Origin of the sequence: Acinetobacter sp. HA (assembly GCF_000264725.1) — a bacterium.
Classification (GTDB): Bacteria; Pseudomonadota; Gammaproteobacteria; order Pseudomonadales; family Moraxellaceae; genus Acinetobacter; species Acinetobacter schindleri.
In genome coordinates this window covers 1-46,353 of the sequence record NZ_AJXD01000005.1, presented here as the reverse complement: position 1 = coordinate 46,353, position 46,353 = coordinate 1, and the positions used below count along the sequence as shown (strand labels likewise).

Here is a 46,353-nt window from a genome sequence, read left to right as displayed (position 1 = left end):
GGAGTGCAAATATTAACCAAAAAGAAGATCGTTTTTTGATTTATGAAAGAGATCTATTCATTTAAATATGAATATAACGATCATTTTTTGATTTATGAAATAGATCTTATATAGAAGATGTTTTTTTAATAAACAGAATAGTCATTAATGGTAAGTTATTACTCAGAATAAAGTAAAAATTCAAAATATAAAAAAGGAAGTCCTCTATAAGACACTTCCTCGTAAAATTTTTTTATCGCTATCTTTGATTAAAAATAGCAGGATTCAGATGCATCTTTTTTTCAATGCAAGTAAAGAATTACATGATTCTCTCTTTAAACTTAAAGAGCTCATTACTTTGAGCATAAAAAGACCGACCATCCATATTTAAGTCGACTTCAAGACCTGACTGTAAAAGAACTTTCTTACCAACTTCGACCCATTTAAAGCCTTGGCGAGTATTTTGCTGTTTATTTAATGGAATAAGAGAAACCAGGATTTCAGTGCCATTGGCTGCTTTAGCAATTAAATTATTAAATTGATTCATTGTGTTACCTATTATTTTAATGTTTCTTCTATTTTTGAAAATAGAATAAAACTAGGGATTTCAAAAATTAGAGGGAGCCTGATTTGCAGGCTCCCTCTAATGAATGTTGTCGATTAAAGAGCGACAATATTCACAGCATTAGGACCTTTTTGACCTTCAACAATGCTGAAAGAAACCTGTTGGCCTTCAAATAAAGTTTTGAAACCTGAACTGCTAATTTCTCGGAAATGAGCAAAAACGTCTGGACCTGATTCTTGTTGAATAAAGCCAAAACCTTTAGTTTCGTTGAACCATTTTACTGTGCCAGTAACTGTATTAGACATAAAATAACCTTTTGATTTTTAGTATTTTTCGAATTAAATAAACGAAAATATGCTGAGAATAGGAAAGAATTGAAATGATGATCTGAAAAAACGAATGCTTATAAAATAATTAAAAACGACGATACTTAAAGAAAATAGAATAACAATACTTTGTATTTGATATTCATCATACACTTTATATCAAAATATTCAATAAAAATTCAAAATATTATATAAATAATTAATAAGATATTGTTCATGCATAGCTTATTAATCGTCTTAAGTCCTGCTTGAAGCTATCTAAAGTCGCTACATAGCATTTGCTGAATACAGACTTCTCCTTAAACATTAACTGATCTATACACGGTGTCACAAAGCGCTACAGCTTCTATGTATGCCCCATAGTATTTTAGAAAGGCGCCTAATAAGCGATATAACTCCTTTGAATGTGAGTGAACAATCGCCGTTATTTAAATAATAGAAGATAAAAAACAAAAGCTTAAAGCCAAATTTGTTTTTTATCAAAAGGGTAATAATAAGGAAGTCACATGAAAGAGACCAAGAGTGAGCTAGCAGGTACTGATCGTCCGGATTTGAAAAATCATAATGAGAAGAATGCCCAGCTTGATGCATACCGTCGTGATGCAACTGGGCAGGCTCTGACCACCAACCAGGGGGTGAAAATTTCTGATAACCAGAATAGCCTGAAAGCTGGTACTCGTGGTGGAACTTTGCTGGAAGACTTTATCTTTCAGGAAAAAATGACGCATTTTGACCATGAGCGTATTCCTGAACGTATTGTGCATGCCCGTGGTGTGGCAGCACATGGTGTATTTAAGGCTTATCCTGGCAATGAGCGCTTTACCAAGGCTGGATTCCTGACCGATACTGAGCGCGAAACTCCCATGTTTGTCCGCTTTTCTACCGTACAGGGTCCACGAGGTTCAGCGGATACAGTACGTGATATTCGCGGTTTTGCGATGAAGTTCTATACTCAGGAAGGGGTATATGACCTGGTGGGAAATAATGCGCCAGTATTCTTTATCCAGGATGGAATCAAGTTCCCGGATTTCGTGCATGCGATGAAGCCTGAACCACATACCGAGATTCCTACTGCACAGACTGCGCATGATACATTCTGGGATTTCGTTTCTCTCGTACCTGAAACTGCCCATGCGGTGATGTGGGCAATGTCTGACCGTGCTATTCCACGTAACTTCCGTTCAATTCAAGGCTTCGGTGTCAATACTTTCCGTATGATCAATGCGGATGGTGAAGCAGTCTTTGTTAAATTCCACTGGACACCAAAACAAGGTCTGACCCAGCTGACTTGGGATGAGGCACAAAAACTGGCAGGTCGTGACCCAGATTTTCACCGTCGTGATTTGTATGATGCAATTGAGTCAGGCAATTATCCGGAATGGGAACTAGGTGTACAGATCGTACCTGAAGCCGATGAGCACAAGTTTGATTTTGACCTGCTGGATGCGACTAAACTCATTCCTGAAGAGCTTGTACCGGTTACACCAATCGGTAGCTTTGTACTTAACCGTAATGTGGAAAACTTCTTTGCAGAAACCGAGCAGGTGGCCTTCTGTCCGGCACATATTGTACCGGGGATTGATTTCTCGAATGACCCATTACTACAGGCACGTGTGTTCTCCTATACCGATACACAGTTGATTCGTCTGGGTGGACCAAACTTCCACCAGATTCCAATCAATCAGCCAGTTTGCCCATTCCATAATAATCAGCGTGATGGTTATCATCAGCGTGCGATCCATCGTGGACAGGCCTCTTATGAACCAAATTCTATCGATAATAACTGGCCAACGGAAACCACACCGGCAGCGTCGAATGGTGGTTTCGAAAGTTATGCCGAGCGTATTGACGGACGTAAGATTCGTGAGCGTAGCCCATCATTTAGTGACCACTTTACCCAGGCACGATTGTATTACCGCAGTCTGACGCCATATGAACAACGTCATGTGGTGAATGCTTATGTTTTTGAGCTGAGCAAGGTGCAACGTTTGTATATCCGTGAACGTGAAGTGCTAGAAATTCTGTGCAATATCGATCTGGATCTGGCTCAGCAGGTGGCAATCAAACTGGGAATTGTAATTCCACCAGAAAAACTGAATGTGGAATTGCCGGAAGTAACACCATCTAAACGCATTTCTCTGGAAGCTTTCCCGGCGCCCGATATCAAGGGCAAGAAAATTGCTGTTCTAGTGCATGACAAGGTTAATCAGGCGAATGTGGATGCGGTATTGGCTTGGGCCAAGGAGGAAAGTGCCATTGCTGAGGTGCTCGCTCCGACACCTGCACCTGTATTGAGCAGCAGTGGTGCAGAAGTAATGGCAGATGGTATGCAACGAGGTGAGCCATCAGTACTTTATGATGCTGTTGTCATGGTCGATGGCGATAATTATGACCAGGTGTTGAAAGACGGCACGGCAAAACACTACATCATTGAAGCTTACGTACACTTAAAGCCAATTGTACTCTTGGGTGAAAAAGCTGACCTGATCAATTCTTTAGGTTTGGTCGCTGATGAAGGCACGCTTTCACATCAAGATTTCAAATCCGTCGCTATGGAATTAAAGCAACTGATTATGAAACATCGTGTTTGGGCGCGTGAACCAGTATCAGAAATGATTCCAGGTTAAAACAGCCAAGTCAAAAAAAACTCCCTCAAATTGAGGGAGTTTTTTAAGCTGTATAATTTAAATCAATCAGCTCGTATCTACATCTGTTTATCCACAAATGCATTCTGTTCAAATGCAATCCAAATGAGCGTCACAAAACCTATCCAGATGATTAAAATTCTTATAAATTTTTAGGTTTGATAACTGGATTCATTATTTATTTCAGATGAACTTCTTTATTTTTCACCAGGCGGCCAGCGGCGGTTTACGGAGTTACCTGCATTATTATAATGAATCACTTTGGCATAATTTCCCACGGCTGTGGCATTTTCAGGAATGTCTTTAGTGACCACACTACCAGCACCGATCGTGGCATTGTTGCCAATTTTGACATTATCAATAATGCAGACATTCGGCCCAATATAAACATTATCGCCGATATAGGCTGCCTGTTTCCCGCCATTGGCACCAATGGTCGTAAATTGTGACAGATTCACATTGTTACCAATGATTGTAGTGGGGTTCACTACTACAGGTCCACCATGGCCGATATATAATCCATAACCAATTTGCGTACTGCAATGAATGTCGATGCCGTATTTCTTTTTCTTATAATAAAAAATAGGGTAGGCCAATTTCGCAATAAATGAGTTGGAAGAGGCCAGACGCAACCAGAAGCTAAAATTAAAACCGCGGTTAAACAGATAGTTTTTAATCAGAGATTTTGCTGAAATATTACCGCAATAGCGATACAGATCACTAAGAATAAGTTGCCAGATCATGACTGAGCATCGGATAGAAAAGACAGCGTATTTTGCGCTGAAATGAATAGATTCGGAAGTCAGCAAGACTAGCGGATTTTATATAAATCACAATTGAAAAATTGTATGAATCTACTTTTAAAAATGTAATCAGGACTTGCACCACTATCAGGTGCAGCCTATATTAAGCTTACGGTAGGTCAAAAAACCATGCGACGACGCTACCAATAAGTTGGACGGATCAATGACAGTTAGTTGAGCTCGAATTTCGATTCAGGCAATAAATCTAGCACTAGCCATCCAACACAGAGCCCGCAGCGATGCGGGCTTTTTAATGTCTGGTTTTTAGTTTTGTCTGTGCGATTAAGGGAGTAGCAACAAACTATTCATTTGGTTTTGCAATGCATCTTATGCCGGAATAATATCCTGCTAAAAAATCTTACATATTCGTTTGAAAGCCTTTTAAATAAATATGTTATAAGAATTTAGAAGATCAGAATTAATAAATCCAAATTAAAAGGAGGGTACCGCAATGACAAAAGAGATGATTAATGTGCAAGTCAAAAACCAGTATGGAAAAATCCTTGATGTAAAAGCATTATTGCGCGCCGGTGCCCAGCATAGAGATCCTTCCCAACGTTTAGAACAGCAAGTTGAATACATTGTGGTGGACGATGAAATTATCCGACCAACGATTGAATTACTATTTGCCAGTGAGCAAACAGACTGTATTTATCGTGTTATGGAGCCAAAATAGGAAACTATTTTTCAGTTAAGTCTGGAAATATAGAAGCTATAGCTCATCTAAGGATGGGCTATTTTTTTAAATCCTATTGTTTCAGATTAACTGATTAAAAATAAATGCCAGCAGATGATAACGAACTAAGGGATAAGGATCAGATACTTCGCTACGGTTTATACGGATTTGTTGGCATACCTGTCCTAAGTCATGTTTTTGTATAAGGATATATTCTTGAGACAGAGGATCGGGTTGAAGCTTGAGCTGGCGACTTTGAGACTTCAAATTAAAAGCATTCAGGCATTCTTCTATATTTTGGTGAAGCTGAAATAGGACGAGGGCTTGAGTGTTATGTTGATGAGCATATCGCATAATTTAGATTCTATTCTTATCTATTATTATGCACTTAGCTTAACGCGATTTTTAACTCAATGCCTGAATAGTAGATAGTTCAAGCATTGAGTTAATAACTTGTCAACGAGCTTAAACTTAAAAACTTTTTAGAGTGACATTCACATCATAACGACCAAATTCTTCCAGAATCTGCTGAAGCGTTTGTTGTCCCAATGCATCTGCAGCTGCAATTTGTACTTCCTGATTGGTCTTGCTGTCAAAGCATTCAATCGTCTGAATCAGCCATTGATGTTCATAGGCAGTTTTCTCAATCAGTATGCGACGTGGTTGCAGCGCATCACTGATCTGGCGAGGCAAGACATACGTGATCGCCAACTGAATATGTTCTAGTTCATCGGCAGCACTGACAAAAGTAATGACCCAGTTTCCCACCTTGCTCAGTTGCATGGGATTATCAAAAGCATCGAATTCAAGATAGTATTGCATAAGCGTGGGAAGAATAAAAAATAATACATTCTATATGGCTTTAAATCCTTAATATAGCTATGCATCTATAGTCGAAAGTAAATGAATATAACTACTTTTGTATGAATTAAAATTATATTTTTCAATTAATTAATAAAAATTCTTGGCTGGATTTATTCATCTTTAAACTTAAACTAGACTTAAAAAGACTGAATCTATGAAAGGTTTTAAGCCTGAGCACGCAGCATGGATAAAGCATGGCTAATTTGCTTGAACAGTTGGTTTAACTCTTGTGAAGGCATGCGGCTTTCCTGGAGAAGTGTCAACCATTGTACCTGACAGACTTTTAAGGCATTGATATCTGGTGCCTGAGCAATATTTTGAATGTGTTGTTTGGCCAATAAGCCACAGTATTTTTTTAAACTGTCTAGCATCAAGCTGCGTATTTGTTCTTGGTTGAGTGTTATATAGGGGATGTCAGCAGGTACGTCAGGCACGTGGATCGTGGCAACTAATGTCGTAGTAATCGGCGCTTCAAGATCGGCAGATGAGGCAGGACGGGTGATTGAAGTCTGAATATTTGATTCAGGAAAGTGTGGAAATGAAGCTTTTACTGAGTTATTAGTAGGCGCTGAAGTCTGTGCTGACTCTGTACCGAATACTGCATTTGAAGTCTCTAACTCTTGTATTTCAATCAGTCCTATATCACATAATTGTTGCAGCAAATCATGTGGTGCAATACGCGCTTTAAACTGAGGTGTGAGTAAATCAAAATCTTCAGTGCCAATTAAAACCAAAAGACGTCTTTGACGTGCATTAAGCTCGACATTACGATGTTGAAGAACATGTAGACCCTTTGCAGTTTTTGAATAGCGCATCATACCTAAATGCCTTATATACAGAATTCAGGTAGATGCTAATATGAAAAAATTACACTAATATGAAGATGTTGTTAAATTTGCTTAAAATTAAAGTGTTGTAATTGCAGTATTTTCTAAAGCCTTACGCAGATAAGGATCGAGATCCTCCTGACGAAGCAGCCATTGCACATAGTCAGCAGGCAGTTCAGCAATCGCAGTGCCACGATGCTTACCAAAATTGATGGTACGTGGAATACGTGCATCTTCAGAAGCTTCATATAGTTCTTCAATACTGCTGATTTTCAGGTGATGCACAATATGCATCAGGATATTTGCGGTCAGAATAATATCCATATCGGCACGATGCGCTTTACGGATCATTTCACGGGCACGGTCACTGCCACGGGTAATCATATAAATCAGGGCAGAGATATTGTGGGCCACAGCATCTGGCCATACGCGACGAGCCAAAGCGAGCGTACAAATCGCTTTAATATTAGATGAATTTACACCGCATTTTTCTAAGGCTCGAATATCGTAATCAATATTATGACCAATAATATAAGTGGTTTCCTGTGGAAGTTCGAAACTGCTGTAATGTGGTTGTCCTTCCAGATCTGATTCCAGAATATGGTGCACGGCCATGGCTGCAAAAGAAATCGGTTCATCACAGCTATAGAGCTGATCAAACAGTCGGCTTTTATCCAAGCTGATTTTATGGTCCAGAATGTCCACAGGCGCATACGCAATTTCAATCGGCTGACCGTTTAGTGTATGGGTTTCAGTGTCGAGAATGATGGCCTGCATGACGAAAATTTGCCTGAAAAAGGTGAGGATTAAAATCTAACATTATTATTTCACTACTGACAATTGGAATGCCTGATTTTTACTTTTAATTGAAGGCTTTTTGACTGATACAGAATATTTTTAAACTGAACTAATAAATAAAGGTTTTTGTAGTTTTTGTAATTATTTCAATAGCTTAAGATTATTATGCCGAAATCAATCGAAACTTGGGCTGTATTTGTTAGATAAATAACAAAATAATCTCTTGCCATTAATACAATAAATTGGGAAATTAATCTCTAGTTTTATCATTTGATAAAACTATAAAAATCATAAGAGACAATAATTAAGACAAGGATAAGATCGATGAAACGTCATGTATTGACTGGTTCTCTACTCGCCCTAAGCGTAGCTTTAACTGCGTGTAATGATAGTGATGATGATGGTAATTATGAGTCCAAACCCGCTATTCCAGTAAATAATATTGCCAATCCAGTTGTAGCAACGCCTGTGGCTTATACCGAAACGGACCTGACTGCTGTTGCCGATGAAAGCGTGGTTATGACTTATAAGATGTTAGGTATCAATAATAACGAAACCCAGGCAACGGCACTGGTTTTCACTCCAAAAGGAACACCTCCTGCGAAAGGTTGGCCGATAGTTGCATGGGCACATGGTACGACCGGTGTGGCTGATCAGTGTGCGCCAAGTAAAAATCAGCTTAATAATGACATCACGAATATGATTACTGGTCTCCTTAAGGCTGGATACATTGTCGTTGCACCTGATTATGAAGGCTTAGGAGAGCCGAGTGGCACAGAACTTCATCCTTTCCTTAATCTTAAGAGTGAAGCCTATTCAATTACCGATGCAGTGGTAGCTGCAAAAGACTATTTAGGATCGGAAGCTTCTAATCAATGGATGGCTGTCGGACATTCTCAAGGTGGTCAAGCGGCTTTAGGTGCTGCTCAATATGCAGCACGTGCATCTCAAATGACTTATAAAGGTACGGTAGCTTTAGCACCTGCTTCTAATTTCAGTTTGATTTTGGCAGGTGGTGAGGCTCAAGCTGGACAGGAAACAAATCTGAATAAAAAAATTGAAACTTTAGCCTCTTTAGATACTTTTACTGCACTGATTGTAGCTGGATTGCGTAATCCGAACCCGAATCTGCAATATAGTCAAGTATTTCAAAATCCAACGGACGACATTGCCAAGAATGCTGAATCAGATTGTTATGAAGTATTGGGCGGAAAATTCGGTAACGAAATGGGAATTTATCTTAACGATAAAAAAACCTTAGAAGGATACCCGCGTACTCAAGCTAATTTTATGAGTATCCCAGTGGTCAAAACCTTCCTCGAAAAAGATTCTCAGCCTTTACAGGTAAAAGTGACTACACCAGTAATTATTTATCAGGGAGGGGCAGATAAGACTGTTCCAAAAGCTGCAACAGATGTTTTAGTTAGATCAGCAAATCAGAAACAAACCTCATTAGGATATATTACGAACAATTCATGGGATCACAGCAGTGTCTATACATCGAATATTCCTAATATTATTGAAGATGTAAAATCTCTAATGCCAATTCAATAACTTATTTTTATCTATATAGCTCATGTTTTTTTAAGCATGAGCTATTTTTATTGCAAACTGGATAAAGTTCCTAGTCGAAAATAGCAAAGTTCATGCTACAATACGCGCCAATCTTAGCACGGCTTAAAAGCCCTAATTTAATAGGACCTCGCTAATGTTTGCCAATATCTCTATTGCTGAATTTGATCCAGAAATCGCTCAAGCAATCTCTAACGAAGATGCTCGCCAAGAAGCGCACATCGAGTTGATCGCTTCTGAAAACTATTGCTCACCAGCAGTAATGGAAGCTCAAGGATCAAAACTCACTAACAAATATGCAGAAGGCTACCCAGGCAAACGCTACTATGGCGGTTGTGAATATGTAGATGTCATTGAACAATTGGCAATTGACCGTGCTAAAGAATTATTTGGTGCTGATTATGCTAACGTTCAGCCACATGCTGGTTCTCAGGCAAACTCTGCAGTTTATCTGGCGCTTCTTAACCCAGGCGATACAGTATTGGGTATGAGCCTGGCTCACGGTGGTCACTTGACTCACGGTGCGAAAGTAAGCTTCTCTGGTAAAACTTATAACGCGATTCAATACGGTCTAAACCCGGAAACTGGTGAGATCGATTACGAAGAAGTTGAACGTCTGGCAGTTGAACATAAACCACGTATGATCGTGGCTGGTTTCTCTGCGTACAGCCAAATTGTAGATTGGCAACGTTTCCGTGAAATCGCAGACAAAGTAGGCGCGTACCTGTTTGTTGATATGGCTCACGTGGCTGGCCTGGTTGCTGCTGGCGTTTACCCAAGCCCAGTTCAAATTGCTGACGTAACCACGACAACGACTCACAAAACACTTCGTGGTCCACGTTCAGGTTTGATCCTTGCAAAAGCAAACGAAGAAATCGAGAAAAAACTTCAATCAGCTGTATTCCCAGGTAACCAAGGTGGTCCTCTGGTTCACGCGGTTGCTGCTAAAGCGATCTGCTTCAAAGAAGCAATGGCACCTGAATATAAAGCTTACCAACAACAAGTTGTGAAGAATGCGCAAGCAATGGCTGAAGTTCTGATTGAACGCGGTTATGACGTTGTTTCTGGCGGTACAAAGAACCATCTGTTCTTGTTGTCTCTGATCAAACAAGACATTACTGGTAAAGACGCTGATGCTTGGTTAGGTGCTGCTCACATCACTGTGAACAAAAACTCTGTACCAAACGACCCACGTTCTCCATTCGTCACTTCTGGTATCCGTATTGGTACACCTGCAGTAACCACTCGTGGTTTTGGCGAAGCTGAAGTACGTGAACTTGCTGGCTGGATCGCTGACATCCTGGACAGCAAAGGCGAAGAAGCTGTGATCGCTGCGGTTAAAGAAAAAGTTGCAGCTGTATGTGCAAAATTCCCTGTATATGCTAAATAATTGTAGCTGAAGCAGAAAAAAGCTCCCGATCTGGGGGCTTTTTTTATTTTTTATTTTTTAATTCAATCAACTAAATAGCTTGTTTACTTAATAATCAATCGCGATCAACAAGCTCAAAAAATCTGCTTTCACAGCTTATGCTTTAAATTCGGAATACAGTAGAGTAATCATATTGATCTATGGCTTGTGGATGTCGATAATTAAAAATAAAGCTCTGAATATCTGCACTGATACTGGTGTTCATTTCCATACTTGAAAAATGCTTCAAAACATAATCAATCGGAAATACGATCTGCCCATGAAGCTCCAAGCCATAGTAATATTGTGAATTGGCAAACTCGGTACCTGGTATTAAAGCCACCATCTGGAGTTCTTCAAGGCTTAGCCAATGTTCAGTACAGTTCAATTCAGAACTGATAAAATAACGGATCTGGCTGGTGATCAAGAGCACAGTATTCAGCTTTTGAATGGTCTTGTTAAAGTCAGCTGTCAAAATTCCTAAATGCTTCTTAAATGCCTGAAAAAATTGATCAAGACGAAGCAGACTTTCCGGACTATTATCAAAGTTAATGGTCTTTAATGCCTGACTGACATAAAAGGTACGTTCCGAATCCGGATGATGCAGCTGAGCACGCAGACCTTGCATGAAATCCGTGCTACTGTATGTTGAAGTAGATTGTGCAAATGCCATCTTATTCTTCTTTTTATTTCGTTATTTTAGTTTTAAATATATTGCAAATATTTTTTAAATCAAGAATTTAATTTTAATCTGTTTACGAAGATTCATTGAAATGCTCGATCAGGAGAGAGTGCATGCAAAAAACCAAGCTTATTTTGTCGGAACAGGATCTGAACCGTCTGGAGACTATGCTTGAAAATCAACCCAAGCTGACTCCAACCATGCAGCAGCTAGAGGATGAACTGGCACGGGCAGAGGTAGTTAAACCTCAAGATATTCCTGCCAATATCGTTACCATGCATGCACGCGCCTTGGTCACAATTGCTAACCAGACCAAAGAAATTACGCTGGTCTATCCGCATGAGTTCAAAGGTGAGCCGGGACAGCTGAATATTGTAGCGCCTGTCGGTGCCGCGATCCTTGGGCTGGCGGAAGGGGAAACAATTGAATGGCCGCAGCCAGACGGTGAAATGATGAAAGTCAAAATAGAAAAGGTACTGTATCAGCCAGAACGTGAAGGAGACTATTTATAAAGTCGTTCTGATCTCTTACATAATTGAACAGCCCCATATCAATGGGGCTTTTTTATTTAGTTTTGGTGTTTTGTAATTTTATTAAGATAACTAAAGCTTAAATTCAACAATATCTTTAACTTATATAAAAAATTCTATGCCTTAAAGGCTTTCCTTTGCAAAATGCTACATGTTATGTTGAAGGAAACCACGTACTATAAAAATCGGTTCAACTGAGTTTAAAGGGCTATGTCACAGATAGATGTTTTGATCCCGATCCAGGATGTTGCAGCAGATCCGAGTGAGATTTTAAGCATCAAGCGTAATGAGCTTGTCCCTTTGCTCAGCGATCAGTACAGGTTGAATCATTATGCCGATCAGCTGATTCAAGCCCAGGCAGTCCTGTTAAATGGGGTTGATCCGCAACTGACCCAACAGCTCAGCCAGACCATTGAAAAAATTATTCAGGCGCTGGCAGATTCCAAAAAATATCTGAAACAGCGCAAGTTTAATGCCTTGCAAAAATGGCTAGGAATTGATCTGGATTATGGCTCCAGTCAGGTTGAGTATTATAAAAATCTGGATCGCTTGCTCGATCAGGCCAGTCATCTCAGCCGTAAACTACAGATTGAAATCCAGAAATCCCAGTCACGCTTCCAACAGCTCACAGGTTTACGTGAACAGATGGCTAAACATATTCTGGCTGCAGAAGAATTTCTGCGGGAATATCCACAGTTTGTGAAAAACCAGCATCCGCTGGATAATTTCTCAGAACGTTTATCCAAGAAAATCCATACCTTAAAAACCCTGCAAGCCAGTAATGATATTGCCATTACCCAGATGCAACTGTCCCAACAGCTTTCCTTTAGTCTGCTGGACCGGTTTAAGGAGGCGCAACAGGTGCTGATTCCTGCCTGGCAATATCATGTCAAACAAAGCAACAGTAAACACTCGACAAGTGATCTGGAAAAACTTGATAATAGTCGGGAAAATCTAATTAAAACGTTAAGAAAATCGCTCGAGAAACCCTCGAAAATATAACAAGATAAGGTGAACTATGACCAATCCTGATACTGTGAATCTGCCTGTCAAAAAAGACAATGAAATTGCTGAACAGAAATTTCAGCAAATGGACCTGAAAGAACTGGGTTTACAGCCTGAGGATTTTCAGGAAGTGCTGGCAGTGCGCAAGGAATTGCAGGAAATGAGTCATAATGCTGTTGCAGAATACGGCAAGAATATTGCCAGCAAGACTGCGACCTATACTGATGAACTGCTCAATCTGGTTCAAAACCGGGATCTGGATACAACAGGTCAGAAACTGAATCAGGTGGTTCAGGTGGCACAGCAGCTGAATGCTTCCAGTATTCTGAGCAAAAATAAAACCTCAGGTTTCTTCGGTAATCTGCTTAATAAATTCAAAGGTGCCAAACAGAATTTTGATACTCATTTTAATACCACCAAAGAACAGATTGATGTACTGGTTAAAGAAATTGAGACTTCACAATCTGGCTTGAAAGCACGTGTATCGACTTTAGATAAAATGTTCGATGGTGTGCAGGATGAATATAAGCAGCTGGGCATTCATATTGCTGCAGGGCGCATCCGTGAACATGAATTACAGCAGGATATTGCTGCATTGACAGCATTACCACAAGATCAGACCACTACCCAGAAAATTTATGACCTGAATCATCTGGCCAATAATCTGGAAAAACGTATCAGTGATTTGCAGGTATTACAGCAATCCGCGATGCAGACCTTGCCCATGATTCGCATTATTCAATCTAATAATCTGATGCTGGTCGACAAATTCTATGCGATTAAAAACATTACCTTGCCGGCCTGGAAGAACCAGATCAGCCTGGCGATTTCCCTGCATGAACAAAAGAACAGTGTCCAGCTTGCCAATAGTATTGATGATGCGACCAATGAGCTGTTACGTCGCAATGCTGACCTGCTGCATCAGAACTCTGTCGACACGGCTCGTGCCAACCAGCGTTCAGTCATTGACATAGAAACACTTGAACATGTCCAAAATACCCTTATTAATACAGTAAATGATGTGATTCAGATTCAGAAAGAAGGCATGCAGAAACGTACTGAAGCGACAGCACGTTTAAAAGCCTTGCAGGATAATCTGAATTATCTGGTCATTGAATCAAGTACGGACAGGTCAGAATAATATTGAGCACCTGTCCCCAGATTTATTAGAGGAGTCAGGTTTGCCACCATTAGATGAGTATGCTGTAAATCCTCGTGAGATTGAGCAGGGTGTCGTTGCACTGAAAAAGCGTCAGAACCGCCTGACTTTACTTAGTGTCACGACGGCCACCGTCGGTATTGCATCCTTAATTGGCCTGTTTTTGCATCAGGAACTGGTCTATGGGTTTTTCGGACTCAGTACCGAAGTGCAGCAATTGCATCTACCGGTTAGTGTCGACGCCAATTTAGCCAGTATTGGTGACAGCCCAGACTATTTCTTTAGTCTATTAAGCTGGTTTGGCTGGCTGATTCTGAAATTATTTACTTCTTTTATTGGTGCATTCTTTGTCGTGCACTTCCTGAAAAAAACCGTTATTTTTATGTTCGTTTTCAGTCCTTTGTAATGAAATTTGTGGGCTGGTTGATTGCTTTTATCCTGATCTGGGGCGGACTGAGCTACTGGCAGCACGACCTGAATGGTGATCATGATGATGCATATCAAAAGGCGGTATATTACGACAGCAATATCAATGACAGTGATATTGCCCGTTATTTAGTGGATGCGGAAGATATTAAAGCACCGGTGAAGTCCTATTTGCTTGCGCAGACCGCTTTATTGCATGAACCAGCCGATTTATCAGCCGCCCGACCGCATGTACTGCGACTAATTGAGGCGGAGAAAAGCGACAATCAGTTTGATCAATATGGTTTTAAGGCAGAGCAGCTGTGGACCATGCAACAGCAGGTATACGGCAAGGCCCTGACACCGGCAGCTGAATCGGTCAGTACCCAGGTACAACAAGCCAATCAGTTGACTGATATTGTTCAGGTAGTCATCAGTATTATATTGGCCGTATCTGTAGTGATGAGTTTGATTTTCTTTGCATTGGCCAATGCCATTAAAAAACGTTCATTGCGGATTGAACAACGCTTGAACTAAATGAATAAAGCTCCAGTCATAGAGCTTTTCTTTTTATTGTTTTCCCTCGTGGGGAGTAAAGGAAATATGGTTGTTTAATGAAATAGCTATATGCCAATGTATTGAAATCATATTAAAAATTATTTAATAATCTGAAAAAACGATCATTTGTATAAAAACAAACTGTTTTACCTGTGTTTTGATTTATCCTATTATTCTTTCATCGAATAAATTATTACTCCTTTGGAGACGTTAGCAATGTTAGATCAAAATACAGCAGCCCAATTAAAAACCCTTTTAGAACGCCTTGAAGGGCCAATCGAACTGGTAGCCACTTTAGATGCTTCAGATAAATCTGCAAAAATCAAAGAACTTGTAGAAGAAATCGCTGCACTGTCTGATTTAGTGACTGCCCGTTTTGATGGTACCAACAAACGTGCACCAAGTTTTGGTGTGGCTAAAGCCGGTGAACAGCCTCGTGTGTTCTTCGCAGGCCTGCCAATGGGTCATGAGTTCACATCGCTGATTCTGGCATTGCTGCAAACTTCGGGTTATGCACCGAAAGTATCGGATGAAGTTCTTGAGTCGATCAAAGGTTTAGGGATCAAGTCTGACTTTGATGTGTTTGTCTCTTTAAGCTGTCATAACTGTCCGGATGTGGTTCAGGCACTCAACCTGATTGCAATCTATAACCCGGGTACAACAGCTACCATGATCGATGGTGCTTTCTTCCAGGAAGAAGTGGAAGAACGTAAAATCATGGCTGTACCTATGGTATTTCAGGACAATGAACATATCGGTCAGGGTCGTATGACACTGGAAGAAATCATTGCCAAACTGGATACCAATGCCGCAGCCAAAGACGCGGAAAAACTGAATGCCAAAGATGCATTTGATGTGTTGGTGATTGGTGGTGGCCCTGCGGGGAACACCTCTGCAATCTACGCAGCACGTAAAGGCATCAAAACTGGGATCGTGGCGGAACGCATGGGCGGTCAGGTGATGGATACCATGGACATCGAAAACTACACATCAGTGCAAAAAACCCAAGGTCCAAAATTTGCTGCCGAGATGGAAGCACACGTACGTGAATACGGTGTCGACATCATGAACCTGCAACGTGTATCTGACATCAAGGGTGCAGATGAAACTGCCAACGGTCTGGTTGAAGTGACTTTAGAAAATGGTGCCAAGCTTGAATCTAAAACCGTGATTCTGTCGACTGGTGCACGCTGGAGAGAAATGAATGTTCCGGGTGAGCAGGAATACAAAACCCGTGGTGTTGCCTACTGCCCACACTGTGATGGTCCACTGTTCAAAGGCAAACGTGTTGCGGTGATTGGTGGTGGTAACTCGGGTGTAGAAGCTGCGATCGACCTTGCTGGTATTGTTGAGCATGTCACCCTGGTGGAATTTGATACCAAACTACGTGCGGATCAGGTACTTCAGGACAAACTCAACAGCTTGCCAAACACCACGGTGATTAAGAATGCGCTTTCAACAGAAGTAGTGGGTGATGGTTCACAGGTAACTGCACTGAAATATAAAGACCGTGCGACCGATGAAGAACATACGGTTGAACTTGCAGGGATCTTCGTTCAGATCGGTTTGTTACCGAATACGGATTTCCTGAAAGAAACCAAAGTTGAGTTAAGCAACCGCGGTGAGATTGTGATTAACGAGCGCAATGAAACCAATGTGAAAGGTGTATTTGCTGCGGGTGACTGCACCACAGTACCTTACAAGCAGATCATCATTGCCACAGGTGAAGGCGCGAAAGCATCACTGTCTGCATTTGACTACATCATCCGTTCGGGTCAGTAATAAAGGAAAGCACCTGGGTTCCCCAAAACCCAGGTGCTAGAACATCAATCGACTCTATTTCTTATTCCCTTTTTACAGGAACTCCGGACGCTAACACCAGAGTTTCTTTTTTTATATTTGCTTTCCTTCGTTTTAGATCAGTCAGAACCATCCCCAATTGCTTCTGACTGTTCCTTTCCTCTGCGCTGTTTTTGTTTTAATTTATTATTATGCCTTCCCCAAGGTTGTTCTTTAGATGAGCATAAAATATGCCATCTTTAAGATTTCATTAAGAGTTGAATAGATTCAGTCCCTTAAATTTCTCCATCAATTGTTCTTTGGTCTCCACATGCTCCGGATGGGGCACAATGCACTCAATTGGACACACGGATACACAGGTTTGATGATCATAGAAACCGACGCATTCCGTACAGCGATTGACATCGATTTCATAGATTTTGTCACCTTCATAAATGGCATCATTCGGACACTCCGGCAGACACATGTCGCAGTTGATGCATTTATCGGTAATCAAGAGTGCCATGCTTAGCCTGCCTGATAAGCGAGTGAAGATGCGGAAATATCTGCAGTCGATGTCGGCAGGTTGCGAATCAGCAGGGCATATTGCATATCAATATCTGCTGGAATCGGAATTTCGACGATATGCCCCGAACCTTTGGCATCTTCAATCAGATTGCCTTTACGGTCTTTGATTTCCGTCAAGGTGAAGGTAATGTTGCCTTTAGGCGTCATCAGCTCCAGTGAGTCACCGACTACAAAACGGTTTTTCACATCGATCTTGATGTAATCTCCATTTCGCTCTAATACTTCACCACAGAAAATTTGATGATCAAAACTGGAAGAACCATTTTCATAGTTTTGATATTCACTATGAACATGGCGACGCAGGAAGCCTTCGGTATAACCTCGATTTGCCAAACCTTCCAGTTGGGTCATCAGTGATGGGTCAAATGGCTTGCCAGCTAAAGCATCATCAATGGCTTTGCGGTAAATCTGTGCAGTACGTGCACAGTAGAAATAGGATTTAGTCCGACCTTCGATTTTTAGCGAATGCACACCGACTTTGGTTAATCGTTCTACATGCTGGACTGCACGCAAATCTTTTGAGTTCATGAAGTAAGTGCCATGTTCATCTTCTTCGGCAGCAAACATATCTTCATCGTTACGCTGAAGTAGGACCGGCTCGTCAAACTGATGTTGAGCTACTTTATGAGCTTCATCCATATCTTGGGAGCAGCAGCCTGAATCCAGATTTTTCACCGGTATTACATCACCGGTCACATCTTCTTTGGCATCCAGAACTTTGTATTCCCAGCGGCAAGCATTGGTGCAGGCACCTTGGTTGGCATCACGTTTATTCATGTAGCCAGACAACATGCAACGTCCGGAGTAGGCCATGCACAGCGCGCCATGCACGAAGACTTCAATCTCCATATCTGGTACTTGCTGTTTGATTTCTGCAATTTCTTCAATGGATAGTTCACGTGACAGAATCACACGAGTAAGCCCCATGTTTTTCCAGAACTTTACCGTTGCCCAGTTCACGGCATTGGCTTGGACAGACAGGTGAATGTCCATATGCGGGAAATGTTCACGCACCAGCATGATCAGGCCCGGATCGGACATGATCAGTGCATCTGGCTGCATCGCCACCACAGGTTCTAGGTCACGGATAAAGTTTTTCAACTTGGAGTTATGTGGCTGGATATTCACCACCACATAGAATTTTTTGCCAAGATCATGTGCTTCTTTGATGCCTATAGCCAGATTGTCATGGTCAAATTCATTGTTACGAACACGCAGGCTATAACGCGGCTGGCCGGCATAGACTGCATCTGCACCATAGGCAAAAGCATAACGCATATTTTTCAGTGAGCCAGCAGGTGAGAGAAGTTCAGTAACAGGGATGATACTCATGACGAAATCGAAAGACATATAAAAAGTACGGCTTTTATTTTATTCATTTAAAAACAAGATTCAACCAAGTAAATCACTCGGAAATCATGGTTTTTGTTGATATTTTCAACATTATCAAATAAGTAAAACTGAAATAAATATACAGACTATTGATCTTCGATTTCAGACCGTTCCAGGGTTTTCAGGATTTGACAATGGTCAACCGTAGTCGGCGTATTACAGCTATTTCTTAGCTCGGTAAGCTGAGTTTTAAAAGCTGCTAATTCTTTCATTTTATTGGTGATATCCTGTAGATGCTGGTCAATAATATTGTTGACTGCTGTACAGTTCTGCTCGGGATTTTGCTCCAGTTCGATTAAGGTCTCGATTTCCTTTAAGGACATATCCAGATCACGACAACGCTTGATAAAAATCAGTCTTTTAAGCGCTTCATCATCAAAATAACGATATTGATTATTTGCTCGAAAATTCGGCGTGATGAATCCTTTTTTCTCATAAAAACGCACCGTGTCAGTAGTTAAATGTGACTTTTTGGCGATTTCTGAAATTAGATACAAAGACATATACACCTCGGGCTTGACCTTGGAGTTACTCCATAGTTTCTAATCAATGTATCGTATTTCGTATAAAAATACATCGGAGAAGAATATGGCCTGTAGCTGTAGTCATGAACCGGCACCCATCAAGCCAAACAGCAAGTTTAGAATGGCTTTATGGATTGCCTTATGGATTAACCTCAGTATGTTTCTGGTAGAGCTGGTCGGGGGAGCCTATGCTCATTCTTCAGCTTTATGGGCCGACTCGCTAGATTTCTTTGGGGATGCAGTGAATTATGGGATTTCACTGGCTGTATTAGGCGCAAGCCTGTACTGGCGAGCCACTGTAGCCTTAATTAAAGGCCTGACTATGGCAGCCTTTGGTCTGGTGGTGATGGCTAAAGTCATCTATGCCTATCTGCTCGGTATTTCTCCTGAAGCCATCACGATGAGTATCATCGGCGCAATTGCTTTACTGGCCAATGTGATCACGGCTGTGATTCTTTATGCTTTCCGTGATGGAGACTCAAACATGAAGTCTGTGTGGCTGTGTAGCCGAAATGATGCAATTGGCAACGTAGCAGTTATTTTTGCGGCCATTGGTGTATTTGGAACCGGTAGTCTATGGCCCGATATGATTGTGGCGGTGATTATGGCCAGTCTGGGACTAACTGCAGGATATCAGGTGGTGAAGCAGGCATTACAAGAACGTCGTACAACTGCATGATAAAAATTAATGCTAAATAAAAAAACCGGGCAATTTGCCCGGTTTTTTAGATTCAAGGAATCTTATTTTTCAACGAACGCACGTTCAATTACATAATCGCCTAGAACACCCATACGTGGAGATTCTTTCAGACCATGTTGGTCAAGAAGCGCAGCAACGTCATCAAGGAAGGCTGGGCTACCGCATAACATCGCGCGGTCAGTTTCAGGGTTAAAACGTGGCAGGCCGATTTTTTCAAACAGTTCACCAGTTTCAATTGCAGTCGTTACACGGCCTTGATTTGGATATTCTTCACGAGTTACCGTCGGGTAATATACCAATTTTTCTTTAGCGCCCAATTCTGAGAAGAACTCATGATTTGGAATTTCGTTCAGAATCAGATCTTGATAAGCCAGTTCTGAAATGAAACGTGTACCATGAACCACGATAATTTTCTCAAAACGTTCATAAGTTTCAGGATCACGAATAGTTGACAGGAAAGGTGCAAGACCAGTACCTGAAGATAACAAGTACAGATTCTTACCAGGATTCAGGTCATCCAGAACCAGTGTACCTGTCGGTTTTTTAGAAACCAGGATTTCATCGCCAACTTTTACTTTTTGCAAAATAGAAGTCAGTGGACCATCTGGAACTTTAATCGAGAAGAATTCCAGTTCTTCTTCATAGTTTGCACTTGCAATTGAATATGCACGCATTAAAGGCTTACCATTGACCTCAAGGCCGATCATCACAAACTGACCGTTTTTAAAACGTAATGCAGTATCACGAGTCGTTTTAAAAGAGAATAATGTGTCATTCCAATGGTGGACGTGAGTAATCTTTTCGACGTTAAAAGCAGCCATTAAAGGTCTCAATAAGTTATCAAATTAGAACAGGTTGCTATTCTAAACCAAATTCATTCTCGATAAACTGAATATATTTAATTGAGCTTATCAAAAAAAGTGATTATGACTGAACTGACTATACCTGTAATCGGTATAATGAAATCTCCCTATAAAGAGAAATTTGGTATTCCACGTCAGCCTAATCTGGTGGAAGTGGAATCCTATATTGAAATGCAGGGGCCTTATAATGATCTGCTGGCTTTTGAGGGGATTGAGGAGTTTAGTCATTTATGGCTGCTCTGGCAGTTCCATGACAATAAAAATCAGGAAAACAGCAAGTTCCGTCCACAGGTACGCCCACCACGTTTAGGTGGGAACCAGAAAATAGGGGTGTTCGCGACACGTAGTATGTATCGTCCTTCGCCGATTGGTCTATCCGTGGTCAAGCTGAAAGAAGTGAAAAAAGTTGGCAAAACAGTCCGTGTTTATGTGACGGGCAGTGATCTTTTAGATGGTACTCCGATTGTCGATATTAAACCTTATATTCATTATTCCGACGCTGTGACAGAAGCGCAAAGCGGTTATGCTCAGGAGGAGCCGGTACGCAAATATGTGGTCTGGTCAAAACAGGCAGAGCTGGAAAGAGAGCAGTTAGTCCAAACGAAAGGCCTTTCGGAACAGATCATTCGAGAACTAGCTGAGGTTTTATCTCTTGATCCACGTCCAGCCTATCAGGAGGATCCGGAGCGAATTTATGGTATGCGCTTTGCAGATTTCAATATCAAATTTATTGTAAATGAAACTTCTGTTCTGATTATAGGGATTGAGTGATGGCTAAAGGACTAGGGTACTTATACTTTCTGCTCAAATCATTCTAAAGTTTTAGCGTCCACCACAAAATTCCGATCAAAACTGCCATATGTAGAAGCTGTACAGGTACAAAATACATCGCATATTTGAATCCGCCTGACAGGCCGGAATTTACAGATTTTGCTAAAGCATGGGCTGCAAGGCCTATGAGCAGGGCCTGAATCAGCCGGGTATTGCTCGGGTCACCCTGAATGACCACGCTGGCCATGGCTGCATGAATCTCGAATAGGGAAGCGAGCAGGGTACCTGCCAGCAAACCGGCATCGCCGAGTAAGAGTTCCAGCCCATAAATCGCAGCCTGAATCAGCGTCAAGGTGACTGCAATGATGACCGCCTCTTTCAGGCTAAACATCCGGCTATCTTCTTCTTTTCCACAATTTTCTGGCGATTTGGCTTTACGCAGCAATAGAAATGCACAGGCAGCCAGAATGGCCATTGCCACTAGGGAAGGAAGCAAAATAATTTTAAGCCAGCTAAAAGATACGCCTCCGACCACAATGAACAGCAGTACTAAAGTCGAGATACAGGACATCAGGGCGGCACCCGCATTAGATCGGGCATCCATCTCACCTTTACGAACCTGTAGGCCCAATTGGGCTACTGTGGCTGTGCTGGAAACAAAACCAGATGCAATGGAAGAAAGCATCAGGGCATTTTTTGTAGAAAGTAAGCGTTTGGCAATATGCGCTAGCGCCTGTACCACCAAAATTAAAGTTAAGAGTTTCAGAATCAGGTAGGGATTAAGCACCTTGCCCCATAGCGGTGTATCGGGTGTCAAAGGTAAACCAATCAAGACCAATGCCAGTAACAGTAAACCATCCCGGAATTCAGCTTCAGTAATCCATTTTCCAGCAATGTTATGCATGGAATGTTTGGCCATCAGAATGACTGTAATGAGTACTGCAAGTCCGGCAGCCAGCGGAATATTCCACAGACAGATTGCCCCAATAAAATAGGCCATTACAAAAGCAAGTTCGGTGGTAATTCCAGGATCATCCGGCTGATTTCGGATAGAGGAAATGACCATGCCACCAATAATCAGTGCGCCCACCAAGCCAGTGATTATTCCGAATAAAAAACAGATAGCTCCCAATAGGGCGCAGATAGCAAAAGAACGTAAGCCTGCAAAGCTTGGCTGTTGCTCCCGCTGTTTATGCCGTTCTCGTTCCAGGCCTATCAATAAGCCACAGCCCAATGCTGAAGTCAGGATAGTGAGCAGTTCCTGAAAGGAGCTGTCATTCATGGGCACTGCGCTAAAATCCATATCCGGCCTCAGCTATGAATAAGTAATTATTTTCAAAGGTATCTCTAAAATATAGGCCATAAGCTAGAGGATGAACAAGAGAGAAATGTGAGAGATAAGATAGGGTGAAAAGATTGGTAACGCTAAAGATTGGCACCAGCTAGCAGAAACAGCCAGAAGACACAGCAGGAGAATGCGAAAAATAGCAAAAACTTGTTATAGTGAAGGCATGTTTAGGGGCCTATAACAATGAAATTTGACTTTGAAATTGATACCGCGTGGTGTCTGGAGCAACTTTTTAAAGACGGTAAGATCAGTGATAGAGACCGTATGCTGGTACAGACGACGCATCGTCAGCGTGAACAGCTGAAATGGCATCCTTTACAGTGGATTGCCAATTTTAATCTGGTCGACCACTCTCATCCCCAAAGTACACTTACCCTAAACCGTTTATGTCAGTGGCTGTCAGAAAAAACAAATCTGCCATTTTATATTATTGATCCTTTAAAAGCCGATGTTCAGGCACTTACCGCAGTAATGTCGCAGGAATACGCACTCCGTAACCGTATTCTCGCCGTTGAAATCCAGCCAGACAAAATCCTGATTGCTACCGATCAGCCTTATAAAATGGAATGGGTGTCGAATCTACAGCAGAATGTTAGCCCGCGCCGTATTGAACGGGTGCTACTGAATCCGGAACAGTTGCAACGATATATTGTCGAATATTATCAGGTTAGTCGTGCTGTCAGTGGATCACAAAAATCCTCGGCTTATGACCGTGAAAATAAGGGTGTAGAAGCACTTTTACAGCTCGGTGATTCGCAAAATCCAGATGCCAATGACCAGCATATTGTTAAACTGGTGGACTGGGTATTGCAGTTTGCCTTTGAACAGGGTGCCAGTGATATTCATATGGAACCACGCAAAGATACAGGGAAAATCCGTTTCCGTATTGATGGCGTGCTGCATACCATTTATAAAATGCCAGCCAATACGCTTACTGCAGTGATTTCACGTATTAAAATTCTGGGCCGGATGAATGTGGCAGAAAAGCGCAAGCCGCAGGATGGCCGTCTAAAAACCCGTACGCCTAAAGGGCAGGAAACGGAACTGCGTTTATCGACCTTACCCACCGCTTTTGGTGAAAAACTGGTAATGCGTATTTTCGATCCGGAGGTATTGGTACGCAGCTTCCAGCAACTGGGTTTTGAAGGGCATTTGCTGAATGAATGGAACACGCTGACCAGTCATAGTCATGGCATCATTCTGGTGACTGGACCTACAGGCTCGGGTAAAACGACTACGCTGTATTCAACTTTAAAGCAGCTGGCGACCGAAGAGGTCAATGTCTGTACCATTGAAGATCCGATCGAGATGCTGGAGCCAAGCTTTAACCAGATGCAGGTGAATACCGGAATTGATCTGGGTTTTGCCGATGGTGTACGGGCATTAATGCGTCAGGATCCAGATATCATCATGGTCGGTGAGATTCGTGATCAGGATACTGCCAATATGGCAATTCAGGCTGCCTTGACAGGTCACCTGGTTTTATCCACGTTACATACCAATGACGCACCGTCGAGTTTAACCCGTCTGCATGATCTGGGTGTACAACCGTTCCTGACTGCTGCAACGATTCTCGGTGTATTGGCTCAGCGTCTGGTGCGTAAGTTGTGTCCACACTGCAAAGCAGAAGGCTTTATGGATGAGCAGGAATGGCAGCATTTAGCAGCAGATTATCCATTGGCCCGTCCAGAATTTGTGTTCCGTCCAGTAGGTTGTGAGGAGTGTCGTCATACGGGTTATAAAGGGCGTATAGGGATCTATGAGTTTATGCCACTGAGTTTGGCAACCAAACAGCTGATTGGCGCAGATGCCAACTTGAACCATTTACGTGCTCAGGCGAAAAAAGAAGGTGTAGAGCCACTTAGAATTGCGGGCGCACGAAAAGTCATTGAAGGTGTCACCACGCTAGAGGAAGTACTACGTGTAGTGCCACTGAATTAATTTTTAAAACCTATTTTTGAAAATAAAGTTTTCTTAAGATTCAATTCATCTTCAGCTGTTTTAATAGCTTCATCGAAACAAGACAGCCTAAAAGGTACTGAATATGAAAAATATGACCAAAGCATTTGTAGCAGTGGCACTTATTGGCTCTGCAACAACTGTGACTATGGCAGAAAGTACAGTAAACCAAAGCGCTTTTGCCAAAACCGTAACTGTAAAACAAGCACTCACCATGAAAGATGACAGCAAGGTACAAATCAAAGGTCATGTGGTGAAATCAGTAGGCGACGAAAAATATCAGTTCCGTGACAACACAGGCAGCATCAATGTCGAAATTGATGATGAGTTATGGCAAGGCAAACCGATTTCTGCCAAAACATCAGTAACCATTATTGGTGAAGTAGATATCGATTACAAACCCACGAAACGTGTTGAAATCGATGTTGATGAAGTGCGTTTCAATTAAGGCATTGGCGATAGCCGAATGACCTGACTAGAGAAAACCACATGCAATATTACAAAAAGCATGTGGTTTTTTTGTTTAAAATTCATGATTATATGTTGAAAATAAGAGAGAATTCAGCATGCGTATTCTTTTGGCAGAAGATGATACCTCACAGGCAGAAAGTATTCAGACCTGGCTGGAAATGGATGGCTATGTAATTGACTGGGTTGAGCGTGGGGACCATGCCATTCTGGCGCTTGAACAGCATCAGTATGACTGTGTTTTACTGGATCGTGGTTTACCGCGAGCCAGTGGGGATCAGATTCTGACGACGCTACGTAAACTGCAGAAAGATACGCCAGTTATTTTTATTACTGCTCGAGACAGTATTGATGACCGGGTAGAAGGACTTGATTTAGGTGCCAATGATTATCTGGTCAAACCTTTTAGCCTGGAAGAATTGTCTGCACGAATTCGTGCCCAGATCCGCTTGCAGCAAAAAAATCTGAGCCATGTGCTGACCTGGGAAGACTTGCAGCTGGATGTACAGGCCAAAACTCTGACTAAAGCAGGTGAAGTGGTGAACTTAACGGCCAAAGAATTTCAGATTTTGCATAAATTGATGCAAAAGCCAGAGCATGTAGTGACCCGGGAACAGCTGGAAGAATCTCTCTATGCCTGGGGGGATGAAATTGAGAGTAATGCCATCGAGGTTTTTATTTATCAACTGCGCAAGAAAATTGGCAGTCAGATGATCAAGACCATACGTGGGCTGGGTTATCGTATGCATAAAGCTGAAGGGTAGATCAATCATGGCTCAGATGATTTCACTGCAACACAAGCTGATCAAGAGCGCCATGTATAGTTCCATTCTGGCGGGCTGTCTGGCCTGGTTGTTATTACTGGGCATTTCTGGCTATCAGTCTATGCAGATTCATGATGAACTGATGGAAGATATTGCGGAACTGTTACTTGGCGATGTGACTCAGTCCCAAGGTCACAATGTGGATGATATCAGTGAAGAGTTTGAGATACAGTATCGACTTTGGCTGGATCAAGATCAGCTAACCACTTCCGAAAAGAATAATCTGTTGCAACATCAGTTACGTCATCAATCAGGGCTGCACTTTCAGTTTGAAAATGGACAGTTATTACGAACGTTGGTAGCTGAAGATGATGGACTCAAAGTTCAGGTCATACAGCCAGTATCCATACGCTTTGAACAGATCTGGAATAGTATTTTGGGTTTTGGTTTGATTCTTCTGCTCTTATGGTTAGTGCAATGGTTGTTACTACATCTATTGATTAAGCATCAGTTAAAGCCGCTTAACCGGATTTCACAGGATATTGCCTCCAAATCCGCCCAGGATCTAAGTCCGGTTCAATCGCCCGAACCGCAAATTGCTGAGCTACAACCGATTGTCAGTCAGTTAAACCGGATGCTGGCTCGGGTAGAGCAGTCCCTAAGTGCAGAACAGCGCTTTACTGCGGATGCTTCGCATGAACTACGCTCACCCTTATCAGCGATTCAAATGCGCCTGCAGGTGTTAAAACGCAAATATCAGACTCATGAGACATTGTCTCAGGATCTGGCGCAGATTCAAAAAGATGTCAGTCGCGGTACTCAGGTTCTGGAAAACCTCTTGCTGCTGGCTCGACTGGACCCTGAACAAAATCATAACCTGCCACAACAAAAGTTAGATTTGCCTGAGCTTATTCAGGATGCTTTAAAAACACTCACGCCGTTCATAGAAGAGAAACAGCTGGACCTAAAACTTGAGCTAAATCATGCTGATATTTCAGGGAATGCCGAACTCATTTTCAATTGCGTGCGAAACCTGATCGACAATGCCATCAAATATACGCCGTCTGCGGGTACAATTCTGATCCAGTGCCAGCATCAGGCGGATAAAACAGAAGTGGTGATTGAAAATTCAGGAGAGGGAATTTCTGAGGAAACTTTACAGCGACTGGGTGAGCGTTTTTATCGCGCTTTGGGCACTAAAACGCAAGGATCAGGCCTGGGATTATCTATCTGCCAGAAAATCATGCAATTGCATCATGGTGATATTCAATTTATGGCTTCTGATCTTGGCGGGTTAAAAGTCGTATTGCGCTTTTAGATATAGAATCAGGAAGCAGACCAAATAAGAAAAAAGCAGTACGTGCTGATTCATACTGCTGATGACCACGTTTATTATTGTGTGAGTTATTTTATTTATTTAGTGAGAATGAGACGATTATTTCGGGTCAAGCGTAGGCGGTATTCTTCACCGGCATGCATGATGCGAATTTCACGTCCGAGAGCAAACAGGTTATTTGAATGCAGCATTGGTAATGCATGATGAGCGTCATTGTTACGTGTAAACAGGCTAAAAGGTGCGTTCATTCCATAGACTCCGTGGTATGTGCTTGGATTGATTTAAATGATAATCATTATCGAATAGGGCTGTCAACGCCTAAATTTTTCAATTCCTAAAAAATCCGCTATCACTTACAATTTGTAATATTTCCAGCCAGTTTATCTTCGTATGTCTAAAGCAAATATTCATGTCGCGATTGCCTTGTTATTTCACCAAAATCAGGTTCTGGTTGGCTGGCGGGAAGCGAAACAGCATCAGGGAAATAAACATGAATTCCCTGGCGGCAAAGTAGAAGAAGGTGAAACACCGCTGCAATCCTGCCGTCGTGAGATCCAGGAAGAAGTCGGTATTGATATCGAGCTTTGGCATCCTTTCGATTTTATTCGTCATGAATATGAAGATGTGATTGTGCATCTGCATTTATTTCATGCCAGTGTAGCTGAAGCACAGTTAGCCCAGATTCAGCAACCCTGGAAGTGGTATAGCCGCGAGCAGTTACAGCAGCTGAATTTTCCGAAAGCCAATGCGGTGATTTTAAAAAAACTGTTATGGCCACAGATGATTAAAATCAGCAATGATCTGGCAGATCTGCATCAGCTCGACAAAGCGCAAATGCTGTATTGGCGAGTTGACGCCAACGCAGAACAGGCCGAGAAATTGGCAACCCTGCCGTTAGAAAAATTATCCCAATTGATTATTAATCATGACTTATATCTGCTGCTGGATGAACAACAGCAACAGAGTATTCAGACTTTACATCTTAAACAGGCACAGCTGAATCAACTAAGTACCAGTGATCTGGTTATAGGGAAACGCTATATTGTGGCGTGTCATGATCATGCGTCTACACAACGGGCAGAACAGCTGGGCTGTGAAGCAATTTTTCTGAGTCCTGTGCTTCCAACAGCGACTCATACAGAAGTAGAGCCACTGGGATGGATTGCCTTTGAGAAGATTGCCAAACAGATTCAGATTCCTGTGTATGCACTTGGTGGAATGAACAAAGAAGATTTGAGTCTGGCTCAATCCCATCATGCCTACGGGATCGCAGGCATTCGTGGGATATAAGTAAGTTAATTACTAAAAGTAATTATAGCTTAAAGAGCGCTTAATGCCTTCTGTGCTTTTTGAATGGTTTGTGGATTTTTTTGCAGCTGACCAGCTTTAAGAATCACCTGCCAGAGCTGCTTTTTCATGGCATTGCTTTGGGCATAGCTAAGGCCGCGCTGCGCAAACGCTTGTGCATTGGCGGGTTTATTCTTGCGGTTCGCCAGCATCCCTAAATACAGATAGGTTTCAGGAGATTGCGGTGCCAGTCGCTGTGCCTGGGTGACATAGGCTTCAGCCTGATCAAACTTTTGTGCTTTATACGCTGTTTGAGTCTGCTGCATCAATTTCTTGAAAGCAGGTAACTGACGGCCATCATCAAACTGCTGTGGTTCAGGTTTCTGCTGTGGCACGACCACTTTTTGACGTTTGATTTCAGGATGATCATAAGGCGTAATCACTACACCATCAGATTTCTGCACCCGTGGCTTTTCAGGTGCAGGCTTGGCTGGAGCAGATGGTTCCTGCTGTATGGACTGACAGCCGACTAAAGCAACTAAAATTGAACCAATCAGGATTTTTTGAAACATATATCTCACTCAATTAGGGTGAATAACTACCGCTTGAGATGATACGTGTATCTTGTAAAGAATCACGTTGGTTTTCCGTTTCAGTTTCTTCAATCCAGATCCCAATTTCATCGCTTGGATCATCAGAACCTTGAGGTTCTTCTGAATCAATCGTATGTGGGGCAGGGGCATAATGCGATGCGCCACAAGCAGTAGCCTGATTTGGCATGCTGTGACGAGTCAACGGAATATACATGGCACCTTCACAGCCTTGAGCAGACAAATGACCTGTCGCGCGATCGACCCATTGCCATTGTACCTCACCTGGTTGATGCAGATTTACCGGCTTCTGGCGTAGCTGCTTCATGACACTGGTCCATACCGGTAGCGCACCAGATGATCCGGTCAAACCAGTAATCTTATTGTCATCCAGACCTAACCAGACCACAGCTAGGTAATTACCAGAATAGCCTGCGAACCATGAGTCACGGGTATCATTGGTCGTCCCTGATTTGCCAGCCAGACCAAGATTACGTGGCAGGGTACTATAAGCAGATTGACCGGTACCGCTGCTCATGACCTGCTGTAAACCATTGTTCAGGATATAGGCATAAGCCGGATCAATGGTTGGCTGAACCGTCAGGCCATAGCGATCGACCAGACGACCATTGGCATCCACCACGGAACGAATGGCTTTGACCGGATATTTAAAACCACCAGTTGCAAAATTGCCATACAGACTCATCACTTCCATAGGTGACATATCTACCGCACCCAGATAAATGGAAGGGTAGGACGGAATATCAGAAGTCACACCAAATTTCTTCAGGTGATTGATAAAGGTTGACATACCGAATTCCTGCGCCAAACGTACCGCGGACAGGTTATAGGAATTTGCCAGTGCTTGAGACATTGGAACCACACCATGCGGGCGGCCACTATAGTTCTTGGGTGTCCAGGTCTTGCCATCAGTTTTAATACTTAGCTCGCTGTCTTCGATCGGGCTCCCCCAATGGTAACGGTTTGATTCAATTGCGGTCAGGTAAATCACAGGTTTTAATAACGAACCCACCTGACGCTTGGCATCCAAGGCACGGTTAAAGCCGGTAAAGTCCTGGGTCGAACCAACTGCAGCAACCAGTTCACCATTTTCTGGATGAGTGACCAGCACCGCACCTTGCAAATCTTTTAAACGTTTCGGATTTGATCTGCTTAAGTTCGCTACTGTATTTTTGAAGCTTTGCTGAATACGGGTCTGTGCCAATGGATCCAACGTGGTAAAGATGCGTAGGCCCTGATTAGTAATATCACCTTCCTGATATTCGGTACGCAGCTGACGACGCACAATATCCAAGAAGTCAGGAAAACGTGCTGGACCCAGGGTTGGTTTTGTAATGACATTGAGAGGGCGTGCCTTCTCGGTTTCATATTGCTCTTGGGTCAGATAACCCATAACCAGCATATTGTTCAGCACAATATCACGACGTCTTTTCGCCGTTTCAGGGTTACGCCATGGATTGTAGAGGGAAGGACCTTGTACCAGACCAACTAAAAATGCCTGTTGGGAAATATTTAATTCGCGCAACGGCAGACCAAAATAGAATTGGGAAGCCAGACCGTAACCATTAATAGAATAATTGCCATTCTGGCCCAGATTCACTTCATTTAAATAGGCTTCAAGGATTTCATCCTTGTCATAATGCAATTCAATCAACATCGCCATAAAGGCTTCATTGACTTTACGTTTTAACGTACGCTCTGGACTTAAATAGAAGTTTTTGACCAGCTGCTGGGTTAAAGTCGAGCCACCCTGACGTTTACCGCCGGTAATATTGCTGACCACTGCACGTGCAATCCCGCGTGGAGATACACCATGATGGTGGTAGAAATTACGGTCTTCGGTGGCGATCAGTGCTTCAATCAAAGATTTAGGTACTTTATTCAGCTTGATCAGTACCCGGTCTTCATTATGTTGGGGGTAAATCCCGCCAATTAATAAAGGTTCCAAACGGGCAATTCCGGACGTGGAGGGCTTGGTGGCACTTACGTCATTAATCTGTTCACCATTGAAGCTGACTTTTAAAATCTGCTCAGGCTCAACCCGGTCACCAAAGTCAAAACCACGGGTATGTACATATAAAGTATTACCAGAAGTCACATAACTTCCGGACTTGGTATAGCTTTCAGCACTCTTATATCCAAGCAGTTTGAGCTCTTCCAGAAGATCCTGTTGGCTGACAGGTGCATTGACATAGATTTCCATCGGACGTGCGAAGACTTTCGCAGGAATGTCCCAGCGCTGGCCTTCAAATTTGTCACGTACAATATTATCTAGACGAATCAGATAGATACTAAAGGCAACAAAAGCTGAAATGACCAAAACGGAAAAGATTAAGGCAATAAACCCCAAACCACGTTCATACTTCATAAATGATGATAAGCGTCTGTAAAATTCTGCTAATCATGCGAAGCTTTTAGGGAATTTGCAATATTTAAAGAGAAATTGGTTAAAAAATATCAATTAAAAAATACACTTAGTCTGCATAATATTATTTCTAACTTGCTCTACTTATACATAAAAACTAGGGAAAATTGTCAACGAGCCAGAGCTTAATGCTATTATAGGAGCGATTCGTAGCGGAGCGACGAGACTGGTGCTAATTTCACATAAGACATTCCGAAATATCGGGTTAGTAGGACGTCCTGATAAATCTTCAGTAGTTGAAACCTTATGTCTTATTCATGATCATTTGTTGAACGTGGGCCTGCATCCAGTGTTTGATGCAGATACCGCTGCGCTGGTACCTTATGAAAATACCCAGACAGTGAGCCGCGCCTTGCTTGGTGAGGTGGTCGATCTGGTCATTGTGGTTGGTGGTGATGGTTCATTGCTGCATGCTGCCCGGGCACTGGTCAAATATAATATTCCTGTCATCGGTGTGAACCGTGGCCGCTTGGGCTTCCTGACGGATATCAAGCCGACAGAAGTCATCTTCAAGCTGGATCAGGTCCTTAAAGGTGAATTCCAGCTTGAGCGACGTTTCCTGTTAGAGCTGGAAATCCGGTCTAAAGGCGAAATTATCCATGATGCGATTGCTCTGAATGATGTCGTACTTCATTCTGGTAAATCCGTGCACATGATCGACTTTGAGCTGAATATTGATGGACAATATGTCTATCGTCAGCATAGTGATGGTCTGATCGTGTCGACACCAACAGGTTCAACTGCCTATGCACTTTCTGGTGGTGGACCAATTGTACATCCAAGTATGGATGCGATTGTGCTGGTACCCATGCATCCGCATACCCTGTCATCCCGACCGATTGTGGTTGGAGGACATAGTGAAATTAAGCTGGTGATCCGTAAAAATCGCGTGATGCCGATGGTCAGCGCAGATGGACAGCACAGCATTTCTTTGAATGTGGGAGATACGGTTCACATTCGTAAACACCCATTTAAACTGCAACTTTTACATCCACCGGGTTATGATTTCTATATGGCGTGTCGGACCAAGCTCGGCTGGAACCAAGACTTTGATTATCAGAATCGGGATTAAATCATGAATATTGAACAAATGCTTTCTATGCTCAATCCTGAGATTGTAGACCGACTGCGTACTGCGATTGAAATTGGTAAATGGCCGAACGGTGTGGCATTGACGGAAGAGCAGCGTCAGACGTGTATGCAAGCCGTGTATGCCTGGGAAATTAAACATCTGCCTGAAACTGAACGTAGTGGTTATATCGACCGTGGTACCAAAGAAGAAGGTGAAGAATGTGATGATGATCATCACAAGAATGAACCAGAATTCAGGCCCATTCGTTTCGTTTAATTGAAACCAAAAAGACCACAAACGTGGTCTTTTTAATGTCTGAAATAAATGATTTTGTTCAAACCGAAAGACGAGTATTCCAGAGTTCTTTAGCTTTCTGCATCGCTGCTTCATAGCTCTCACATTTGCCCATGGTATATAGCGCAATACCGATAGTTTCAACCACTGCGGTTTCGCCATACTCATGCGAACGTTGACCATCCCAGACTTCTTTAAATACAGCCAGATTCAGCTCTTCTTCAATCGGACTGCGATTGTCCGTCAGTTTAGGCAGTTCGTGTTCATACAGTTCGCCATTCTTGATACCACAAATTAAGGTTTTGGCATCAGGGTTACGTTCAAACTCGCCACCTTCACCTTTAATCACAGCACTATTTTGATAACCGAGCTGAAAAGCAGCGCGCTGGTGTGAACCACGATAAGCCGGATGGAAAATGGCCTGTAAAGTCGCTTTGGCATTGAATGGATTAATCAGGCGCGCCAATGTATGAATAGGAGAACGTAAACCCATAACATTTCGCAGTCCGATCAGCTCAGCCAGGATAGGTGAAATCACATTTAAAGGCAGATAAGCAAAATGTCTTTCTTGCAGCTGCTGTTCGACTTCAACCTCACTGTGGCAAATAGAATAGCCTAGGTATTCTAATACTTGCTCAGTATAAACCCGATTCAAAGTATGCCCAGCTGCACCATGCATGACAATATTATAGCCATGCTTGGCCAAGGTGAGGGCAGACAGGATAAACCATGGATAATGCTTGCGCTTGCCAGCATAAGATGACCAGTCCAAGTCTACATCCAGATCTTTAAAATTAAGCTGATCCCGGGTTGCCTGAACAAAACCTGCCAGTTCTTCGACGGATTCTTCTTTTACTCGTAGTAGCATCAGGAAGGCACCTAGCTGCACATCCAGCACCTCATTTTTCAGGATCATACTAAAAGCTTGATAGGCTTCATCATAACTGAGCGAGCGTGCACCATTCTTTCCTTTACCAATAATACGAATAAACTGGGCAAAAGGATGTTCAGCATCTTTATAAATATTTCGCTTTGTGGTCATAGGGATAGATCAATCATGTTTATCAAGTATTGGCATATTTTACGCTGATATTGGTATTTCACCTTCTTATTTTGCAGAAGAATTATGGTTTTATAAGACTATAGTCTAAGGAATATTGATTATTATTTAGACAAATTTAACATTTTGGGTTAAACAAAAGTCTAAAAAGCGGTTAAAATTTCTCTTGATTTTTTGTGTTTGCTTCATCTCCTGATCAATGCACTAACTTCTGCTGAAGAGCGGTGTTCCTGTAATTGTTAAACGTACATACACAATCTATTTTCGGTATCAGATTAATTTCTTGATACGTAAGCACTTTTTTGTTTAAGGCAATGAAGTATTGGATGCTTATTTTCTTAAATAAGTGAAAACTGAATATTGCTTCTTGTTAGAAGTATATTGTGAACTAAGGTCATGGCTAAAAAACCTATTTATAAGTCACTTTATTTTCAAGTGATTGTTGCCATTATTGCCGGTATCCTCGTGGGTCACTTCTCACCAAGCGGTACGCAAATTATCAATGGTGCTGAACAATATGTTCCTGGTTTGGGCGAACAGCTGAAACCATTGGGTGATGGCTTTATCCGCCTGATCAAAATGATTATCGCACCAGTAATTTTCTGTACGGTAGTGAGTGGTATTGCAGGTATGGAAAGCATGAAATCTGTCGGCAAGACAGGTGGTATTGCTTTACTATACTTTGAAATCGTATCGACGATTGCCTTGGTGATCGGTCTGCTTGTGATCAATATTGCCAAACCTGGTGTTGGTATGAACGTTGATCCAGCAACTCTGGATACGGAAGGTATCTCGAAATATGTTGCATCAGGTGAGTCACAATCGACCATCGATTTCTTCATGAATATCATTCCAAATACGGTAGTGGGCGCATTTGCTGAAGGGGAAATCCTTCAGGTACTGCTATTTGCTCTCCTGTTTGGTTTTGCCCTGCATCAGCTGGGTGATAATGGTAAGCCGGTATTAAAGTTCATTGACCAGATTTCACATGTATTCTTTAACATCGTGAACATGATCATGAAACTTGCACCTATCGGTGCGTTCGGTGCCATGGCATTTACGATCGGTAAATATGGTATCGGTACACTGGCGCAGCTGGGTCAATTAATTCTGTGCTTCTATATCACCTGTATCCTGTTTATTTTCATTATTCTTGGTTCAATTGCACGTTTCACCGGTTTTAGTATCATGAAAATGATCCGTCTGATCCGCGAAGAATTGCTGATTGTACTGGGTACTTCATCCTCTGAATCTGTATTGCCGCGTATGCTGAAAAAGCTGGAACTGGCAGGTGCAGAAAAATCAGTAGTCGGTCTGGTTATTCCAACAGGTTATTCTTTCAACCTGGACGGGACTTCTATTTACCTGACTATGGCGGCAGTCTTCATTGCTCAGGCAACCAATACCCAGCTAGATCTATCTCATCAGATTACCTTACTTCTTGTGCTATTGATTTCATCTAAAGGTGCAGCAGGTGTAACAGGTTCTGGCTTTATCGTAATGGCTGCAACCCTGTCTGCAGTAGGGCATATTCCGGTAGCGGGCTTGGCACTGATTCTGGGTATCGACCGTTTCATGTCTGAAGCACGTGCTTTGACTAACCTGATTGGCAACTCATTGGCGACTCTGGTTGTTGCAAAATGGGTCGGTCAGCTGGACAAAGAAAAACTGGATTATGCATTAAACAATCCGGCAGAAATTGATGAATTAATGCAGCAAGAAGGCGTTAAATCTCACTGATTTCAGTCTGTTTAAAAAAGGAAGCTTCGGCTTCCTTTTTTTAAATTTTTATTAAAATAAATTGACTGTAAAGTTTGAAAAAAATCATATTAGCGCATGACACTGACCTTAAAAATCGCTAGCCTGTTTGTGGAAATATAATGATAAACACCACAAGGATAGAACAATGCTGGCATATGATGCAGACCTGGAATTATTCCGCGATAACTTTAAACGCTTTATGGGCGAACAGATTGCACCGCACTATGAACAATGGGAACGTGAGGGCAAGATTCCACGTTCAGTCTGGAATGCGCTGGGTGAAAATGGCTTTCTTTGTGTGGATGTTCCAGAAGAATATGGTGGCTATGGTGTGCCAACCCATTACTCCTTAATGTTACTTGAAGAGTCGGCACGTGCAGGGTTTAGTGCACTCTCTATTGGTTTGTCATGTCACTCGGATATCGCTGCACCCTATATCCTGCATATCGCCACTGAAGAACAGAAGAAATACTGGCTGCCTAAAATGGTGACTGGTGAGGTGGTCGGTGCCATCGGTATGACTGAACCAGGTGCTGGTTCTGACTTGCAGGCAATTCGAACCAGTGCCATTTTGCAGGACGACCATTATCTGTTAAATGGTTCTAAAACTTTTATTTCGAATGGTCAGCATGCCGATCTGGTGGTGCTGGCTGTAAAAACCGATCCACAGGCACGTGCCAAAGGTGTTTCACTGCTTTTAGTAGATACTCATCTGGAAGGTTTCAAGAAAGGCACCAATCTGGACAAGATTGGCCTGCACTCACAAGATACCTCTGAGCTGTTCTTTGATAATGTCAAAGTGCCAAAAGATCAGTTACTCGGTCAACCAGGCCAAGGCTTTGCATACCTGATGCAAGAACTGCCACGTGAGCGCACTGCGATTGCGGCTACGGCTTTGGGCGCGATTCGTGGTTCAATTGATATCACCACGACCTATGTCAAAGAACGTCAAGCCTTTGGCCAGGCAGTGGGCCAATTCCAGAACACTCGCTTTGTACTGGCACAGGCCAAGATTGATGAACTGGCAACAGCGGCGTTTTATAACCAGAATGTTGAGTTGTATATGCAGGGCAAGCTGAATGTTGAAACTGCAGCAGCCTTAAAAAGTTTTTCAACTGACATGCAGATGAAAATTGCGGATAATTTGCTCCAGCTGTTTGGTGGCTATGGCTATATGACTGAATATCCGATTTCCCGTTTCTTTGTCGATGCGCGTATCCAAAGGATTTATGGTGGTACGAACGAGATCATGAAAGAAATCGTGGCACGTAGCCTATTAGGTCGATAAAAGTATTTCATTCGCTATAAAGTAAAAGTGAGCCTATAAGGGCTCATTTTTATGTAAGGGAGCAAATGACATTTTTCATATTTTAAGACCTTAATACTTCTAGGCACTCATCAATAAACACAGGTAAATCGTCTGGTGCACGTGAAGAGATCAACTGGTTATTATCATTGACCAGTTCTGCATCATAATAACGACCGCCTGCATCTTGCAGCCAGTGCGCATGGTCACGAATACTGGTAATAATCCGGTCCTTCAGCACGTCAGCCGCACCGAGTAATAATGAAGCATCGCAGATGCTAAAGATGGTTTTATTGGCTGCATTAAATTCCTGAATCAACTTTAGAACAACAGCATCTGAAGTGAAGGTCAGGGGAGATTCTCCACCTGGAATTAGTAATGCGTCAAAATCATCGACACAGATCTGGTCAATACTTTCATCTATAGTCACTGAAGCTGTATGTTTCTGACCATATATGACCTTTCCAGCTTCATGGTCAATATTGCAGATACTGTGACTGGCAGCACGAAAGGCTTCTACAGGTTCAAAATATTCCTGATCATCAAAGTTATGAGTGACGAGCACAGCTATTCTTTTTGGCATGTATTTGCTCCTGCCTAAGTTTTGAACAGACTAGCGGGATAAGGTTTAAAAATCGTCCCTGCTCTGTAAATAAATACATGTTAAATGTAAAAAGCTCTGTTAAAACAAGTAAAAAAAGCATATGTGCAGGAGGTTGAGCGGTAATTTTAAAATGAACTATTGATCATCTAGCAACGTCTTTCCATTGCTGATTTTTGAGTCTTTGCATGATTTTTCTTATGGTTAAAATCGTTATATAGATTAAGAAATAATGATAATTCATCCATCCTAAAATCAGTTAAGATGCAAACGCAAACTTTACAATTTGATAATGTAATTTTTGCTGAATACGCTGTGGAAAATGTTACTAAACATTGCAGATGCGATGAGTGATTAGGCAACGCATAAATAACTGACTTTTAAAAGACAAAGTCATATTGCGTAACATTTGAAAGCTTACTATTGTTATACTGAAACAGTTACGGTTTATGAAGGGCGACATAACAATGATCAACGACGATCAAAACACTACGACTTCTCTTGATTTGGCTAAGATTCGTGAAGATATCGATTCAGTTGATCAGCAAATCCAGCAATTGATTAATCGCCGTGCGCGTTTGGCAGAAGCTGTAGCAAAAGCAAAGTTTGCTTCAGAAGAGAATCCACTGTTTTACCGTCCTGAACGTGAAGCGCAGGTTTTGCGTAATGTTATGGAACGTAATGAGGGGCCATTGTCTGATACCACCATGGCACGTCTGTTCCGTGAAATCATGTCGGCCTGTCTGGCGCTTGAAGCACCGCAAAGTATTGCGTTTTTGGGACCTGTCGGTACCTACACACACTCAGCAGTATTGAAACATTTTGGTCATGATGCTGTGGTTCGTCCATTACCCACCATTGATGAAGTGTTCCGTGAAGTAGAAGCGGGCAGTGCACATTATGGTCTGGTACCGGTTGAAAACTCCTCTGAAGGGGTAGTGAACCACACTTTAGACTGTTTCAAGACTTCGCATCTGAATGTGATTGGCGAAGTAGAATTACCCATTCATCACCAGTTCCTGATCTCTGAAAATACCCGTAAAGACAGTATTAAACAGATCTATGCACATCAGCAAACTTTGGCTCAGTGCCGTAAATGGCTGGATGCCCATTATCCAGGTGTAGAACGTGTGGCACTCAGTTCAAATGCTGAAGCGGCACGCCGTATTCAGAATGAATGGCATTCTGCTGCGATCGCTTCTGAAATTGCTGCGAATATTTATAATCTTGAGATTATGCACAGCAACATTGAAGACAACCCAGAGAACACGACACGCTTCCTGGTGATTGGCCGTGAAAAAGTGCCACAAAGTGGCAATGATAAAACTTCATTACTGGTGTCTGCACATGACCGCGCCGGTGCATTGCTGGAAATTCTGGCTCCATTTGCCAAACACAACATTAGTCTAACCAGTATTGAAACTCGACCTGCACTTCCTGAAAAATGGGCTTATGTATTCTTTATCGATCTTGAAGGTCATATTGAGCAGGAAAATGTTAAAGCTGCGATCGAAGAAATTCGTCCGCTTGTGAAAGAAGTCCGCGTGCTTGGTTCATATCCTGCAGCTGTTTTATAAAAGCAGCCTTTCGTGGTTAGTGCGAGGGTACTAACCACTGTTTCATCTGTAAATCGGAAGTATAAAATGTCGTTTGTCCCAGCCAATGAAGGCATCTCTAAATTAAAGCCATATCAACCAGGTAAACCGATCAGTGAACTTGAGCGTGAGTTGGGCATCACTGATATCGTGAAACTGGCTTCAAATGAAAACCCGCTGGGCTGTTCAGATAAAGTCAAAGAAGCAGTGGCTGCGGAACTGGCGGAAATTGGCCGTTATCCTGATGGCGGTGGCTTTATCCTGAAGGATCAGATCAAGACACAATTCGGTTTTGATCATAACCAGATTACTTTGGGTAATGGTTCAAACGACTTACTTGAAATATTTGCCCGTGCATTTGTTTCTGAAAAAGATTCTGTAGTGTATAGCCAGCATGCATTTGCGGTATATGCACTGGTGACTCAAGCGATTAATGCCGAAGCGATTGAAGTGCTAGCAAAAGGCTTCTCACATGACCTTGAAGCGATGGCGGCTGCGGTAAAAGACAATACCAAATTGATCTTTATTGCGAACCCGAACAACCCGACAGGGACCTGGTTCGAAGAAGCCGAATTTGAAGCATTTATGCAGAAAGTGCCAGCGAATGTCATCGTGGTACTGGATGAAGCCTATGTGGAATATTTCCCAGAGAACTTCAACAGCCTAAAATTCCTGAAACAGTATCCGAATCTGATTGTCAGCCGTACACTGTCTAAGTGCTATGGTCTGGCTGCACTGCGTGTTGGTTTTGCTTTGGCATCTGTTGAAGTGACTGATTATCTGAACCGTATCCGTCAGCCATTCAACGTCAACCATTTAGCCATGGTGGCTGCAGTTGCTGCATTGAAAGATGAAGCATTTATCGAGAAATCTCGTGAAGTGAACAAGGCGGGTATGGCTCAGCTTGAAGCGGGTTTCAAAGCTTTGGGCCTGAACTATGTACCTTCGCGCGCGAACTTCATTCTGGTTGATGTGCAGGCTGATCCAGCAGAAACATTTAACAAGTTACTGAAAGAAGGTGTGATTGTACGTCCAGTGGGTATTCCAGACCACTTGCGCGTATCAATTGGTACTGAAGCTGAAAATGCCAAATTCCTTGCTGCATTAGGCAAAGTACTTGGCTTAGAGGCGAAAGCTTAAGTTATGTCGCAGCCACTGTTTGAAAAAGTTGCCTTTATCGGACTTGGCCTCATTGGTTCAAGTCTGGCGCGTGTCATCAAGGCTGAGCATTTAGCTAATGACATCGTGGCATCGACCCGCTCTCAAAAAACTTTGGAAGATGCCAAGGCACTCGGTCTGATTACCGACGGCTATGCAGATCCTGTAGAAGCCGTTAAGGGGGCAGACCTGGTTGTGCTGGCACTACCTGTGCGTGCAACCCAAAAAGTGCTGGAAACGATCAAGCCTTATCTGTCGGAAAATGTCATTCTGACTGATGTTGGCAGTACCAAAGGCAATGTGGTGGATGCAGCCAAAGCCATATTTGGTGAAAATCTGCCAGCCGGTTTTGTGCCAGGGCATCCAATTGCGGGTGCAGAACATACTGGTGTACATGCGGGTAAGGTGGATCTGTTCGCTAATCACAAGGTGATTTTGACACCGTTGCCAAGCAGCGGACAATGGGCGGTCGATAAACTGATTCAACTGTGGCAGGTGGCTAAAGCGGAAGTGATTTGTATGGATGTGGAAAAGCACGATGAAGTGCTGGCCCATACCAGCCATCTTCCGCATCTGATGGCCTTCAACCTGGTCGAACAACTGGCCAAACGCGAAGACAATCTGGATATTTTTCGTTATGCTGCCGGTGGCTTCCGCGACTTCTCGCGTATTGCCGCCAGCGATCCACAAATGTGGCATGACATCTTTTTTGCCAATAAAAAGGCGATTCTCAATGCCGTGAACGGCTTTGAAGCTCAACTCGCGATTATCCGCAAGCTGATTGAAGATGAAGATTCACAAGCTTTAATGGGCTTATTGGGGCATGCGCAAGCCGCGCGTCAGCACTTCAATCATATGCTCGCCAAGAAACCTCTCATGGAGAAAAATAAAGTGACACAACAATTTACCATTCAACCAGGTGCCAAGACGTTCCAGGGTAAATTTACCGTGCCAGGTGACAAATCTGTGTCACACCGTTCCATCATGTTTGGTGCCATCGCTGAAGGCACAACGCATGTGACGGGTTTCCTTGAGGGTGAAGATGCACTTGCAACTTTACAGGCATTCCGTGATATGGGCGTAAGCATTGAAGGCCCTAAAAATGGTGAAGTGACCATTCATGGCGTGGGTATGCAAGGTCTGAAAGCATCGAAGTCTGCGCTTTACATGGGTAACTCTGGTACTTCGATGCGCCTGCTGGCTGGCATGCTGTCCGCACAGAAATTTGATTCGGTGATGACGGGTGATGCATCCCTGTCTAAACGTCCAATGGAGCGTATTGCAAAACCATTACGTTTGATGGGCGCGCAGATTCAAACTACGGGTGAACGTGGTACACCACCAGTATCGATTACGGGTAATCAAAACCTGAAAGGTATTCAATACGACTTGCCAATGGCATCTGCTCAGGTGAAATCAGGTATTCTGCTGGCGGGTCTTTGGGCGGAAGGTGAAACTTCGGTGACTGAACCGGAACCAACCCGTGACCATACTGAACGTATGCTACGTGCGTTTGGTTATGAAGTGAAAACTGAAGGCAACCGTATTTCCCTGCAAGGTGGTGGTAAACTAGTAGGTACTAACATTCAGGTGCCTTCTGATATTTCATCTGCTGCTTTCTTTATGGTGGGTGCAGCGATTACTGAAAATGCTGACGTGACTTTGGAAGCGGTAGGCATTAACCCGACCCGTACTGGTGTCATCGAAATCCTGAAACAGATGGGAGCCGACATCAGCGTTGAAAATGAACGCATCGCTGGCGGTGAACCGATTGCAGATATTCGTATTCGCGGTACACGTACGTTAAAAGGCATTCATATGCCAGAAGACCAAGTGCCACTAGCAATTGATGAATTCCCGGCATTGTTTATTGCAGCGGCATGTGCGGAAGGTCAAACGATCCTGACGGGTGCGGCTGAACTCCGTGTCAAAGAATCGGATCGTATTCAAGTCATGGCAGATGGCCTAAAAACCATGGGCATCGACTGTACGCCGACTGATGATGGCATCATCATCGAAGGTAAAGGCAAGGCAGGTGACTGGTCACCAATCTTTACCGGTGGTGAAATTGAATCGCATCATGATCACCGTATCGCAATGAGTTTCTCGATTGCAGGTCTGCGTAACTCAGGTGAAATCAAGATTGTCGGGACTGAAACAGTCGCCACCAGCTTCCCAACCTTTACTGAACTGACGTCTCAGGCTGGTCTGGCGATTGAAGTGACAGAATAATCCTTAAATTTATGTGAAACAGCCAAGCTTTTGCTTGGCTGTTTTGTTTATATTGGCTTATGCTAAACCCATACAAGAAAAAAGCCATTTGGATGTAGCGATGCGAAAATTAAAATTTATTGCCAATACTCAAAGCCAACAGCAATTACAGGATAGTCGTGAGACCCAAGAGTATGTCGCGCAATTTCTTGCTGATGAACTCGGAAAATATGGCTTTCAAACCTTGCCACAAAGTGGTGGACAGGTTGCTGTTGCAGTAGATGAACACGCATTGCCACTTTCGGTGAGTTGTGAAAGTCGCGACAGTGAAGGGCATTTTGTCTGTGAGATTGCATCTTATCCAGATGAAGAACAAGACTGGCTGGATCGGATTACCGAACAAAGCCTCCTTAATCAACTGGCACAGGCCGTAGAAGCTTCACTCAAGGAGCAAGAAAGCTTTAGTGAATTCGAATGGAAAAATTAAAAAAAGCGGCCATTGAGCCGCTTTTTTTAATTATGGAATTTTTTACAGCATTAAAAAGCGCGTAATCGCAATACGCAACTGTTTGAGGTAACCAGTAAAGAAATGATTGGCACCTGGTAAAATGGTCAATAAATGACGCTGTGGTTTAGCCCATTCAATTAGATCCGACAACAGGGTCACATCATCGGCTTCACCATGCAGGAACAGAATGTCACCTTTAATATGCGGTGTTACATAGTGGCGTAAACCTGCTACGGTGGCGGTTGGCAAACCGCATAAAACCGTCTGTTTAGGCTGTAATTCTATAGGTAGCGTGGCATAGCTTTTGGCCATGACATGTGCACCGAAACTAAAGCCACCTGCATAGAATGGCAAGCCAATATGTTGAGTACGAGCGAATTTAATCACTTCAAGTACATCATCAGTTTCACCATAGCCTTCGTCGTGTATTCCATCACTTTGACCAGAACCACGGAAACTTGGACGATAGACAACACAACCACGCTCTAAAAACATTTGTGCCAGCAATACTGGAACTTTATGTTGTGGTGTACCGCCTTGCAATGGATGGGGGTGACAAACAACCGCGAATCCTTTCACTTCACCCTGAGGATAATCCACAAAAACTTCAATTTGTCCCACAGGACCCTGAAGGAAAATTTGTTCGGACATAGGAAAATCGATAAATGAGGGGAGAAAGGCGTATTTTAACGATTGTATTAAGTAAAAACATGAATTGGAATTAAAATAACTCGACTGATATAGTTTGATTAATCACTTTTTAACCAGGTTGGCTATGCTCGCATTAATTTCCCCTGCAAAGACCCTCGACTACGAATCATCGTTACCAACAGATCAGCATACGCAAGCAAGATTGCTGGAACATTCCCAGGAATTGATAGAAGTTGCCAGCAAGTTGTCAGCAACAGAAATTTCCAGCCTGATGTCGGTAAGTGAAAAAATTGCCAATCTTAATGTTGAGCGTTTCCGTGACTGGCAGCCAGAATTTGATCTGTCAAATGCACGACAGGCGATTTTTGCCTTTAAGGGTGATGTTTATACAGGTCTGGATGCCTATAACCTAAAAGATCATGACATTAGCTATGCTCAGGAGCATCTGCGTATGCTGTCCGGCTTATATGGTTTGTTACGTCCATTGGATCTGATGATGCCATATCGATTAGAGATGGGAACAAAACTTGCCAATTCTCGTGGTCATAACCTGTATGAATTCTGGGGACATACTATTACTGAGCTGATCAATTATGATCTTGCAGCGGCGAATTCAGAACTTTTGGTGAATATTGCTTCTGATGAATACTATAAATCTGTGAAGGAAAATAAAATCCAGGCAGAAATCATTAAGCCTGTGTTTCTGGATCAGAAAAATGGCAAATATAAAGTGATTAGCTTTTATGCCAAGAAAGCACGTGGCCTGATGGCACGCTTTATTATTGAAAACCAGATTGATCGCGTAGAGGATCTGAAAGGTTTTAATACTGAGGGGTACTACTTTGATGCAGAGAGTTCTCTTAAAGGTGAGCTGGTGTTCAAGCGTGATGAACAGCTCGCTGCTTGAAGTCTTATTTAATAGAGAAAAGATCACCTGTGGGTGATCTTTTTTTTATATATGAATAATTAAGCATTAAAAAGCGCATAAAATGAGCTTTTTCTTTTTACAGATAAGAATTCTGCTACAAAAAGGAGCATTAATTTTAAAGGATAAAATTTAGTCTATTTCAAAGTAGAACGGCAAATATTGGAGAGTTAAAGGTTAAAATATAAAAGCCTTTATCGATGATTTTGATAATGGACCAGAAGAAATTGATTTAGAAAAATTTATAGATAAGGCTGTAAGAAACTCAATTTTACTCATCTTTTATTTAAAAGAAATTAGAGTTCATTTAAATTAAATATTCACTGGAAATAGATATTTATTTAAGATTTTTATAATTAATTTTAATTATAGGATTCTTTCATAAATCATTTTTAAATCTCTATAAAGGGAATTACCTCTCCTACAAGGAGGTTTGCGGAGCATGCTCCTCAGGGAGAGGTTTTTTCTAAAAAACTCCCTCATTCTCTTCAAATTAATACTTCTCATCCCAAAGGGAGAAAGGGCTTTTAATATCTATAAATATGAATAGGATAATCATTTTTTGAGTTATGAAAGAAGTATATTTTAATAAAAATATTTAAGCAGATTAATACTTTGTATTTACGATAAAAGCATAATTTTTTTATTGTAGAATTCCTGATATTAATAAAGCTAAACTGAGTCAATTAGGTTACAAAAGAGGTGGTCCCACTTGTTTGAACAACTAAAAGCGTATTTATAAGTGATATTCCGCTCTAGTTAAGCCACCTTGTTTTGTTGGGGTAGCTGATCATAGTAAAACTCATTTGGTGTCATTTTGTCTAGACTCGAATGAGGTCGTTTCAAATTATAAAACTCAAAATATGCACTTAATTGCTTTTTCGCATCTGTGACACTGCTATAAGCTTTGAGATACACCTCTTCATATTTAACGCTCCGCCATAATCGTTCAACCATCACATTATCTACCCATCGACCTTTACCATCCATACTGATTTGAATGCCATTTGATTTCAATACATCAATAAATGCATCACTGGTGAACTGACTGCCTTGGTCTGTATTCAATATTTCAGGTGATCCATATTTTTCAATCGCTTCATTTAAAACCGAAATACAAAAATCCACCTCCATACTAATCGATACCCTATGCGCAAGTACCTTGCGGCTATGCCAATCAATCACAGCACATAAATAAACAAAGCCTTTTGCCATAGGGATATACGTTATATCCGTAGACCACACTTGATTACTGCGCTGAATAGCCAACCCTTTGAGCAGATATGGATATTTACGGTGAGCTTGATTAGCCTGGCTTAAATTTGGTTTGCAATATAACGCCTGAATACCCATTTTCTTCATTAAAGTACGTGTATGACGTCGTCCTATATGATGCCCTTGACGATTCAACAAATCACGCATCATACGACTGCCTGCAAAAGGATATTGCATATGTAATTCATCAATACATCGCATCAGCTTCAGATCTGATGAGCTAACAGGTTTTGGGCGATAATAATAACAACCACGGGAGACTTTCAGCAGCTTAGCTTGCTTAGATACTGAAATCTGAAGTGAGTCGTCGATTAACTTT

General features: G+C 42.3%; 43 protein-coding genes and 1 pseudogene. 25 read left to right on the top strand and 19 right to left on the bottom strand.

From position 1 onward, the window contains the following. Positions 1 to 298: 298 nt before the first annotated feature. Positions 299 to 526, bottom strand: coding sequence for a hypothetical protein (locus HADU_RS01445; RefSeq protein WP_004815297.1), 228 nt, complete (start codon positions 524 to 526; stop codon positions 299 to 301). A 113-nt stretch (positions 527 to 639) separates the two neighbouring features. After that, positions 640 to 849: a cold-shock protein gene (locus HADU_RS01440; protein ID WP_004815299.1), complete on the bottom strand. Its 210-nt coding sequence runs from the start codon at positions 847 to 849 to the stop codon at positions 640 to 642. Positions 850 to 1,376: 527 nt separating this feature from the next. Here HADU_RS01440 and katE point away from each other — a divergent pair. Continuing rightward, positions 1,377 to 3,497, top strand: coding sequence for a catalase HPII (gene katE / locus HADU_RS01435; protein WP_004815302.1), 2,121 nt, complete (start codon positions 1,377 to 1,379; stop codon positions 3,495 to 3,497). Between the two features lie 215 nt (positions 3,498 to 3,712). Here the strand turns inward: katE and HADU_RS01430 are convergent, their stop codons facing one another. Beyond that, the gene (locus HADU_RS01430; RefSeq protein WP_004815307.1) at positions 3,713 to 4,258 is read right to left on the bottom strand and encodes a serine O-acetyltransferase; all 546 of its coding nucleotides are present in this window, start codon (positions 4,256 to 4,258) and stop codon (positions 3,713 to 3,715) included. A 511-nt stretch (positions 4,259 to 4,769) separates the two neighbouring features. Between HADU_RS01430 and HADU_RS01425 the strand changes: the two genes are divergently transcribed. Continuing rightward, the gene (locus HADU_RS01425) at positions 4,770 to 4,994 is read left to right on the top strand and encodes a hypothetical protein (protein WP_008302599.1); all 225 of its coding nucleotides are present in this window, start codon (positions 4,770 to 4,772) and stop codon (positions 4,992 to 4,994) included. Between the two features lie 471 nt (positions 4,995 to 5,465). Here the strand turns inward: HADU_RS01425 and HADU_RS01415 are convergent, their stop codons facing one another. The 3 genes from HADU_RS01415 to HADU_RS01405 all read right to left on the bottom strand — a co-directional run bounded on the left by HADU_RS01415 (position 5,466) and on the right by HADU_RS01405 (position 7,462). Further along, positions 5,466 to 5,816 carry a hypothetical protein gene (locus tag HADU_RS01415; protein WP_008302597.1) on the bottom strand — a complete coding sequence of 117 codons (351 nt, stop codon included), beginning with the start codon at positions 5,814 to 5,816 and terminating at the stop codon, positions 5,466 to 5,468. Between the two features lie 206 nt (positions 5,817 to 6,022). Next, positions 6,023 to 6,676, bottom strand: coding sequence for a hypothetical protein (locus tag HADU_RS01410; RefSeq protein ID WP_008302596.1), 654 nt, complete (start codon positions 6,674 to 6,676; stop codon positions 6,023 to 6,025). An 87-nt stretch (positions 6,677 to 6,763) separates the two neighbouring features. Beyond that, a complete protein-coding gene (locus HADU_RS01405; protein WP_008302595.1) occupies positions 6,764 to 7,462 on the bottom strand; it encodes a DUF3820 family protein in 699 nt (232 codons plus the stop codon). A gap of 345 nt (positions 7,463 to 7,807) precedes the next feature. On the opposite strand from HADU_RS01405, the gene HADU_RS01400 reads away from it, so the two are divergent. Beyond that, positions 7,808 to 9,037, top strand: a complete 1,230-nt coding sequence (locus tag HADU_RS01400) for an alpha/beta hydrolase (RefSeq protein WP_008302594.1) — start codon at positions 7,808 to 7,810, stop codon at positions 9,035 to 9,037. A 154-nt stretch (positions 9,038 to 9,191) separates the two neighbouring features. Further along, a complete protein-coding gene (gene glyA, locus HADU_RS01395) occupies positions 9,192 to 10,445 on the top strand; it encodes a serine hydroxymethyltransferase (RefSeq protein WP_004815326.1) in 1,254 nt (417 codons plus the stop codon). A 142-nt stretch (positions 10,446 to 10,587) separates the two neighbouring features. Here glyA and HADU_RS01390 read toward each other — a convergent pair whose 3' ends face one another. Further along, entirely contained in the window at positions 10,588 to 11,136 is a 549-nt protein-coding gene (locus HADU_RS01390; protein WP_008302591.1) for a hypothetical protein, read from the bottom strand. A gap of 122 nt (positions 11,137 to 11,258) precedes the next feature. On the opposite strand from HADU_RS01390, the gene rnk reads away from it, so the two are divergent. From rnk to ahpF, 5 genes and pseudogenes are all read left to right on the top strand, one after another. Next, positions 11,259 to 11,657, top strand: a complete 399-nt coding sequence (rnk, locus tag HADU_RS01385) for a nucleoside diphosphate kinase regulator (RefSeq protein WP_004892459.1) — start codon at positions 11,259 to 11,261, stop codon at positions 11,655 to 11,657. 228 nt (positions 11,658 to 11,885) lie between these two features. Beyond that, a complete protein-coding gene (locus tag HADU_RS01380; RefSeq protein ID WP_008302589.1) occupies positions 11,886 to 12,677 on the top strand; it encodes a hypothetical protein in 792 nt (263 codons plus the stop codon). A 16-nt stretch (positions 12,678 to 12,693) separates the two neighbouring features. Then, positions 12,694 to 13,821, top strand: coding sequence for a toxic anion resistance protein (locus tag HADU_RS01375; RefSeq protein WP_008302588.1), 1,128 nt, complete (start codon positions 12,694 to 12,696; stop codon positions 13,819 to 13,821). A gap of 40 nt (positions 13,822 to 13,861) precedes the next feature. Continuing rightward, positions 13,862 to 14,781: pseudogene (locus HADU_RS01370) on the top strand (hypothetical protein). 237 nt (positions 14,782 to 15,018) lie between these two features. Next, the gene (gene ahpF, locus HADU_RS01365) at positions 15,019 to 16,584 is read left to right on the top strand and encodes an alkyl hydroperoxide reductase subunit F (protein WP_004815516.1); all 1,566 of its coding nucleotides are present in this window, start codon (positions 15,019 to 15,021) and stop codon (positions 16,582 to 16,584) included. A 268-nt stretch (positions 16,585 to 16,852) separates the two neighbouring features. On the opposite strand, the gene HADU_RS01360 is transcribed toward ahpF, so the two are convergent. The 3 genes from HADU_RS01360 to HADU_RS01350 form a co-directional block, all read right to left on the bottom strand. Continuing rightward, positions 16,853 to 17,107: a YfhL family 4Fe-4S dicluster ferredoxin gene (locus HADU_RS01360; RefSeq protein WP_004815339.1), complete on the bottom strand. Its 255-nt coding sequence runs from the start codon at positions 17,105 to 17,107 to the stop codon at positions 16,853 to 16,855. Positions 17,108 to 17,109: 2 nt separating this feature from the next. Beyond that, complete coding sequence (gene yegQ, locus HADU_RS01355; protein ID WP_004815341.1) at positions 17,110 to 18,519, bottom strand: tRNA 5-hydroxyuridine modification protein YegQ; 1,410 nt, start codon at positions 18,517 to 18,519, stop codon at positions 17,110 to 17,112. A gap of 128 nt (positions 18,520 to 18,647) precedes the next feature. Beyond that, complete coding sequence (locus HADU_RS01350) at positions 18,648 to 19,064, bottom strand: Cd(II)/Pb(II)-responsive transcriptional regulator (protein ID WP_004815344.1); 417 nt, start codon at positions 19,062 to 19,064, stop codon at positions 18,648 to 18,650. Positions 19,065 to 19,149: 85 nt separating this feature from the next. Between HADU_RS01350 and HADU_RS01345 the strand changes: the two genes are divergently transcribed. Continuing rightward, entirely contained in the window at positions 19,150 to 19,764 is a 615-nt protein-coding gene (locus HADU_RS01345; RefSeq protein ID WP_004815345.1) for a cation transporter, read from the top strand. 62 nt (positions 19,765 to 19,826) lie between these two features. On the opposite strand, the gene HADU_RS01340 is transcribed toward HADU_RS01345, so the two are convergent. Then, positions 19,827 to 20,606, bottom strand: coding sequence for a ferredoxin--NADP reductase (locus HADU_RS01340; RefSeq protein WP_004815348.1), 780 nt, complete (start codon positions 20,604 to 20,606; stop codon positions 19,827 to 19,829). 105 nt (positions 20,607 to 20,711) lie between these two features. On the opposite strand from HADU_RS01340, the gene tsaA reads away from it, so the two are divergent. Beyond that, positions 20,712 to 21,419 (top strand): tRNA (N6-threonylcarbamoyladenosine(37)-N6)-methyltransferase TrmO, encoded by a 708-nt coding sequence (tsaA, locus tag HADU_RS01335; protein ID WP_034592031.1) that lies wholly within the window; start codon positions 20,712 to 20,714, stop codon positions 21,417 to 21,419. Positions 21,420 to 21,462: 43 nt separating this feature from the next. Here the strand turns inward: tsaA and HADU_RS01330 are convergent, their stop codons facing one another. Continuing rightward, positions 21,463 to 22,722 carry an MgtC/SapB family protein gene (locus tag HADU_RS01330; protein ID WP_034592023.1) on the bottom strand — a complete coding sequence of 420 codons (1,260 nt, stop codon included), beginning with the start codon at positions 22,720 to 22,722 and terminating at the stop codon, positions 21,463 to 21,465. Positions 22,723 to 22,950: 228 nt separating this feature from the next. On the opposite strand from HADU_RS01330, the gene HADU_RS01325 reads away from it, so the two are divergent. From HADU_RS01325 to HADU_RS01310, 4 genes are all read left to right on the top strand, one after another. Further along, positions 22,951 to 24,708 (top strand): GspE/PulE family protein, encoded by a 1,758-nt coding sequence (locus HADU_RS01325; protein WP_008302570.1) that lies wholly within the window; start codon positions 22,951 to 22,953, stop codon positions 24,706 to 24,708. Between the two features lie 103 nt (positions 24,709 to 24,811). Further along, a complete protein-coding gene (locus HADU_RS01320) occupies positions 24,812 to 25,174 on the top strand; it encodes a NirD/YgiW/YdeI family stress tolerance protein (RefSeq protein ID WP_008302569.1) in 363 nt (120 codons plus the stop codon). Between the two features lie 118 nt (positions 25,175 to 25,292). Then, a complete protein-coding gene (locus tag HADU_RS01315) occupies positions 25,293 to 25,958 on the top strand; it encodes a response regulator transcription factor (RefSeq protein WP_004815358.1) in 666 nt (221 codons plus the stop codon). A gap of 7 nt (positions 25,959 to 25,965) precedes the next feature. Next, positions 25,966 to 27,276 carry a sensor histidine kinase gene (locus HADU_RS01310; RefSeq protein WP_004815359.1) on the top strand — a complete coding sequence of 437 codons (1,311 nt, stop codon included), beginning with the start codon at positions 25,966 to 25,968 and terminating at the stop codon, positions 27,274 to 27,276. 95 nt (positions 27,277 to 27,371) lie between these two features. On the opposite strand, the gene hemP is transcribed toward HADU_RS01310, so the two are convergent. After that, entirely contained in the window at positions 27,372 to 27,542 is a 171-nt protein-coding gene (gene hemP / locus HADU_RS01305; protein ID WP_004815360.1) for a hemin uptake protein HemP, read from the bottom strand. Between the two features lie 142 nt (positions 27,543 to 27,684). Here hemP and HADU_RS01300 point away from each other — a divergent pair, with 142 nt between their 5' ends. Further along, positions 27,685 to 28,584 (top strand): NUDIX domain-containing protein, encoded by a 900-nt coding sequence (locus HADU_RS01300; protein WP_004815361.1) that lies wholly within the window; start codon positions 27,685 to 27,687, stop codon positions 28,582 to 28,584. A gap of 29 nt (positions 28,585 to 28,613) precedes the next feature. Here the strand turns inward: HADU_RS01300 and HADU_RS01295 are convergent, their stop codons facing one another. After that, positions 28,614 to 29,153 carry a tetratricopeptide repeat protein gene (locus HADU_RS01295; protein ID WP_004815362.1) on the bottom strand — a complete coding sequence of 180 codons (540 nt, stop codon included), beginning with the start codon at positions 29,151 to 29,153 and terminating at the stop codon, positions 28,614 to 28,616. 13 nt (positions 29,154 to 29,166) lie between these two features. Continuing rightward, on the bottom strand, positions 29,167 to 31,560 hold the full coding sequence (gene mrcB / locus HADU_RS01290; protein WP_008302563.1) for a penicillin-binding protein 1B: 2,394 nt from the start codon (positions 31,558 to 31,560) through the stop codon (positions 29,167 to 29,169). Between the two features lie 226 nt (positions 31,561 to 31,786). Here mrcB and HADU_RS01285 point away from each other — a divergent pair, with 226 nt between their 5' ends. Beyond that, entirely contained in the window at positions 31,787 to 32,689 is a 903-nt protein-coding gene (locus HADU_RS01285) for an NAD(+) kinase (protein WP_004815364.1), read from the top strand. 3 nt (positions 32,690 to 32,692) lie between these two features. After that, positions 32,693 to 32,965: a YeaC family protein gene (locus HADU_RS01280; protein WP_004815365.1), complete on the top strand. Its 273-nt coding sequence runs from the start codon at positions 32,693 to 32,695 to the stop codon at positions 32,963 to 32,965. Positions 32,966 to 33,023: 58 nt separating this feature from the next. Here the strand turns inward: HADU_RS01280 and HADU_RS01275 are convergent, their stop codons facing one another. Further along, a complete protein-coding gene (locus HADU_RS01275) occupies positions 33,024 to 34,025 on the bottom strand; it encodes a glycosyl transferase family protein (RefSeq protein ID WP_008302556.1) in 1,002 nt (333 codons plus the stop codon). A 414-nt stretch (positions 34,026 to 34,439) separates the two neighbouring features. Here HADU_RS01275 and HADU_RS01270 point away from each other — a divergent pair, with 414 nt between their 5' ends. Both HADU_RS01270 and HADU_RS01265 read left to right on the top strand, forming a co-directional pair. After that, the gene (locus tag HADU_RS01270) at positions 34,440 to 35,783 is read left to right on the top strand and encodes a dicarboxylate/amino acid:cation symporter (RefSeq protein ID WP_004892515.1); all 1,344 of its coding nucleotides are present in this window, start codon (positions 34,440 to 34,442) and stop codon (positions 35,781 to 35,783) included. 166 nt (positions 35,784 to 35,949) lie between these two features. Then, positions 35,950 to 37,092, top strand: a complete 1,143-nt coding sequence (locus HADU_RS01265) for an acyl-CoA dehydrogenase family protein (protein ID WP_008302554.1) — start codon at positions 35,950 to 35,952, stop codon at positions 37,090 to 37,092. An 82-nt stretch (positions 37,093 to 37,174) separates the two neighbouring features. Here the strand turns inward: HADU_RS01265 and HADU_RS01260 are convergent, their stop codons facing one another. Further along, complete coding sequence (locus tag HADU_RS01260; protein WP_004815370.1) at positions 37,175 to 37,693, bottom strand: DJ-1/PfpI family protein; 519 nt, start codon at positions 37,691 to 37,693, stop codon at positions 37,175 to 37,177. A 485-nt stretch (positions 37,694 to 38,178) separates the two neighbouring features. Between HADU_RS01260 and pheA the strand changes: the two genes are divergently transcribed. The 4 genes from pheA (at position 38,179) to HADU_RS01240 (ending at position 43,162) form a co-directional block, all read left to right on the top strand. Next, the gene (gene pheA, locus HADU_RS01255) at positions 38,179 to 39,288 is read left to right on the top strand and encodes a prephenate dehydratase (protein ID WP_008302551.1); all 1,110 of its coding nucleotides are present in this window, start codon (positions 38,179 to 38,181) and stop codon (positions 39,286 to 39,288) included. Between the two features lie 66 nt (positions 39,289 to 39,354). Beyond that, positions 39,355 to 40,446 (top strand): histidinol-phosphate transaminase, encoded by a 1,092-nt coding sequence (gene hisC / locus HADU_RS01250; protein WP_008302549.1) that lies wholly within the window; start codon positions 39,355 to 39,357, stop codon positions 40,444 to 40,446. A gap of 3 nt (positions 40,447 to 40,449) precedes the next feature. Next, positions 40,450 to 42,696, top strand: coding sequence for a bifunctional prephenate dehydrogenase/3-phosphoshikimate 1-carboxyvinyltransferase (locus HADU_RS01245; RefSeq protein ID WP_008302547.1), 2,247 nt, complete (start codon positions 40,450 to 40,452; stop codon positions 42,694 to 42,696). Between the two features lie 100 nt (positions 42,697 to 42,796). Further along, positions 42,797 to 43,162, top strand: a complete 366-nt coding sequence (locus HADU_RS01240) for a hypothetical protein (RefSeq protein ID WP_008302545.1) — start codon at positions 42,797 to 42,799, stop codon at positions 43,160 to 43,162. A gap of 42 nt (positions 43,163 to 43,204) precedes the next feature. Here the strand turns inward: HADU_RS01240 and HADU_RS01235 are convergent, their stop codons facing one another. Beyond that, complete coding sequence (locus HADU_RS01235; protein ID WP_004892534.1) at positions 43,205 to 43,834, bottom strand: alpha/beta hydrolase; 630 nt, start codon at positions 43,832 to 43,834, stop codon at positions 43,205 to 43,207. A gap of 124 nt (positions 43,835 to 43,958) precedes the next feature. On the opposite strand from HADU_RS01235, the gene yaaA reads away from it, so the two are divergent. Next, positions 43,959 to 44,741 carry a peroxide stress protein YaaA gene (yaaA, locus tag HADU_RS01230; protein WP_008302539.1) on the top strand — a complete coding sequence of 261 codons (783 nt, stop codon included), beginning with the start codon at positions 43,959 to 43,961 and terminating at the stop codon, positions 44,739 to 44,741. A 777-nt stretch (positions 44,742 to 45,518) separates the two neighbouring features. Here the strand turns inward: yaaA and HADU_RS01225 are convergent. Continuing rightward, on the bottom strand, positions 45,519 to 46,353 hold an 835-nt coding region (locus tag HADU_RS01225), incomplete at its 5' end, for an IS3-like element ISAba14 family transposase (protein ID WP_008302536.1).

Excerpts from the sequence above, each read along its gene's own strand:
- hisC (WP_008302549.1), top strand. The coding sequence starts at position 39,355 with ATGTCGTTTGTCCCAGCCAATGAAGGCATCTCTAAATTAAAGCCATAT.
- katE (WP_004815302.1), top strand. The coding sequence starts at position 1,377 with ATGAAAGAGACCAAGAGTGAGCTAGCAGGTACTGATCGTCCGGATTTG.
- HADU_RS01270 (WP_004892515.1), top strand. The coding sequence starts at position 34,440 with ATGGCTAAAAAACCTATTTATAAGTCACTTTATTTTCAAGTGATTGTT.
- tsaA (WP_034592031.1), top strand. The coding sequence starts at position 20,712 with ATGACTGAACTGACTATACCTGTAATCGGTATAATGAAATCTCCCTAT.
- HADU_RS01430 (WP_004815307.1), bottom strand. The coding sequence starts at position 4,258 with ATGATCTGGCAACTTATTCTTAGTGATCTGTATCGCTATTGCGGTAAT.
- HADU_RS01350 (WP_004815344.1), bottom strand. The coding sequence starts at position 19,064 with ATGTCTTTGTATCTAATTTCAGAAATCGCCAAAAAGTCACATTTAACT.
- HADU_RS01345 (WP_004815345.1), top strand. The coding sequence starts at position 19,150 with ATGGCCTGTAGCTGTAGTCATGAACCGGCACCCATCAAGCCAAACAGC.
- HADU_RS01405 (WP_008302595.1), bottom strand. The coding sequence starts at position 7,462 with ATGCAGGCCATCATTCTCGACACTGAAACCCATACACTAAACGGTCAG.
- rnk (WP_004892459.1), top strand. The coding sequence starts at position 11,259 with ATGCAAAAAACCAAGCTTATTTTGTCGGAACAGGATCTGAACCGTCTG.
- HADU_RS01400 (WP_008302594.1), top strand. The coding sequence starts at position 7,808 with ATGAAACGTCATGTATTGACTGGTTCTCTACTCGCCCTAAGCGTAGCT.
- HADU_RS01325 (WP_008302570.1), top strand. The coding sequence starts at position 22,951 with ATGAAATTTGACTTTGAAATTGATACCGCGTGGTGTCTGGAGCAACTT.
- HADU_RS01245 (WP_008302547.1), top strand. The coding sequence starts at position 40,450 with ATGTCGCAGCCACTGTTTGAAAAAGTTGCCTTTATCGGACTTGGCCTC.
- HADU_RS01275 (WP_008302556.1), bottom strand. The coding sequence starts at position 34,025 with ATGACCACAAAGCGAAATATTTATAAAGATGCTGAACATCCTTTTGCC.
- HADU_RS01310 (WP_004815359.1), top strand. The coding sequence starts at position 25,966 with ATGGCTCAGATGATTTCACTGCAACACAAGCTGATCAAGAGCGCCATG.
- HADU_RS01315 (WP_004815358.1), top strand. The coding sequence starts at position 25,293 with ATGCGTATTCTTTTGGCAGAAGATGATACCTCACAGGCAGAAAGTATT.
- HADU_RS01380 (WP_008302589.1), top strand. The coding sequence starts at position 11,886 with ATGTCACAGATAGATGTTTTGATCCCGATCCAGGATGTTGCAGCAGAT.
- HADU_RS01415 (WP_008302597.1), bottom strand. The coding sequence starts at position 5,816 with ATGCAATACTATCTTGAATTCGATGCTTTTGATAATCCCATGCAACTG.
- HADU_RS01330 (WP_034592023.1), bottom strand. The coding sequence starts at position 22,722 with ATGGATTTTAGCGCAGTGCCCATGAATGACAGCTCCTTTCAGGAACTG.
- HADU_RS01375 (WP_008302588.1), top strand. The coding sequence starts at position 12,694 with ATGACCAATCCTGATACTGTGAATCTGCCTGTCAAAAAAGACAATGAA.
- yegQ (WP_004815341.1), bottom strand. The coding sequence starts at position 18,519 with ATGTCTTTCGATTTCGTCATGAGTATCATCCCTGTTACTGAACTTCTC.
- HADU_RS01235 (WP_004892534.1), bottom strand. The coding sequence starts at position 43,834 with ATGTCCGAACAAATTTTCCTTCAGGGTCCTGTGGGACAAATTGAAGTT.
- hemP (WP_004815360.1), bottom strand. The coding sequence starts at position 27,542 with ATGAACGCACCTTTTAGCCTGTTTACACGTAACAATGACGCTCATCAT.
- HADU_RS01300 (WP_004815361.1), top strand. The coding sequence starts at position 27,685 with ATGTCTAAAGCAAATATTCATGTCGCGATTGCCTTGTTATTTCACCAA.
- HADU_RS01260 (WP_004815370.1), bottom strand. The coding sequence starts at position 37,693 with ATGCCAAAAAGAATAGCTGTGCTCGTCACTCATAACTTTGATGATCAG.
- HADU_RS01425 (WP_008302599.1), top strand. The coding sequence starts at position 4,770 with ATGACAAAAGAGATGATTAATGTGCAAGTCAAAAACCAGTATGGAAAA.
- HADU_RS01320 (WP_008302569.1), top strand. The coding sequence starts at position 24,812 with ATGAAAAATATGACCAAAGCATTTGTAGCAGTGGCACTTATTGGCTCT.
- HADU_RS01240 (WP_008302545.1), top strand. The coding sequence starts at position 42,797 with ATGCGAAAATTAAAATTTATTGCCAATACTCAAAGCCAACAGCAATTA.
- HADU_RS01295 (WP_004815362.1), bottom strand. The coding sequence starts at position 29,153 with ATGTTTCAAAAAATCCTGATTGGTTCAATTTTAGTTGCTTTAGTCGGC.
- pheA (WP_008302551.1), top strand. The coding sequence starts at position 38,179 with ATGATCAACGACGATCAAAACACTACGACTTCTCTTGATTTGGCTAAG.
- HADU_RS01440 (WP_004815299.1), bottom strand. The coding sequence starts at position 849 with ATGTCTAATACAGTTACTGGCACAGTAAAATGGTTCAACGAAACTAAA.
- HADU_RS01360 (WP_004815339.1), bottom strand. The coding sequence starts at position 17,107 with ATGGCACTCTTGATTACCGATAAATGCATCAACTGCGACATGTGTCTG.
- ahpF (WP_004815516.1), top strand. The coding sequence starts at position 15,019 with ATGTTAGATCAAAATACAGCAGCCCAATTAAAAACCCTTTTAGAACGC.
- HADU_RS01340 (WP_004815348.1), bottom strand. The coding sequence starts at position 20,606 with ATGGCTGCTTTTAACGTCGAAAAGATTACTCACGTCCACCATTGGAAT.
- HADU_RS01265 (WP_008302554.1), top strand. The coding sequence starts at position 35,950 with ATGCTGGCATATGATGCAGACCTGGAATTATTCCGCGATAACTTTAAA.
- HADU_RS01445 (WP_004815297.1), bottom strand. The coding sequence starts at position 526 with ATGAATCAATTTAATAATTTAATTGCTAAAGCAGCCAATGGCACTGAA.
- glyA (WP_004815326.1), top strand. The coding sequence starts at position 9,192 with ATGTTTGCCAATATCTCTATTGCTGAATTTGATCCAGAAATCGCTCAA.
- HADU_RS01410 (WP_008302596.1), bottom strand. The coding sequence starts at position 6,676 with ATGATGCGCTATTCAAAAACTGCAAAGGGTCTACATGTTCTTCAACAT.
- HADU_RS01280 (WP_004815365.1), top strand. The coding sequence starts at position 32,693 with ATGAATATTGAACAAATGCTTTCTATGCTCAATCCTGAGATTGTAGAC.
- yaaA (WP_008302539.1), top strand. The coding sequence starts at position 43,959 with ATGCTCGCATTAATTTCCCCTGCAAAGACCCTCGACTACGAATCATCG.
- mrcB (WP_008302563.1), bottom strand. The coding sequence starts at position 31,560 with ATGAAGTATGAACGTGGTTTGGGGTTTATTGCCTTAATCTTTTCCGTT.
- HADU_RS01390 (WP_008302591.1), bottom strand. The coding sequence starts at position 11,136 with ATGGCATTTGCACAATCTACTTCAACATACAGTAGCACGGATTTCATG.